The sequence below is a fragment of the Pseudomonas hunanensis genome (assembly GCF_013393325.1).
GTDB classification, from domain to species: Bacteria; Pseudomonadota; Gammaproteobacteria; order Pseudomonadales; family Pseudomonadaceae; genus Aquipseudomonas; species Aquipseudomonas putida_P.
Genome location: NZ_QJRC01000101.1, coordinates 114,022 through 169,898 on the forward strand (window position 1 = coordinate 114,022; position 55,877 = coordinate 169,898).

General features: G+C 63.3%; 51 protein-coding genes and 4 tRNA genes (2 of these 55 only partly in view). 28 read left to right on the plus strand and 27 right to left on the minus strand.

The features are described 5' to 3' along the window. From trhO to DM807_RS25580, 3 genes are all read right to left on the minus strand, one after another. A protein-coding gene (gene trhO, locus DM807_RS25570) for an oxygen-dependent tRNA uridine(34) hydroxylase TrhO (RefSeq protein WP_012271027.1) crosses the window boundary here: on the minus strand, window positions 1–60 show its beginning. 873 nt of this gene lie to the left of the window's left edge; 60 of the gene's 933 nt are visible here — the first part of the coding sequence; its start codon is at window positions 58–60; its stop codon lies beyond the left edge, outside the window. A gap of 109 nt (window positions 61–169) precedes the next feature. Next, entirely contained in the window at window positions 170–466 is a 297-nt protein-coding gene (locus DM807_RS25575; RefSeq protein WP_060492590.1) for a BolA family protein, read from the minus strand. Between the two features lie 10 nt (window positions 467–476). After that, window positions 477–1,001, minus strand: coding sequence for a DUF2059 domain-containing protein (locus DM807_RS25580; protein WP_003252642.1), 525 nt, complete (start codon window positions 999–1,001; stop codon window positions 477–479). Window positions 1,002–1,155: 154 nt separating this feature from the next. Between DM807_RS25580 and DM807_RS25585 the strand changes: the two genes are divergently transcribed. After that, window positions 1,156–2,550: a class II fumarate hydratase gene (locus DM807_RS25585; protein ID WP_060492591.1), complete on the plus strand. Its 1,395-nt coding sequence runs from the start codon at window positions 1,156–1,158 to the stop codon at window positions 2,548–2,550. A 45-nt stretch (window positions 2,551–2,595) separates the two neighbouring features. Here the strand turns inward: DM807_RS25585 and DM807_RS25590 are convergent, their stop codons facing one another. Then, window positions 2,596–3,558 carry a DMT family transporter gene (locus DM807_RS25590; RefSeq protein WP_012271024.1) on the minus strand — a complete coding sequence of 321 codons (963 nt, stop codon included), beginning with the start codon at window positions 3,556–3,558 and terminating at the stop codon, window positions 2,596–2,598. A 193-nt stretch (window positions 3,559–3,751) separates the two neighbouring features. Continuing rightward, window positions 3,752–5,245 (minus strand): polyphosphate:AMP phosphotransferase, encoded by a 1,494-nt coding sequence (gene pap / locus DM807_RS25595; protein ID WP_012271023.1) that lies wholly within the window; start codon window positions 5,243–5,245, stop codon window positions 3,752–3,754. Window positions 5,246–5,381: 136 nt separating this feature from the next. Between pap and mnmC the strand changes: the two genes are divergently transcribed. The 5 genes from mnmC (at window position 5,382) to DM807_RS25620 (ending at window position 12,699) form a co-directional block, all read left to right on the plus strand. Beyond that, window positions 5,382–7,346 (plus strand): bifunctional tRNA (5-methylaminomethyl-2-thiouridine)(34)-methyltransferase MnmC2/FAD-dependent 5-carboxymethylaminomethyl-2-thiouridine(34) oxidoreductase MnmC1, encoded by a 1,965-nt coding sequence (gene mnmC, locus DM807_RS25600; protein ID WP_012271022.1) that lies wholly within the window; start codon window positions 5,382–5,384, stop codon window positions 7,344–7,346. Between the two features lie 143 nt (window positions 7,347–7,489). Further along, window positions 7,490–9,277, plus strand: coding sequence for an N-acetylglutaminylglutamine amidotransferase (locus tag DM807_RS25605; protein WP_012271021.1), 1,788 nt, complete (start codon window positions 7,490–7,492; stop codon window positions 9,275–9,277). A 3-nt stretch (window positions 9,278–9,280) separates the two neighbouring features. After that, complete coding sequence (ngg, locus tag DM807_RS25610) at window positions 9,281–11,026, plus strand: N-acetylglutaminylglutamine synthetase (protein ID WP_012271020.1); 1,746 nt, start codon at window positions 9,281–9,283, stop codon at window positions 11,024–11,026. A gap of 180 nt (window positions 11,027–11,206) precedes the next feature. Continuing rightward, complete coding sequence (locus DM807_RS25615; protein WP_012271019.1) at window positions 11,207–12,391, plus strand: osmoprotectant NAGGN system M42 family peptidase; 1,185 nt, start codon at window positions 11,207–11,209, stop codon at window positions 12,389–12,391. Window positions 12,392–12,471: 80 nt separating this feature from the next. Next, window positions 12,472–12,699: a YheU family protein gene (locus DM807_RS25620; protein WP_009682864.1), complete on the plus strand. Its 228-nt coding sequence runs from the start codon at window positions 12,472–12,474 to the stop codon at window positions 12,697–12,699. Here DM807_RS25620 and csrA read toward each other — a convergent pair. Together csrA and DM807_RS25630 are read right to left on the minus strand one after the other, a co-directional pair. After that, window positions 12,696–12,878, minus strand: a complete 183-nt coding sequence (gene csrA, locus DM807_RS25625) for a carbon storage regulator CsrA (RefSeq protein WP_012271018.1) — start codon at window positions 12,876–12,878, stop codon at window positions 12,696–12,698. The two genes, DM807_RS25620 and csrA, sit on opposite strands and share 4 nt — an antisense overlap. Before the next feature lie 120 nt (window positions 12,879–12,998). Then, a complete protein-coding gene (locus DM807_RS25630) occupies window positions 12,999–13,808 on the minus strand; it encodes an SDR family oxidoreductase (RefSeq protein ID WP_060514536.1) in 810 nt (269 codons plus the stop codon). A 239-nt stretch (window positions 13,809–14,047) separates the two neighbouring features. Between DM807_RS25630 and DM807_RS25635 the strand changes: the two genes are divergently transcribed. Beyond that, a complete protein-coding gene (locus DM807_RS25635; protein ID WP_012271016.1) occupies window positions 14,048–14,200 on the plus strand; it encodes a DUF3309 family protein in 153 nt (50 codons plus the stop codon). A gap of 75 nt (window positions 14,201–14,275) precedes the next feature. On the opposite strand, the gene DM807_RS25640 is transcribed toward DM807_RS25635, so the two are convergent. From DM807_RS25640 to DM807_RS25650, 3 genes are all read right to left on the minus strand, one after another. After that, window positions 14,276–15,940 carry a cation acetate symporter gene (locus DM807_RS25640; RefSeq protein WP_012271015.1) on the minus strand — a complete coding sequence of 555 codons (1,665 nt, stop codon included), beginning with the start codon at window positions 15,938–15,940 and terminating at the stop codon, window positions 14,276–14,278. Next, entirely contained in the window at window positions 15,937–16,248 is a 312-nt protein-coding gene (locus DM807_RS25645; protein ID WP_012271014.1) for a DUF485 domain-containing protein, read from the minus strand. Before DM807_RS25645 ends, DM807_RS25640 begins: the two co-directional genes overlap by 4 nt. Window positions 16,249–16,490: 242 nt before the next feature. Next, window positions 16,491–17,351: a glycine betaine ABC transporter substrate-binding protein gene (locus DM807_RS25650; protein WP_012271013.1), complete on the minus strand. Its 861-nt coding sequence runs from the start codon at window positions 17,349–17,351 to the stop codon at window positions 16,491–16,493. A 197-nt stretch (window positions 17,352–17,548) separates the two neighbouring features. Here DM807_RS25650 and DM807_RS25655 point away from each other — a divergent pair, with 197 nt between their 5' ends. Then, on the plus strand, window positions 17,549–19,117 hold the full coding sequence (locus tag DM807_RS25655; protein ID WP_179028129.1) for a glycoside hydrolase family 17 protein: 1,569 nt from the start codon (window positions 17,549–17,551) through the stop codon (window positions 19,115–19,117). A gap of 121 nt (window positions 19,118–19,238) precedes the next feature. On the opposite strand, the gene DM807_RS25660 is transcribed toward DM807_RS25655, so the two are convergent. Beyond that, the gene (locus tag DM807_RS25660; RefSeq protein ID WP_012271011.1) at window positions 19,239–19,616 is read right to left on the minus strand and encodes a hypothetical protein; all 378 of its coding nucleotides are present in this window, start codon (window positions 19,614–19,616) and stop codon (window positions 19,239–19,241) included. Window positions 19,617–19,806: 190 nt separating this feature from the next. On the opposite strand from DM807_RS25660, the gene DM807_RS25665 reads away from it, so the two are divergent. Continuing rightward, a complete protein-coding gene (locus DM807_RS25665) occupies window positions 19,807–21,105 on the plus strand; it encodes an alpha/beta fold hydrolase family protein (protein ID WP_012271010.1) in 1,299 nt (432 codons plus the stop codon). Then, window positions 21,098–21,922: an MlaA family lipoprotein gene (locus DM807_RS25670; protein ID WP_012271009.1), complete on the plus strand. Its 825-nt coding sequence runs from the start codon at window positions 21,098–21,100 to the stop codon at window positions 21,920–21,922. The genes DM807_RS25665 and DM807_RS25670 overlap by 8 nt, the downstream gene beginning before the upstream one ends. Window positions 21,923–21,990: 68 nt before the next feature. On the opposite strand, the gene DM807_RS25675 is transcribed toward DM807_RS25670, so the two are convergent. Beyond that, the gene (locus tag DM807_RS25675; protein WP_012271008.1) at window positions 21,991–23,139 is read right to left on the minus strand and encodes a patatin-like phospholipase family protein; all 1,149 of its coding nucleotides are present in this window, start codon (window positions 23,137–23,139) and stop codon (window positions 21,991–21,993) included. Window positions 23,140–23,165: 26 nt separating this feature from the next. Then, on the minus strand, window positions 23,166–24,101 hold the full coding sequence (locus DM807_RS25680) for a lipid A biosynthesis lauroyl acyltransferase (protein ID WP_060492596.1): 936 nt from the start codon (window positions 24,099–24,101) through the stop codon (window positions 23,166–23,168). 111 nt (window positions 24,102–24,212) lie between these two features. Between DM807_RS25680 and minC the strand changes: the two genes are divergently transcribed. The 7 genes from minC to DM807_RS25715 all read left to right on the plus strand — a co-directional run bounded on the left by minC (window position 24,213) and on the right by DM807_RS25715 (window position 30,816). Beyond that, window positions 24,213–24,974, plus strand: a complete 762-nt coding sequence (minC, locus tag DM807_RS25685; protein WP_179028130.1) for a septum site-determining protein MinC — start codon at window positions 24,213–24,215, stop codon at window positions 24,972–24,974. Window positions 24,975–25,083: 109 nt separating this feature from the next. Then, window positions 25,084–25,896 carry a septum site-determining protein MinD gene (gene minD / locus DM807_RS25690; protein ID WP_012271005.1) on the plus strand — a complete coding sequence of 271 codons (813 nt, stop codon included), beginning with the start codon at window positions 25,084–25,086 and terminating at the stop codon, window positions 25,894–25,896. A 3-nt stretch (window positions 25,897–25,899) separates the two neighbouring features. After that, entirely contained in the window at window positions 25,900–26,154 is a 255-nt protein-coding gene (gene minE, locus DM807_RS25695) for a cell division topological specificity factor MinE (protein WP_003252572.1), read from the plus strand. Between the two features lie 149 nt (window positions 26,155–26,303). Then, on the plus strand, window positions 26,304–26,939 hold the full coding sequence (locus tag DM807_RS25700) for an RluA family pseudouridine synthase (RefSeq protein ID WP_060492597.1): 636 nt from the start codon (window positions 26,304–26,306) through the stop codon (window positions 26,937–26,939). Between the two features lie 107 nt (window positions 26,940–27,046). After that, a complete protein-coding gene (locus DM807_RS25705; RefSeq protein WP_060492598.1) occupies window positions 27,047–28,336 on the plus strand; it encodes a M18 family aminopeptidase in 1,290 nt (429 codons plus the stop codon). Between the two features lie 114 nt (window positions 28,337–28,450). Continuing rightward, the gene (locus DM807_RS25710) at window positions 28,451–28,618 is read left to right on the plus strand and encodes a hypothetical protein (protein WP_012271002.1); all 168 of its coding nucleotides are present in this window, start codon (window positions 28,451–28,453) and stop codon (window positions 28,616–28,618) included. A gap of 44 nt (window positions 28,619–28,662) precedes the next feature. Then, window positions 28,663–30,816, plus strand: a complete 2,154-nt coding sequence (locus DM807_RS25715; RefSeq protein ID WP_069942251.1) for a mechanosensitive ion channel family protein — start codon at window positions 28,663–28,665, stop codon at window positions 30,814–30,816. A 6-nt stretch (window positions 30,817–30,822) separates the two neighbouring features. Here the strand turns inward: DM807_RS25715 and DM807_RS25720 are convergent, their stop codons facing one another. Continuing rightward, entirely contained in the window at window positions 30,823–31,536 is a 714-nt protein-coding gene (locus tag DM807_RS25720; RefSeq protein WP_012271000.1) for a UTRA domain-containing protein, read from the minus strand. A gap of 328 nt (window positions 31,537–31,864) precedes the next feature. On the opposite strand from DM807_RS25720, the gene DM807_RS25725 reads away from it, so the two are divergent. The 6 genes from DM807_RS25725 to DM807_RS25750 all read left to right on the plus strand — a co-directional run bounded on the left by DM807_RS25725 (window position 31,865) and on the right by DM807_RS25750 (window position 37,166). Further along, window positions 31,865–32,923 carry an ABC transporter substrate-binding protein gene (locus tag DM807_RS25725; protein ID WP_012270999.1) on the plus strand — a complete coding sequence of 353 codons (1,059 nt, stop codon included), beginning with the start codon at window positions 31,865–31,867 and terminating at the stop codon, window positions 32,921–32,923. 157 nt (window positions 32,924–33,080) lie between these two features. Continuing rightward, window positions 33,081–33,887, plus strand: coding sequence for an alkaline phosphatase family protein (locus DM807_RS25730; RefSeq protein ID WP_012270998.1), 807 nt, complete (start codon window positions 33,081–33,083; stop codon window positions 33,885–33,887). After that, a complete protein-coding gene (locus DM807_RS25735) occupies window positions 33,884–34,723 on the plus strand; it encodes an ABC transporter permease (protein WP_012270997.1) in 840 nt (279 codons plus the stop codon). The genes DM807_RS25730 and DM807_RS25735 overlap by 4 nt, the downstream gene beginning before the upstream one ends. Continuing rightward, window positions 34,713–35,507 (plus strand): ABC transporter permease, encoded by a 795-nt coding sequence (locus DM807_RS25740; RefSeq protein ID WP_012270996.1) that lies wholly within the window; start codon window positions 34,713–34,715, stop codon window positions 35,505–35,507. The genes DM807_RS25735 and DM807_RS25740 overlap by 11 nt, the downstream gene beginning before the upstream one ends. A 1-nt stretch (window position 35,508) precedes the next feature. Continuing rightward, on the plus strand, window positions 35,509–36,498 hold the full coding sequence (locus DM807_RS25745; RefSeq protein WP_060492599.1) for an ABC transporter ATP-binding protein: 990 nt from the start codon (window positions 35,509–35,511) through the stop codon (window positions 36,496–36,498). Window positions 36,499–36,512: 14 nt separating this feature from the next. Next, complete coding sequence (locus DM807_RS25750) at window positions 36,513–37,166, plus strand: HAD family hydrolase (RefSeq protein WP_179028131.1); 654 nt, start codon at window positions 36,513–36,515, stop codon at window positions 37,164–37,166. 103 nt (window positions 37,167–37,269) lie between these two features. On the opposite strand, the gene DM807_RS25755 is transcribed toward DM807_RS25750, so the two are convergent. Next, entirely contained in the window at window positions 37,270–38,232 is a 963-nt protein-coding gene (locus tag DM807_RS25755; RefSeq protein ID WP_060492600.1) for an NAD(P)H-quinone oxidoreductase, read from the minus strand. Window positions 38,233–38,372: 140 nt separating this feature from the next. Here DM807_RS25755 and DM807_RS25760 point away from each other — a divergent pair, with 140 nt between their 5' ends. Together DM807_RS25760 and DM807_RS25765 are read left to right on the plus strand one after the other, a co-directional pair. Continuing rightward, window positions 38,373–40,454 carry a carboxy terminal-processing peptidase gene (locus DM807_RS25760; protein WP_171577290.1) on the plus strand — a complete coding sequence of 694 codons (2,082 nt, stop codon included), beginning with the start codon at window positions 38,373–38,375 and terminating at the stop codon, window positions 40,452–40,454. A 118-nt stretch (window positions 40,455–40,572) separates the two neighbouring features. Beyond that, window positions 40,573–41,493, plus strand: a complete 921-nt coding sequence (locus DM807_RS25765; protein WP_012270991.1) for an EAL domain-containing protein — start codon at window positions 40,573–40,575, stop codon at window positions 41,491–41,493. Window positions 41,494–41,522: 29 nt separating this feature from the next. Here the strand turns inward: DM807_RS25765 and DM807_RS25770 are convergent, their stop codons facing one another. The 8 genes from DM807_RS25770 to DM807_RS25805 form a co-directional block, all read right to left on the minus strand. Continuing rightward, window positions 41,523–41,891, minus strand: a complete 369-nt coding sequence (locus DM807_RS25770; protein WP_012270990.1) for a hypothetical protein — start codon at window positions 41,889–41,891, stop codon at window positions 41,523–41,525. Further along, window positions 41,888–42,226 carry a helix-turn-helix domain-containing protein gene (locus tag DM807_RS25775; protein ID WP_060514529.1) on the minus strand — a complete coding sequence of 113 codons (339 nt, stop codon included), beginning with the start codon at window positions 42,224–42,226 and terminating at the stop codon, window positions 41,888–41,890. The genes DM807_RS25770 and DM807_RS25775 overlap by 4 nt, the downstream gene beginning before the upstream one ends. 117 nt (window positions 42,227–42,343) lie before the next feature. Beyond that, window positions 42,344–42,784, minus strand: a complete 441-nt coding sequence (locus DM807_RS25780) for a YkvA family protein (RefSeq protein ID WP_012270988.1) — start codon at window positions 42,782–42,784, stop codon at window positions 42,344–42,346. Between the two features lie 288 nt (window positions 42,785–43,072). Beyond that, window positions 43,073–43,837 carry a BamJ family beta-barrel-assembly machinery protein gene (gene bamJ / locus DM807_RS25785; protein WP_060492603.1) on the minus strand — a complete coding sequence of 255 codons (765 nt, stop codon included), beginning with the start codon at window positions 43,835–43,837 and terminating at the stop codon, window positions 43,073–43,075. 229 nt (window positions 43,838–44,066) lie between these two features. Then, window positions 44,067–44,999 (minus strand): pca operon transcription factor PcaQ, encoded by a 933-nt coding sequence (gene pcaQ / locus DM807_RS25790; RefSeq protein WP_060492604.1) that lies wholly within the window; start codon window positions 44,997–44,999, stop codon window positions 44,067–44,069. A gap of 40 nt (window positions 45,000–45,039) precedes the next feature. Further along, window positions 45,040–45,402, minus strand: coding sequence for a nitrite reductase small subunit NirD (nirD, locus tag DM807_RS25795; RefSeq protein ID WP_179028132.1), 363 nt, complete (start codon window positions 45,400–45,402; stop codon window positions 45,040–45,042). Then, window positions 45,402–47,954, minus strand: a complete 2,553-nt coding sequence (gene nirB / locus DM807_RS25800; RefSeq protein WP_179028133.1) for a nitrite reductase large subunit NirB — start codon at window positions 47,952–47,954, stop codon at window positions 45,402–45,404. The genes nirD and nirB overlap by 1 nt, the downstream gene beginning before the upstream one ends. 301 nt (window positions 47,955–48,255) lie before the next feature. Beyond that, complete coding sequence (locus tag DM807_RS25805) at window positions 48,256–52,272, minus strand: bifunctional nitrate reductase/sulfite reductase flavoprotein subunit alpha (protein WP_179028134.1); 4,017 nt, start codon at window positions 52,270–52,272, stop codon at window positions 48,256–48,258. 249 nt (window positions 52,273–52,521) lie between these two features. Between DM807_RS25805 and map the strand changes: the two genes are divergently transcribed. Beyond that, entirely contained in the window at window positions 52,522–53,313 is a 792-nt protein-coding gene (gene map / locus DM807_RS25810) for a type I methionyl aminopeptidase (RefSeq protein WP_425326935.1), read from the plus strand. An 87-nt stretch (window positions 53,314–53,400) separates the two neighbouring features. On the opposite strand, the gene DM807_RS25815 is transcribed toward map, so the two are convergent. From DM807_RS25815 to DM807_RS25830, 4 genes are all read right to left on the minus strand, one after another. Next, a tRNA-Asp gene (locus tag DM807_RS25815) sits at window positions 53,401–53,477 on the minus strand. A gap of 13 nt (window positions 53,478–53,490) precedes the next feature. Next, window positions 53,491–53,566 (minus strand) — tRNA-Val (locus DM807_RS25820). Window positions 53,567–53,736: 170 nt separating this feature from the next. Then, window positions 53,737–53,813: transfer RNA gene (locus tag DM807_RS25825), tRNA-Asp, on the minus strand. A gap of 13 nt (window positions 53,814–53,826) precedes the next feature. Further along, window positions 53,827–53,902 (minus strand) — tRNA-Val (locus tag DM807_RS25830). A gap of 216 nt (window positions 53,903–54,118) precedes the next feature. Between DM807_RS25830 and rdgC the strand changes: the two genes are divergently transcribed. Together rdgC and DM807_RS25840 are read left to right on the plus strand one after the other, a co-directional pair. Continuing rightward, a complete protein-coding gene (gene rdgC, locus DM807_RS25835) occupies window positions 54,119–55,039 on the plus strand; it encodes a recombination-associated protein RdgC (RefSeq protein ID WP_003252510.1) in 921 nt (306 codons plus the stop codon). Window positions 55,040–55,162: 123 nt separating this feature from the next. After that, on the plus strand, window positions 55,163–55,877 hold the 5' portion of the coding sequence (locus DM807_RS25840) for a bile acid:sodium symporter family protein (protein WP_179028136.1). Its footprint extends 260 nt past the window's final position; the window shows 715 of its 975 coding nt (coding positions 1–715); the start codon lies at window positions 55,163–55,165; its stop codon lies off the right edge, out of view.

Consider the following 55,877-nt stretch of genomic DNA (forward strand, 5'->3'; position numbering starts at 1 on the left):
GATGTAGTCTTCCAGGGTGACGAACTTGTACAGCGCCGCGACGACGATGGCTTGGGACATGAAGCAGATTCTCCAGGTGGTTGCCCTCGTAAGGGGCGGACCGGATTGACAAATAAAAACGCGCCGACAAGCGGCGCGTTGCGAATTCTACCAGAACGACAAAAAGGTTTCAGTGCCCGCCGCCCGCACACACCGGCGAGGCCGGTGCAACGCCGACCTTGACCCACTCTTCGGCGGTGTAGGTGTGGATAGCCAGGGCGTGGATCTCACCCATCAGCTCACCCATGGTGGCATAGACCTTCTGGTGGCGCTTGACGCTGTTCAACCCGGCAAACTGCTCGCTGACGATCACTGCTTTGTAGTGGGTCTCCTGACCACGACTGTGCATGTGGCTTTCGTTGAGCACTTGCAGGTGTTGCGGCGCCAGCGTGGCCAACTGCTGTTCGATACGCTGTTGCATGGTCATTGCGGCGTACTCACTTCTTCGCCGGGGCGGCGGCCTTGCCTGCGTTCGGGTCCAGTTCCTTGGTCATGTCTTCCAGCAGCTTGTTCACCACCGGCACTGCTGGTTCCAGGCTCTGTTGGGTCAGCTGCGCCGACTGCTGGGTAACCTTGGGCATTTCACGCAGCACTTTCTTGCCCAGTGGCGATTCATAGAACTTGACCAGGTCCTTGAGCTCCTGCTCGGTGAAGGTCTGGGTGTACAGGTCGACCATCTTCGGCTTCAGCTTGTTCCAGCCGATGGCGTTGTCCAGTGCCGCGTTGGCCTTGGCCTGGTAGCTTTCCAGTACCGGCTGTTTGGCGGCCGGGGCCTTGGTCTGGGCGAAACGCTGGGCGAACATTTGCTGTACTTGCATGTACACCGGGGTGCCCAGCTTGTCGGCGTTGGCCAGGGTCAGGAATTTCTCGGCAGCAGCGTTGTGGCTGGCGGTGGCAGCGAGTACCTGGCCGCTGGCGCAAACCAGGGCAACGGCGGCACAAAGGACACGGAGACGGGTCATTGCATTTCCTTCAAAGAGACGGAGGCGGGTACCTCAGAGTAGAGCATTCTGCGCCGTGGTGGCGATGTGCTCAAGTGGCACGACGAGCGACGGAACCGCTCGGTCGAATCAGGGCCTAAACTGCGATTTCGAACTACACAGGAGTGAGTACAGAATGAGCCGTATCGAGACAGACAGCCTGGGCCCGGTCGAAGTTCCGGAGGACGCCTACTGGGGTGCGCAGACCCAGCGTTCGCTGATCAACTTCGCCATTGGCAAGGAACGCATGCCCCTCGCGGTGCTGCACGCCCTGGCACTGATCAAGAAGGCCGCGGCGCGCGTCAACGACCGCAATGGCGACTTGCCGGCCGACATCGCCCGGTTGATCGAACAGGCCGCCGATGAAGTGCTGGATGGCAAGCACGATGACCAGTTCCCGCTCGTCGTCTGGCAAACGGGCAGCGGCACCCAGAGCAACATGAACGTCAACGAGGTTATTGCCGGGCGCGCCAACGAGCTGGCCGGCAAAGGCCGTGGCGGCAAGGCGCCAGTACACCCCAACGACCACGTCAACCGCTCGCAAAGCTCCAACGACTGCTTCCCCACGGCCATGCACATTGCTGCTGCGCAGGCAGTGCATGAACAGCTGCTGCCAGCGATCGCCGAGTTGTCGTCAGGGCTGGCCGAGTTGTCGGCGCGCCACCACAAGCTGGTGAAAACCGGCCGCACGCACATGATGGACGCCACACCGATCACCTTCGGCCAGGAGGTTTCGGCCTTCGTCGCGCAACTCGACTACGCCCAGCGCGCCATCCGCGCCACCCTGCCGGCGGTGTGTGAACTGGCCCAGGGCGGTACCGCCGTGGGTACCGGGCTCAACGCCCCGCATGGTTTTGCCGAAGCCATCGCTGCCGAGTTGGCGGCGGAGTCCGGGCTGCCATTCGTCACCGCGCCCAACAAGTTTGCCGCCCTCGCTGGCCACGAACCGCTGACCAGCCTGGCCGGGGCCCTGAAGACCCTGGCTGTAGCCCTGATGAAAATCGCCAACGACCTGCGCCTGCTGGGCTCTGGCCCGCGCGCGGGGCTGGCCGAGGTGCGCCTGCCGGCCAACGAGCCGGGCAGTTCGATCATGCCGGGCAAGGTCAACCCGACCCAGTGCGAGGCACTGTCGATGCTGGCCTGCCAGGTGCTGGGCAATGACGCGGCGATTGGTTTTGCCGCCAGCCAGGGGCATTTGCAGTTGAACGTGTTCAAGCCGGTAATCATTCATAACCTGCTGCAATCGGTCGAATTGCTGGCCGATGGTTGCCGCAATTTCCAGCTGCATTGCGTGGCGGGTATCGAACCGGATGCCCAGCAGATGGCTGCGCACCTGGAACGCGGGTTGATGCTGGTGACCGCGCTCAACCCGCACATTGGCTATGACAAGGCAGCGGAAATTGCCAAGAAGGCTTACAGCGAAGGCAAGACCTTGAGGGAGGCGGCTTTGGAGTTGAAGTATCTGACCAATGAGCAGTTCGACCAGTGGGTGCGGCCAGAGAACATGCTGGCCCCAGGGGGGCATGGCTAACTCGGCCAGCCGCTCATTACCCGGGCATTGTGGGAGCGCGTAGGCTTAATGAACCTGGGCCAATCGCGCTTTGCGGGCCCGCCACCCGGCCACCAGCGATGGCCCCAGCGCCACCACCGCCGAGCCGAACACCACGGTTACCGCTCCCACATAGCCCAGGGCATTGATGTCCTCGGCATGTACGTACGCTGGCCAAATCACCGCCGCCAGCGCCACCGCGACAAAGGTCACCAGCGGCGTCAGCGCCAGGGTGGCACTCACTCGCGACGCCTCCCAGTGCGCCAGCGCTTCGGCAAACGCGCCATAGGCCACCAGGGTATTCAGGCAACAGGCCAGCAGCAGCCAACCTTGCACTGGGGTCAGTTGCAGCGCTTCCAGCGGGTGCACCCAAGGCGTGAGCAGCGCGGCGCAACTGAGGTAGATCACCATCATTACCTGTTGCGAATGCCATACGGTCAGCAATTGCTTCTGGCTCAGGGCGTAGAACACCCAGATGCTGGTGGCCAGCAGGATAGTCAGCACCCCGGTGGTGTAGGTGCCCAGCGACGTCAGCAGTTCTTCCAGGCGCTGGTTGAAAAACAGCCCAAAACCCGCCAGCAGAATCAGCAGGCCCACGCCCTGCCCCAGGCTGAAGCGCTCGCGGAACACGAATACGCTGGCCACCAGTAACAGCACCGGGCCGATTTGCACCACCAGTTGCGCGGTGCCGGGGCTGAGCAGCTTGAGACCGATCAGGTACAGCACGTAGTTACCCATCAAGCCAAGCACGGCCAGCACCACCAGGCCTTTGCCCTTGGGCGTAAGTTTGCGCACGGACGGCAAGCGCCGCTGAGCCGCCAGCCAGGCGAACAGCAGGCCGCCGGAGACCGACAAGCGATACCAGGTGACGGTGATCGGGTCGACCACTTGCAGCACCTGCTTGAGCTTGATCGGCAAGATACCCCAGAGCAGCGCCGTCAGAAGCGCCAGGAACAGCCCATAGCCCCAGCGGCCGGAAGTGGTGTGCATAAAATCCTCGATCAAACCCGTGGTGGGGGTGATTGGATTCTACGGACTTGGAGGGCCGTGGCGGGAAAGCGTGCCGAGAAAAGAATTCATCAGGTCATTCTTCGGCGGCATGGCTTGGTAAATGTGATGCCTGTTCTGGCCTCTTCGCGGGTAAACACGCGAAGAGGCCAGAACAGGCAACCAGGAACTTCGATTATTTCTTGTCCTTGGCAAACGCCGCTTCCAGCGCCTGGTTGATGGTGCGCAACACCTTCACCCGCGCCCAGCGCTTGTCATTGGCCTCCACCAGCGTCCACGGTGCAATCTCGCTGCTGGTGCGGTCGACCATGTCGCCCACTGCCTGGGTGTACTCGCCCCACTTGTCACGGTTGCGCCAGTCCTCCTCGGTGATCTTGTAGCGTTTGAATGGGATCTGCTCGCGCTCTTCGAAGCGCTCCAGCTGGGTTTGCTGGTCAATCGCCAGCCAGAACTTGACCACCACCACGCCGGCGTTCACCAACTGCTCTTCAAAGTCGTTGATCTCGCTGTACGCGCGCATCCAGTCGGCCGGGCTGCAAAAGCCTTCCACCCGCTCCACCAGCACCCGGCCATACCAGGAACGGTCGAAGATGGTGAACTTGCCACGCGCCGGTATATGCCGCCAGAACCGCCAAAGGTACGGCTGGGCGCGCTCTTCTTCGGTGGGTGCGGCAATCGGCACGATGCGGTACTGGCGCGGGTCCAACGCAGCCGCCACGCGGCGGATGGCACCGCCCTTGCCGGCGGCGTCGTTGCCTTCGAACACCGCCACCAGCGCGTGCCGGCGCATATGCTTGTCACGCAGCAGGCCTGCCAGGCGGGCCTGTTCGGTGACCAGCTGTTCCTGGTAGTCGGCCTTGTCCAGGCGCAAGGTCATGTCCAGGGCGCCAAGCAGGCTGCGGTCGTCGATGCTGCGGCCAAGCGGGGCCACGTTGCCCTGGTGCTTGCCCTTGGGGTTGTTGGCCAGGGCGGCTTGCAGGCTTTCCAGCAGGATGCGCCCCACCGCCAGGCTGCGATAATTCGGGTCGACCCCTTCGACGATATGCCACGGGGCATAGTCGCGGCTGGTGCGGCGCAGCACGCGCTCGCCAAAGCGCACGAACCGGTCGTAGGTTTCTGACTGCTGCCAGTCCAGCGGGCTGATCTTCCAGCTGTGCAGCGGGTCGTCCTTGAGCGATTTCAGCCGTGCCTTCATTTGCTTCTTGGACAGGTGGAACCAGAACTTGATGATCAGCGCACCTTCGTCACACAGCATCTGCTCCAGGCGCTCGGCGCCCATGATGGCCTGATCGAGCACGGCGTCCTTGAACACCCCATGCACCCGCCCCTGCAGCATCTGGCTGTACCAGTTGCCGAAGAACACGCCCATCCGCCCCTTCGGTGGCAAGGCCCGCCAGTAACGCCAGGCGGGTGGCCGGGCCAGTTCCTCGTCGGTCTGCTGGTCGAACGTGAGCACATCGATCATGCGCGGGTCCATCCACTCGTTGAGCAGTTTTACCGTCTCACCCTTGCCGGCGCCTTCGATGCCGTTGATCAGCACGATCACCGGGAAACGCGCCTGCTGCTTGAGTTCGTACTGGGCTTCGAGCAGGGCCTCGCGCAAAGCGGGCACCTCGGCGTCGTAAGCCTCCTTGTCGATGCTGTGGCCGATTTCGGCAGATTCGAACATGCACTGGCTCCTTCAATGGATAACCAAGACTAGCGGATTTCATTTCTGCCTGTACTGGCCTGTTCGAGAATGAACGCGCTCCCACAGCTGACCCGGATGACATAAAATCTCGCCATCCGCTGCAACCGAGCCAACCATGTCCACCCTCCTCCAGCACGCCCAGATCGACTGGGACGACCAGGGCCGCCCCCACTCGCGGCAATACGACGACGTCTATTTCGCGGTCAACGAAGGCATTGAAGAAACCAAGCACGTGTTCCTCGGCCAGACCCGCCTGGCCGAGCGCTTTGCCAACCTGGCGCCGCATACCTGCGGGGTGATCGGCGAAACCGGTTTTGGCACCGGGATGAATTTTTTCTGCGCCTGGCAGCTGTTCGACCAGCACGCTCACCGCGACGCGCGCCTGCACTTCGTCAGCGTCGAAAAGTACCCCCTTGGCCACGCTGACATGGCCCGCGCCGTAAGCCTGTGGCCTGAGCTAGCTGCCTATACCGAGCCGCTGCTGGAGCAATACGTGGCGGTACACCCAGGTTTTCAGCAGTTCACCTTCGCCAATGGCCGGGTCACCCTCACGCTGTTGATCGGCGATGTGCTGGAACAGCTGCCGCAACTCGATGCACAGATCGATGTGTGGTTCCTCGATGGCTTCGCCCCCGCCAAGAACCCCGACATGTGGACCCCAGAGCTGTTCGCGCAGCTGGCGCGGCTATCGCATCCGGGCACTGTGCTGGGCACGTTCACCACCACCGGGTGGGTACGCCGCAGCCTGGTCGAAGCTGGCTTCGCCATGAAGAAGGTGCCAGGCATCGGCAAGAAGTGGGAGGTGATGAGCGGCGCCTACGTCGGCCCCGTCCCCGGTCCCAAAGCCCCCTGGTACGCACGCCCAGCGGTTGCACAAGGGCCGCGCGAAGCGCTGGTGATCGGTGCCGGGCTCGCCGGCAGCACCACCGCTGCCAGCCTGGCCCGGCGTGGCTGGCAGGTCACTGTGCTGGAGCGCCACGAAGCCCCGGCCCAGGAAGCTTCGGGTAACCCGCAAGGGGTGCTGTACCTCAAGCTGTCTGCCCATGGCACCGCGCTGTCGCAGATGATTCTGTCCGGGTTCGGCTACACACGGCGCCAGCTCCAGCGCTTGCAACGTGGCCAGGACTGGGATGCCTGCGGCGTGCTGCAGTTGGCCTTCGACGCCAAGGAGGCCGAACGCCAGGGCAAACTGGCCGCCGCCTTCGACCACGACTTGCTGCACGCGCTGGAGCGCGCCGAGGCCGAAGCCATCGCCGGGGTGGCCTTGCCAGCCGGCGGGCTGTTCTACCCCGAAGGGGGTTGGGTGCACCCACCGGCGCTGTGCCAGCAGCAGTTGCAGCATCCAGGTATTCGCCTGCTGACCCACCAGGACGTCATCGAGCTGCGCAACATTGGTCAACACTGGCAAGCCTGGGCTGGCGATCGCCTGCTGGCCAGCGCACCGGTGGTGGTCCTGGCCGGCGCTGCCGATGTGCGCCGTTTCGAGCCTTGCGCGCAGTTGCCGCTCAAGCGCATCCGTGGGCAGATCACCCGCTTGCCGGCCACCGCCAGCAGCCGGGCGCTGCGTACCGTGGTGTGCGCGGAAGGCTATGTGGCACCACCGCGCGGGGATGAACATACCCTGGGCGCGAGTTTTGATTTCCACAGCGAAGACCTTGCGCCGACGGTGGCCGAACACCAGGGCAACCTGGCGCTGCTGGACGAGATTTCCGTCGACCTGGCGCAGCGGCTGGGCGTGGCTGAACTGGACGCTGAACAACTGCAGGGGCGTGCAGCGTTCCGTTGCACCAGCCCGGATTACCTGCCAATCGTCGGGCCGCTGGCCGACAGCCAGGCGTTTGCCGAGGCCTATGCGGTGCTGGGCCGGGATGCGCGGCAGGTGCCGGATGTGGCCTGCCCATGGCTGGGCGGGTTGTACGTGAACAGTGGGCATGGCTCGCGCGGGTTGATCACAGCGCCGTTGAGTGGCGAGCTGGTGGCGGCCTGGGTGTGCGGGGAACCGTTGCCGTTACCCCGCGCGGTGGCAGAAGCTTGTCATCCGAACCGGTTCGCCTTGCGTAGGTTGATTCGGGGCAAGTGATAGCTCTCGGGGCGTAGTGCGCCCCCAGGACTCAACGTCATATAACAGATTGTTCTAAAACTCTCGCAAAGCACACAGGTCAGTTCCTGAAGGTGCCCTAATCCGGGGCACCACCTCCCCAACGGAAAAACCGGTAAGGACTTATGTGCGGATTAGCAGGAGAGTTGCGTTTCACCCCTATCGACCAAGCCCCTCGCCCAGCCGACCTGGCTGCGGTAGAGCGCATCACCCATCACCTGGCGCCACGCGGCCCGGATGCGTGGGGCTTCCATAGCCAAGGCCCGATTGCCCTTGGCCACCGGCGCCTGAAAATCATGGACTTGTCCGATGGATCGGCGCAGCCGATGGTCGACAACACCCTGGGCCTGTCACTGGCTTTCAACGGTGCCATCTACAACTTCCCCGAACTGCGCCAGGAACTGCAAGACCTGGGCTACAGCTTCTGGTCCGACGGCGATACCGAGGTGCTGCTCAAGGGCTACCACGCCTGGGGCGCGGCACTGCTGCCCAAGCTCAACGGCATGTTTGCCCTGGCCATCTGGGAGCGCGATAACCAGCGCCTGTTCCTGGCCCGCGACCGCCTCGGCGTGAAGCCCTTGTACCTGTCGCGCAACGGCGAGCGCCTGCGCTTTGCCTCTACCCTGCCGGCGCTGCTCAAGGGCGGCGACATCGACCCGATGCTCGACCCGGTGGCGCTCAACCACTACCTGAACTTCCACGCCGTGGTGCCAGCACCGCGCACCCTGCTGGCCAACGTGCAAAAGCTGGAACCCGGCACCTGGATGCGCATTGACCGGCATGGCGAAGTAGAGCGCCAGACCTGGTGGCAACTGCAATACGGCGCCAACCCGGACGAGCGCGATCTCGACCTGGAAGGCTGGACCACCCGCGTGCTCGACGCCACCCGTGACGCCGTGGCCATTCGCCAACGGGCTGCCGTCGACGTGGGTGTGTTGCTGTCCGGCGGGGTCGACTCCAGCCTGCTGGTGGGCCTGTTGCGCGAAGTGGGCGTGGACGACCTGTCGACCTTCTCCATCGGCTTCGAGGACGCCGGCGGCGAGCGCGGCGACGAGTTCCAGTATTCCGACCTGATCGCCAAGCACTACGGCACCCGCCATCACCAACTGCGCATTGCCGAACACGAAATCATCGACCAGTTGCCGGCCGCGTTCCGCGCCATGAGCGAGCCGATGGTCAGCCACGACTGCATCGCCTTCTACCTGCTGTCGCGGGAAGTGGCCAAGCACTGCAAAGGCGTGCAGAGCGGCCAGGGCGCGGACGAACTGTTCGCCGGTTACCACTGGTACCCGCAGGTGGCCGGCGCCGAGGATGCCTTTGCTGCCTACCGCGACGCCTTCTTCGACCGCAGCCATGCCGAGTACCGCGATACCGTACAGGCCCCTTGGCTGTTGGAAACCGACGCCGCCGGTGACTTCGTGCGCGAGCACTTCGCCCGCCCCGGCGCACGGGACGCGGTGGACAAGGCGCTGCGCCTGGACAGCACGGTGATGCTGGTCGACGACCCGGTCAAACGGGTGGACAACATGACCATGGCCTGGGGCCTCGAAGCACGCACGCCATTCCTCGACTACCGCCTGGTGGAACTGTCGGCACGCATCCCGGCGCGCTTCAAGCTGCCCGACGGCGGCAAGCAGGTGCTCAAGCAGGCAGCACGGCGGGTGATCCCGCACGAGGTAATCGACCGCAAAAAGGGCTACTTCCCGGTGCCGGGCCTGAAACACCTGGAAGGCGCCACCCTGGGCTGGGTGCGTGAGCTGCTGACCGACCCCAGCCAAGACCGTGGACTGTTCAACCCGGCCATGCTCGACCGCCTGCTGAGCAACCCCCATGGCCAGCTGACGCCGCTGCGCGGCTCCAAGCTGTGGCAGCTGGCGGCGCTGAACCTGTGGCTGAGCGAACAAGGAATCTGACCGATGAAAGCCCATGAAATCGCTTACGGGCAGCGCCTGCTGCGCGGCCAGGCGCCGTCCTATGAGCGCCTGCAGGCGCGCCTGGCCGGCGACGGCAGCCAGCCCCACGACCAGCCGCGAGCCGTGCACTGCGGCTGGGGCCGGCTGCTGATCGGCCACACCTACCCCGACCCGGTTTCGCTGGCCGAGGACTTGCTCGACGAATGCCCCGGCGAGCGCGATATCGCCCTGTACGTGGCCGCGCCCCAGCAATTGCTGGCCCAGGCCCCACAGCAGTTGTTCCTGGACCCGTCCGACACCTTGCGCCTGTGGTTCACCGACTACCGCCCGGCGCAGCGGGTGTTCCGCGGCTTCCGCGTGCGCCGGGCGCAGAACCCCGCCGACTGGCAGGCGATCAACACCCTGTACCAGGCACGCAGCATGCTGCCGGTGGACGCCGAACTACTGACCCCTCGGCACCTGGGCGGCCCGGTGTACTGGCTGGCCGAAGACGAAGACAGCGGCGCTGTGATCGGCAGCGTCATGGGCCTGAACCACGCCAAGGCGTTCGATGACCCTGAGCATGGCAGCAGCCTGTGGTGCCTGGCCGTGGACCCGCACTGCACCCGCCCAGGCGTGGGTGAGGTGCTGGTGCGCCACCTGATCGAGCACTTCATGAGCCGGGGCCTGGCCTACCTCGACCTGTCGGTGCTGCACGACAACCGCCAGGCCAAGCGCCTGTACCAGAAGCTGGGCTTTCGCAACCTGCCCACCTTTGCGGTCAAGCGCAAAAATGGCATCAACGAGCAGTTGTTCCTCGGGCCCGGGCCGCAAGCCGACCTTAACCCCTATGCCCGCATCATCGTCGACGAGGCGTTGCGCCGGGGCATCGAAGTACAGGTGGATGACGCCGCTGGCGGCCTGTTCACCCTGAGCCTGGGTGGGCGGCGCATTCGCTGCCGTGAATCGCTCAGCGACCTGACCAGTGCCGTGACCATGACCCTGTGCCAAGACAAGCGCCTGACCCAGCACGCCCTGCACAACGCTGGGCTGCAGGTGCCGGCGCAGCAACTGGCGGGCAATGCCGACGACAACCTGGCGTTTCTCGACGAGCATGGCGCAGTCGTGGTCAAGCCGGTCGACGGTGAGCAAGGCCAGGGCGTGGCGGTGAACCTGACCTGCATCGACGACATCACCCGCGCCGTGGCGCACGCCCGCCAGTTCGACAGCCGCGTGTTGCTGGAAAGCTTCCATGCCGGCTTCGACCTGCGCATCGTGGTAATCGGCTACGAAGTGGTGGCCGCCGCCATCCGTCACCCGGCGCAGGTGCTGGGCGATGGCAAGCACAGTGTGCGCCAGTTGATCGAGGCCCAGAGCCGCCGGCGCCAGGCCGCCACCAGTGGCGAAAGCCGCATCCCGCTGGACGACGAAACCGAGCGCACCTTGCGCGCGGCGGGCTTGGGCTATGACGACGTGCTGCCTGCCGGCCAGCGTCTGGCCGTGCGGCGCACCGCCAATCTGCACACCGGCGGCACCCTGGAAGACGTCACCGAGCGCCTGCACCCGGTACTGGCCGACGCTGCTGTGCGCGCTGCTCGGGCGCTGGAAATTCCGGTGGTGGGGCTGGACTTCATGGTGCGTGACGCCGGGCAGCCGGAGTACGTGATCATCGAGGCCAACGAACGTGCCGGCCTGGCCAACCATGAACCGCAGCCAACGGCCGAGCGCTTTATCGACTTGCTGTTTCCGCATAGCCGACCTTTGGCCTGACAACTGCTCGGCGTTTTGTAGGAGCGGCCTTGTTTCGCGAAAGGGCCGCAAAGCGGCCCCAGCAATCTAAGCAGCGAAGCTGAAATCCTGGGGGCGCTTCGCACCCCTTTCGCGACACAAGGCCGCTCCTACAAAGACCGCGCCACAGCCTGGAATATCAACCCGACCGGAGGCCTGGACATGTCCGAACGACTCCCCGAACCCGATCTCGACTACCTCAAACGTGTGCTCCTGGAAATGCTCGCCATTCCCAGCCCCACCGGGTTCACCGATACCATCGTGCGCTACGTTGCCGAACGCCTGGACGAACTGGGCATCCCCTTCGAGCTGACCCGCCGTGGCACCATCCGCGCCACCCTCAAGGGCCGGCAAACTTCACCCGACCGGGCCGTGTCCGCCCACCTCGACACCATCGGCGCCAGTGTGCGCCAGCTGCAGGACAACGGCCGCCTGGCCCTGGCGCCAGTGGGTTGCTGGTCCAGCCGCTTCGCCGAAGGCAGTCGCGTCAGCGTGTTCACCGATACCGGGGTGTTCCGCGGCAGCGTTCTGCCGCTGATGGCCAGCGGGCATGCCTTCAACACCGCCATCGACCAGATGCCTATCAGCTGGGATCATGTGGAAGTACGCCTGGACGCCTACTGCGCCACCCGCGCCGACTGCGAGGCACTGGGCGTGAGCATCGGTGACTTCGTGGCCTTCGACCCTTTGCCCGAGTTCACCGAAAGCGGCCACATCAGCGCCCGCCATCTGGACGACAAGGCTGGCGTAGCCGCATTGCTGGCAGCATTGAAGGCCGTGGTGGAAAGCGGCCGGCAACCTTTGATCGATTGCCACCCGCTGTTCACCATCACCGAAGAAACCGGCTCAGGGGCAGCCGGTGCCCTGCCTTGGGACGTCAGCGAGTTCGTCGGCATCGACATCGCCCCGGTGGCGCCCGGGCAGGCGTCCAGCGAGCATGCCGTGAGCGTGGCCATGCAGGACTCGTCGGGGCCTTACGACTACCACCTGTCCCGGCACCTGCTGAAACTGGCCGGCGACCACGACTTGCCCGTGCGGCGTGACCTGTTCCGCTATTACTTCAGCGACGCCCATTCGGCCGTGACGGCGGGGCACGATATTCGCACTGCGCTGGTGGCGTTTGGCTGCGATGCCACCCATGGGTACGAGCGTACCCATATCGACAGCCTGGCAGCGCTGAGCCGGTTGTTGTCGGCGTACCTGTTGAGCCCACCGGTGTTCGCCAGCGATTCGCAACCGGCCAATGCGTCGCTTGAACGCTTCAGCCATCAGCTGGAGCATGATGCGCAGATGGAGAGCGATACGCGGGTGCCGACGGTGGATAGCCTGGTTGGCAATAAAGGCTGAAGGCCCTGGGGCTGTTATGCAGCCCCAAAACTCGAATGTTTCGCGTAGCATGGCCACACCTACTTCAGACACCACCCACCATGCTGATCCCCTACGAGCAACTGCAAGCCGAAACCCTGACCCGCCTGATCGAGGACTTCGTCACCCGCGACGGCACCGACAACGGCGACGACACCCCGCTGGAAACCCGTGTGCTGCGGGTGCGCCAGGCCCTGGCCAAAGGCCAGGCGTTCATCCTGTTCGACCCGGAAAGCCAGCAGTGCCAGTTGCTGGCCAAGCACGATGTGCCCCGTGAGCTGCTTGACTAGCAGCTCTTGCCTTGTTTGGCCTCCTGGATGCGCTTGTATACCTCGGCCCGATGCACCGGGACCTCGCGCGGCGCATCCACGCCAAAGCGCACCACCCCCTCACGGGTTTCCACCACCCTGATGCGAATATCATCGCCAATCACGATGGTCTCACCCACTTCGCGTCCTATTACCAGCATGGTCCGGTCCTCCACCGAAAGGGAAAACCGGAGCCTGCCGTGTCGGCATTCCCCTACTCAATAGTTCTGCAGTGAATCAGAAGAACCCTACTCCGCCAGGTAAAATCTCCTACAGATTATTCATCGCGCCTGGGCCTTGGTGCGCATTTTCACCGCCATTTCCGCCATCTCGTCATACAGCCGCTCGGGGGCCTGGCGCTTCAATTGCCAGGCTTGGCGCCCTGCTTCGTGGGGCAGTATCAGAAACTCACCCGCGGCGACCTGCTGATGGATGTAATCGGCAATGTCCGCCGCGCTGATCGGCGAGCCTTCCAACAGCTTGCCAACCTGCGCCTTCATCGCCGGGTTCGGCCCACGGAACGAGTCCAGCAGGTTGGTCTGGAAGAACGACGGGCACACCACATGCACGGCCACTTCCAGCTGGCGCAGCTCCACCAGCAGGCTCTCTGAGAGTGCCAGCACGCCGGCCTTGGCTACGTTGTAGTTGCTCATGCCCGGGCCCTGCATCAACGCGGCCATCGAGGCAACGTTGATGATGCGCCCCTTGCTGCGCTCCAGCAGCGGCAGGAACGCCTTGCAGCCCTTGACCACGCCCATCAGGTTGACCGCGATCTGCCAGTCCCAGTCCTCAAGAGACAGCTCGGCGAAGAACCCGCCCGAAGCGACCCCGGCGTTGTTGACGATCACGTCGATGCCGCCGAACTGCTCGGTGCAGGCCTGGGCCAGTGCGGTGAGCTGGCTGTAGTCGCGTACGTCGCAACGCTGGACAAACCCTTCGCCGCCGGCTTCGCGCACCCGCTCCAGGGTTTCGCGCAAGCCGCTTTCGTTGACATCGGCCAGCGCCAGGCGCCAGCCCTCGCGCGCCCAGCGCAGGGCGATCTCGCGACCGAGGCCGGACCCGGCGCCGGTGATCATGATGCGGTTTTGCATGGTGGCTGGCCTTGTTTCAAGTGGTTGTGCCACGAGTCTAATCAAGGCCGAGTGGGCAGGCAGGGTTCATCAGGGTAGTGAATGGGCGGGCATGACCATGCGGTCAGTCCCGGCCCAGCCGGCGACCGGGCCAGTGCAGGCAGCACACAGATGGAATCTTTCACAAGCGGCACCGGTCCGAACATACAAGAGGCCAGCAGTCCGAGGCCCTTGACCCTCAACCACGCAAGGATTCTGTCATGACCACGATTCTGATCATCATCCTGATCCTCCTGCTGATTGGTGGCTTACCGGTCTTCCCGCACTCGCGCAGTTGGGGTTATGGCCCGTCGGGCATCGTTGGTGTGGTGCTGGTGATTCTGCTGGTGTTGTTGTTGCTTGGCATGATTTGACGCCACACCTGGCGCAGGACCAAAACGACAACGCCCCGATTGACGGGGCGTTGTGTTCAAGCAAGAAGCGTTTTTTTAGTGGGACACCGCCCCACTGGCACCCAGGCCCGTCTGCGAACGCACGAACTGCGGGTAGAACAACGCACGCTCGTCATCAGCAGCCTTGGACTTGTCGGTGACCGAGAAGAACCAGATGCTGACGAAGGCAATGGCCATCGAGAACAGCGCCGGGTATTCGTACGGGTAGATTGGCTTCTCGTGGCCGAGGATCTGCACCCAGATGGTCGGGCCGAGGATCATCAGCGTCACCGCACTCACCAGGCCCAGCCAGCCGCCGATCATGGCGCCGCGGGTGGTCAGTTTCTTCCAGTACATCGAAAGCAACAGTACCGGGAAGTTGCAGCTGGCGGCGATGGAGAAGGCCAGGCCTACCATGAAGGCGATGTTCTGCTTCTCGAACAGGATGCCCAGGCCGATCGCCAGCACGCCCAGCGCGACGGTGGTGATCTTCGACACGCGGATCTCGTCCTTGTCGTTGGCCTTGCCCTTGCGCCAGACGCTGGCGTACAGGTCATGGGACACCGCCGAGGCACCGGCCAGGGTCAGGCCGGCAACCACCGCCAGGATGGTGGCGAAAGCCACCGCCGAGATGAAGCCGAGGAACACGCTGCCACCTACCGCATTGGCCAGGTGCACCGCTGCCATGTTGTTGCCACCCAACAGTGCGCCGGCGGCGTCTTTGAAGTCCGGGTTGGTGCTGACCAGCAGGATCGCGCCAAAGCCGATGATGAAGGTGAGGATGTAGAAGTAGCCGATGAAGCCGGTGGCGTACAGCACGCTCTTGCGCGCTTCCTTGGCATCGCTGACGGTGAAGAAGCGCATCAGGATATGCGGCAGGCCAGCGGTACCGAACATCAGAGCCAGGCCCAGCGAGAACGCCGAGATCGGGTCTTTGACCAGGCCGCCGGGGCTCATGATCGCCTCGCCCTTGGCATGCACCTTGATGGCTTCGGAGAACAGCGTGTTGAAGTCAAAGCCCACGTGCTTCATCACCATCAGCGCCATGAAGCTGGCACCGGACAGCAACAGCACAGCCTTGATGATCTGTACCCAGGTGGTGGCCAGCATGCCGCCGAACAGCACGTACAGGCACATCAGGATACCTACCAGGATGACCGCCACGTGGTAGTCCAGGCCGAACAGCAGCTCGATCAGCTTGCCGGCACCCACCATTTGCGCGATCAGGTAGAAGGCTACCACCACCAGCGAACCGGAGGCCGACAGGGTGCGGATTTCCTTCTGCCCGAGGCGGTACGAGGCCACGTCGGCAAAGGTGTACTTGCCTAGGTTGCGCAGGCGTTCGGCAATCAGGAAGAGGATGATTGGCCAGCCGACCAGGAAACCGATCGAGTAGATCAGGCCGTCGTAGCCAGAGGTGAACACCAACGCGGAAATACCCAGGAACGAGGCCGCCGACATGTAGTCGCCAGCAATCGCCAGGCCGTTCTGGAAGCCAGTGATCTTGCCGCCGGCCGCGTAGTAGTCCGCTGCCGACTTGTTGCGTTTGGAGGCCCAGTAAGTGATGCCGAGGGTAAAGGCTACGAAGGCCACGAACATGGCGATGGCGGAAACGTTCAGCGGTTGTTTCTGCACCTCGCCGGTCAGGGCATCGGCGGCCCACACGGCGGGTGCGAAGGCTCCGCAGGCCAGTACGGCCAGGGCTTTGGCGTGGCGAATCATTGTTGCGCCTCCTTCAGGATTTCCTTGTTCAGCTCATCGAATTCGCCGTTGGCGCGGCGTACGTAGATGGCGGTCAGGACGAATGCCGAAACGATCAGGCCGACGCCCAGGGGAATGCCCCAGGTAATCGACGACTCAGGGCTGAGCTTGGCGCCCAGTATGTGAGGACCGTAGGCGATCAGGAGGATGAAGGCGCAGTACAGGCCGAGCATGATCGCCGAGAGCACCCAGGCGAACCGTTCGCGTTTGGTAACCAGCTCCTTGAAACGGGGGCTGTTTTGTATCGAGAGGTAAATGCTGTCGTTCATTGTTTTTGTCCTAGCAGCACAGATAGGGGATGGAACCCACGCCCTTACTTTATGCGGCTGTTGAACGCCAACCAGACGACCTTAGTCTTAGATGCAACGGTGTTTTACCGATTGCGTAACAAAGTGGCGGCCCTTTCGCGGGTAAACCCGCTCCCACAGGGATCACACAGGCGTTGAAACCTGCGCAGTACCTGTGGGAGCGGGTTTACCCGCGAAGAAGCAAAATTGGCAGTAACGGGTTGTTACTTGCCAGTCCACTCCTTCACACGATCAGGGTGCTTGGCCACCCAATCCTTGGCCGCGGCTTCAGGCTTGGCACCTTCCTGAATCGCCAGCATCACCTCGCCAATCTCGTCCTTGGACTGCCAGTTGAACTTCTTCAGGAACTCCGCCACTTCCGGAGCCTTGGTCGCCAGTTCCTTGCTGCCGATGCTGTTCACGGTTTCCGCCGCGCCATACACACCTTTCGGGTCTTCGAGGAACTTCAGCTTCCACTTGGCGAACATCCAGTGCGGAACCCAACCGGTCACCGCAATCGACTGCTGCTTGGCGTAGGCACGGCCCAGTTCCGCAGTCATCGCGGCGCCCGAGCTGGCCTGCAGCTTGTAGCCGGTCAGGTCGTAGTCCTTGATCGCCTGGTCGGTTTTCAGCATCACACCGGAGCCTGCGTCAATGCCGACGATCTTCTGCTTGAAGCTGCTATCGGTCTTGAGGTCGGCGATGCTCACCGCCTTGACGTACTCGGGGACGATCAGGCCGATCTTGGCATCCTTGAAGTTCGGGCCGTAGTCGACCACGTTGTCCTTGTTCTTGGTCCAGTACTCGCCATGGGTCACCGGCAGCCAGGCCGACAACATGGCATCGAGTTTACCGGTTGCCACGCCCTGCCACATGATCCCCGTGGCCACGGCCTGCAACTTCACGTCGTAGCCGAGCTTTTGCTTGATCACTTCGGCGGCCACGTTGGTGGTCGCCACGCTGTCGGCCCAACCATCCACGTAACCTATGCTTACTTCTTTAGCCATTGCCTGTGCAGCGCTCATGGCCATTACCAGGGCGGTGCCCACACCCAGGAAACGTCGCATTTTTTTCAAAGTCGCCATCAAAGCATCCCCTCGTCAGGTCTTGGAGATTGCATCATCTTCCTGCAACACAGGTCGACCTGATCCAGCTGCGACCTGCACCCGCCCCATATGCGACAGCACTGTGCCATTAGCGCCATCGGCCTACGCCGGCCTGCGCGATCCTTGCATGCCAAAGCATTGGCGCCGGGCTACTATCTACCCTTTTGCGCCTGACGATGGACCGCCCGATGCCCAGTTCTGCCCGCCTGCTGTTGCCGTTGTACCTGCTTGCCTGCCTGTTGGCCCTGCTTGGGCTTGGAGGGCTCTGGTACGGGCTGGGTAAGCCGGTACACCTGGCCGATGCGGCCAGCCCGACGCACAAGCTGCAGTGCGCGTCGTACACGCCGTTCGACAAAGACCAGTCACCCTACGACCAGCCGTTACAGCTGCGCCCGGCGCGGATGGACGCCGACCTTGCTTTGCTGGCTGAGCGATTCCAGTGCATCCGCACCTATTCCATGAGCGGCCTTGAGGCAATCCCGGCGCTGGCACGCAAGCATGGCCTGAAGGTGATGTTGGGCGCCTGGGTCAACGCTCACCCGGCCGACACCGACAAGGAAATCGACCTGCTGATCGCCACCGCCAACGCCAACCCGGATGTGGTCAGCGCGGTGATCGTCGGCAACGAGACACTGCTGCGCAAAGAGGTGACCGGTGCACACCTGGCCAAGCTGATCGCCCGAGTGAAGCAACAGGTCAAAGTGCCGGTGACCTACGCCGATGTCTGGGATTTCTGGCTGCAGCACCCGCAGGTGGCACCGGCGGTGGACTTCCTGACCATCCACCTGCTGCCCTACTGGGAGGACGAACCGCGCGGCATCGACGATGCCTTGGCCCACGTTGCCGACGTGCGCCGGGTGTTCGGCACGCGCTTCGCGCCCAAGGACATCCTGATCGGCGAAACCGGCTGGCCCAGCGAAGGCCGCCAGCGCGAGACCGCTGTGCCCAGCCGGGCCAACGAGGCGCGCTTCATTCGCGGCTTCGTGGCCATGGCCGAAAGCAACGGCTGGCGCTACAACCTGATCGAAGCCTTCGACCAGCCGTGGAAGCGTGCCAACGAAGGTGCTGTAGGCGGTTACTGGGGGCTTTACGATGCCGACCGGCAGGACAAGGGCGTGCTCGAAGGGCCGGTGAGCAACCTGCATTACTGGCCACAGTGGTTGCTGGCGAGTGCGGTAATGATGTTGGTCATGTTGATGCTCGCCGGGCGCCCCGCGACTGTGCAGGCGGCAGTGTTGCTGCCATTGCTGGCGGCGTTTGGCGCGGTTTGCCTGGGGCTGTGGGGCGAGTTGATGCGCACCCATGCACGCTTTGTCGGGGAGTGGGTGTGGGCGGTGGCACTGGCCGGGCTGAACCTGCTGGTATTGGCCCATGCGCTGCTGGCCTTGGCGCAACGGGCCGGCTGGCGCGAACGTTTATTCGCCTGGCTGCAGGCGCGGGCCGGCTGGCTGTTGCTGGCGGCGGGTTTTGCCGCAGCGGTGAGCATGCTGGCGATGGTGTTCGACCCGCGCTACCGCAGCTTCCCCAGCGCTGCGCTGGCGTTGCCGGCGCTGGTGTATGTGCTGTGGCCGGTAAGGGCGCGGCGGGCGGAGGTGACGCTGCTGGCGTTCATCGTCGGCGCCGGGGTGGCGCCGCAGCTGTTCGTGGAAGGGCTGGAGAACCAGCAGGCCTTGATCTGGGCGGTAGTGAGTGTGCTGATGACAGCAGCGTTGTGGCGGAGCTTGCGAATGACTCGAAAAGCCTGAAAACACAGGTAACTGTAGGAGCGGCCTTGTGTCGCGATGGGCCGCAAAGCGGCCCCAGAATTCGAGAAGCAGCACAGATTGCCGGGGCCGCTGCGCGGCCCATCGCGACGCAAGGCCGCTCCTACACAGACCGCGTCGCCTTGGCTTTTCTTACAAGCCGCAGCCCCGCTAGCACCAGCGCAAACACGGCAATGCTGGCGGTGTACAACACCAGCGCAGGCACCGCGAACACCAATGCCACCACCGCCAGCCACCAGCCGGCGCGGCCGGAAACCACCTGTGCCAGCAGCGCCAACGCCAACCCACTCCAGGCCAACACCTGATGATGAATACCCAAGCCCAGCAGCGCGCGTACTTCACACTGCCAATACGCCGCAGGCGACGTGCACAGCCCTACCCACTGGCCATCCTCCATCAGCCCATAGCGCACGCCGTAACTGGCCGCGAGCCACAACCCCAGAAGCAGTACCAGCAGCGCAGCCGGCAGCGAACGAGACATCCAGTTCTCCAATAGCGGTAATCGAATTCATCCATGATCGCTTAAGCCCGGTTGTAAGGCAAAATCACAAACCTGCAGCTATGTTGCAGATAACCAGCACACCAAAGGCCACCGCGCCAGGCAACTTTGCCTGCGTTGATGTGGTCCTAGCCTGCACACTGCTCGACCTTGCGTTCTTTTGGGGGATTACATGCTTCGATCTTTGCGCCTCGCTGCCTTGCTCGGCAGCCTGCTTATGGCTGTGGCCGCTTCAGCGCGGGATATCGACGCCGCGAGCTACGGCTACCCCTTGACCAACCCGTTCGAAGCCACCATCGCCACCACGCCGCCGGACCAGCGCCCGACCCTGCCCAGCGACGACGAAATCAACCAGTCCGACTACAGCCTCAACCTGCGCCCGGAGCGCGAGTTCACCCTGCCCGACAACTTCTGGGCGGTGAAAAAGCTCAAGTACCGCCTGGCCCGCCAGGATCACGAGGCACCACTGATTTTCATCATTGCTGGCACCGGTGCGCCCTACAGCAGCAGCATCAACGAGTACCTGAAGAAGCTGTTCTACCAGGCTGGTTTCCACGTGGTGCAGCTGTCGTCACCCACCAGCTACGACTTCATGAGCGCCGCCTCGCGCTTTGCCACCCCCGGCGTCAGCCAGGAAGACGCCGAAGACATGTACCGGGTCATGCAGGCCGTGCGCGCCCAGCACCCACGCCTGCCAATCAGCGAGTTCTACCTCACCGGCTACAGCCTGGGCGCGCTCGACGCCGCCTTCGTCAGCCACCTGGACGAAACCCGCCGCAGCTTCAACTTCAAGCGCGTGCTGCTGCTGAACCCGCCGGTCAACCTGTACACCTCGATCAACAACCTGGACAAACTGGTGCAAACCCAGGTCAAGGGCATCGACCGCAGCACCACGTTCTATGAGCTGATGCTGCAAAAGCTCACTCGCTACTTCCAGGACAAGGGCTACATAGACCTGAACGACGCCCTGCTGTATGACTTCCAGCAGTCGCGCCAGCACCTGTCCAACGAGCAGATGGCCATGCTGATCGGCACCTCGTTCCGTTTCTCGGCGGCCGACATTGCCTTCACCTCCGACCTGATCAACCGCCGTGGCCTGATCATTCCGCCGAAGTTCCCGATCACCGAAGGCAGCAGCCTCACGCCGTTCTTCAAACGCGCCTTGCAGTGCGACTTCGACTGCTACATGACCGAGCAGGTGATCCCCATGTGGCGTGCGCGCACCGATGGCAACAGCATCCTGCAACTGGTGAACCAGGTCAGCCTGTATGCCCTGGAAGACTACCTGCGCAGCAGCGACAAGATCGCCGTGATGCACAACGCCGACGACGTCATCCTCGGCCCGGGCGACATCGGCTTTCTGCGCCAGGTGTTCGGTGACCGCCTGACCCTTTACCCCCACGGCGGCCACTGCGGCAACCTCAATTACCGCGTCAACAGTGACGCCATGCTGGAGTTCTTCCGTGGTTAACAAACTCCTCTTCGCCACTGCCCTGCTGGCCGCCGGCCCAGCCCTGGCCGCCGAAACCGCCCCTCGGGCCAGCGTGATCGAGGCCGACCCGCAAGTGACCGCCGCACCACTGGCGCCCGAAGCCGACGGTTTTCTCGACCCGCTGCGCGAACTGAAATTCAACCCGGGGCTGGACCAGCGCGAGTTCGAGCGCTCCACCCTGGAAGCGTTGAACGTCTACGACCCGCTGGAGTCGATCAACCGGCGCGTCTACCACTTCAACTACCGGCTGGACCAATGGGTACTGCTGCCGCTGGTGAGTGGTTACCAGTACGTCACCCCGCGCTTCGTGCGTACCGGGGTGAGCAACTTCTTCAACAACCTGGGCGATGTGCCGAACCTGTTCAACAGTGTGCTGCAGCTCAAGGTCAAGCGCTCGGCAGAGATCACTGCCCGGCTGATGTTCAATACCATCATTGGTGTGGGCGGGCTATGGGACCCGGCGACCAGCATGGGCCTACCACGCCAGAGCGAAGACTTTGGCCAGACCCTGGGCTTCTACGGTGTGCCAGACGGGCCCTACCTGATGCTGCCGGTGCTGGGGCCATCGAACCTGCGCGATACCACCGGGCTGGTGGTGGACTATGCGGGCGAGCAGGCCATCAACTACCTGAACGTGCCCGAAACCAGCACCGACCACCCGGAAATTTTTGCCCTGCAGGTGGTGGATAAGCGCTACACCACCAAGTTCCGCTATGGCCAGCTGAACTCGCCGTTCGAGTATGAAAAGGTGCGGTATGTGTATACCCAGGCGCGCAAGTTGCAGATAGCCGAGTAACCTGTGCCGGCCCATTCGCGGCGGTTCGCCGCCTCGATGAACCCGCGAATGGGCCGTAACTGACAACGTCAAATCCCCAGGAACTGACACAACTCCCGCTTCTTGGCCAAAGCATCCCGTCGCCCCAACTCGATCAGTTCACTGCAATAACTCGCCTCGAACAGCAGATAGCTCAACACCCCCGCCCCGCTGGTCCGCGTAGCCCCCGGCCCGCGCAGGAACAAGCGCAACGCCGCCGGCAGCTCACGCCGGTGCCGGGCGGCGATTTCGTCCAGCGGCTGGCTGGGCGCCACGACCAGCACCTCGACCGGCGCCAGCCCCAGGCGCCGGGCATCCAAGTGCGCTGGCAGCAAGCGGCTCAGGTGGTTGAGCCGCTGCAGCAACTCGATGTCGTCTTCCAGGCTGTCGATGAACGTGCTGTTGAGCATGTGCCCACCGATCTGCGCCAGGCTCGGCTGCTGGCCACTGAACACGCGCTGAGTGGGCAACGGCGGTGCCGGCCGCTGCGGGTTGCCGCTGACCCCGACCACCAGCACCCGGCTGGCGCCCAGGTGCAGGGCCGGGCTGATCGGCGCCGACTGGCGCACCGCACCGTCACCGTAATATTCGTCGCCCAATTGCACCGGCGCAAACAGCAGCGGAATGGCCGCGCTGGCCAGCAGGTGGTCGATGGTCAACGGCGTGGGCACGCCGATGCGGCGATGGCGCAGCCAGGCTTCGATGGTGCCGCGCCCTTGGTAGAAGGTGACCGCCTGGCCGGACTCGTAGCCGAAGGCGGTGACGGCCACGGCGCGCAACTGCTCGGCCGCCAGAGAATGGCCGATACCATCCATGTTCAAGTGTGCCTCCAGCAGGCTGCGCAGTGGGCTGCTGTCCAGCAGCGCCACCGGCGCCTGGCCGCCCAGGCCCAGCAGGCTATGGCCAACGAAACGGCTGGCTTGGCGAACGACTCCGGGCCAGTCACTGCGGATGACCAGATGGCTGCGAAAGTTCTGCCAGAAGGCAGTAAGCCGTTGCACGGCCTCGTTGAAATGAGTGGCGCCGCTGGCCAGGGTAACGGCGTTGATGGCACCGGCAGAGGTACCGACAATGACCGGGAACGGATTATGTGCGCCGGCAGGCAGCAACTCGGCAATGCCGGCAAGGACGCCAACCTGATAGGCGGCGCGGGCGCCGCCGCCAGAAAGGATAAGACCGGTTACCGGGGGTGGGGCCATGAAGTCCTTCCTGGATCAGCTATTTTTCAGCGCTTTTTCTTCTCATACAGCCGTGGTGCACCCTCGGGCCGTGACTTGAACCGGCGGTGCGCCCACAGGTACTGCTCCGGACACTCGCGCAACACACCCTCAACCCACTGGTTGATACGCAGGCAGTCGGCCTCTTCGCTTTCGCCTGGGAAATCCGCCAGTGGCGGGTGGATTACCAGACGATAGCCGCTGCCATCCTCCAGGCGCTTCTGGGTGAACGGAATAACCTGCGCCTTGCCCAGCCGGGCGAACTTGGTGGTGGCGGTTACCGTGGCTGCGGGGATGCCGAACAGCGGCACGAAAATGCTCTGTTTGGCGCCGTAGTCCTGGTCGGGTGCGTACCAGATCGCCCGGCCCGAACGCAGCAGCTTGAGCATGCCACGCACGTCTTCGCGCTCCACCGCCAGCGAGTCAAGGTTATGCCGCTCACGGCCGCTGCGCTGGATGAAATCGAACAACGCGTTGCCATGCTCGCGGTACATGCCGTCGATGGTGTGCTGCTGGCCCAGCAGCGCGGCGCCGATTTCCAGGGTGGTGAAGTGCACCGCCATGAGGATGGCGCCCTGCCCCGCCTGCTGGGCGGCCTGCAGATGCTCCAGCCCCTCGATATGGGCCAGGCGCGCGAGCCTGGCCTTGGGCCACCACCAGCTCATGGCCATTTCGAAGAAGGCGATGCCGGTAGAGGCGAAGTTGGCCTTGAGCAAACGCCGCCGTTCGTCGACCGACAGTTCCGGGAAGCACAGCTCCAGGTTGCGCGCGGCGATGCGCCGACGCTCACCGGCGAAGCGGTACATCACGGCACCCAGTGCCGCACCGATTTTCAACAGCACCCGGTACGGCAACTGGACCACCAGCCACAGCAGGCCCAGGCCCAGCCACAGGCCCCAGAACTTGGGGTGAAGGTAATAGGGACGAAAACGCGGGCGTTCCATTGAAGCATCCGGAAAGACAAAGGCCGCGCATTCTACAACGGATCAGCGCATGTTGCGGGCAACCGGTGTTCTCGTTATAAGTCAGGGCACTTTTTTCGCAACAAGCCGTCTATGCAGACCATGAGCCCAAACCACACACCCGACACCGCCTCCGTGTTCCAGCTCAAGGGCAGCATGCTCGCCATTACAGTACTGGAACTGGCGCGCAATGACCTTGAAGCCCTTGACCGCCAGTTGGCGGCCAAAGTCGCCCAGGCACCGAACTTCTTCAGCAACACGCCGCTGGTGCTGGCGCTGGACAAGCTGCCGGCCGACGAAGGGGCAATCGACCTGCCCGGCTTGATGCGCATCTGCCGCCACCATGGCCTGCGTACCCTGGCCATCCGCGCCAACCGGATCGAGGACATCGCCGCCGCCATCGCCATCGACCTGCCGGTGCTGCCACCGTCCGGCGCGCGCGAACGGCCGCTGGAGCCCGAGCCCGAGGTGGTCAAAAAGCCCGAACCCGCCCCGACGCCACCACCGGCCCCCGAACCCGAAGTGCGCCCGACCCGCATCATTACTTCGCCAGTGCGTGGCGGCCAGCAGATCTATGCTCAGGGTGGCGACCTGATCGTTACCGCCTCGGTCAGCCCGGGTGCGGAACTTCTGGCCGATGGCAACATCCATGTGTACGGCGCCATGCGTGGCCGCGCCCTGGCCGGCATCAAAGGCAATACCAAGGCGCGGATCTTCTGCCAGCAGATGACCGCCGAAATGGTTTCAATCGCCGGCCAGTACAAAGTCTGCGAAGACCTGCGCCGCGACCCGCTGTGGGGTACCGGCGTGCAAGTCAGCCTGTCTGGTGACGTGTTGAACATCACCCGTCTTTAACGGATACTTGCCAGCATTTTTAGAGCAACTTTTTTACCGTTGCCGTCATTTACGCTATTTCAGTTATTTGCAGGGACTTGTGTCCCGACTATTTTAGGGGTGAAACACCTTGGCCAAGATTCTCGTGGTTACTTCCGGCAAGGGGGGTGTGGGCAAGACCACCACCAGCGCCGCCATTGGTACCGGCCTCGCACTGCGCGGCCACAAGACCGTCATCGTCGACTTCGACGTGGGCCTGCGTAACCTCGACCTGATCATGGGCTGCGAACGCCGCGTGGTGTACGACTTCGTCAACGTGGTCAACGGCGAAGCCAACCTGCAGCAAGCCCTGATCAAGGACAAGCGCCTCGAGAACCTGTACGTGCTGGCCGCCAGCCAGACCCGTGACAAGGACGCGCTGACCCAGGAAGGCGTGGAAAAGGTATTGATGGAGCTGAAGGAAACCTTCGACTACGTCATCTGCGACTCGCCGGCCGGTATCGAGAAAGGCGCGCACCTGGCCATGTACTTCGCCGACGAAGCCATCGTGGTCACCAACCCCGAAGTGTCCTCGGTACGTGACTCTGACCGCATGCTGGGCATTCTGTCGAGCAAGTCGCGCCGCTCCGAGAACGGCGAAGAGCCAATCAAGGAACACCTGCTGATCACCCGCTACCACCCAGAGCGCGTGGAAAAGGGCGAAATGCTGAGCATCGCCGACGTCGAAGAAATCCTGGCGATCAAGCTCAAGGGCGTGATTCCCGAGTCCCAGGCAGTGCTGAAGGCCTCCAACCAGGGTATCCCGGTCATCCTCGACGACCAGAGCGATGCCGGCCAGGCCTATAGCGATACCGTCGACCGTCTGCTGGGCAAAGAAAAGCCCCTGCGGTTCATCGAAGTGCCGAAGCAAGGATTCTTCGCGCGACTGTTTGGAGGCAAGTAAACCATGAACCTTTTTGACTTCTTTCGTGGCAGACAGAAACAGACCAGCGCGTCGGTAGCGAAAGAGCGTCTACAGATCATCGTGGCGCACGAGCGCGGCCAACGCAGCGAGCCGGACTACCTGCCGGCGCTGCAGAAAGAACTGCTGGAGGTGATCCGCAAGTATGTGAACATCGGCAACGATGACGTGCATATCGAGCTGGAAAACCAGGGCAGCTGCTCGATTCTGGAGCTGAACATCACCCTGCCGGATCGCTGATCAGGCTAAAAGCTGGGGCTGCGTTGCAGCCTTTCGCGACACAAGGCCGCTCCCACAAGGGTTATGCACTCCCCTGTGGGAGCGGCCTTGTGTCGCGAAAGGGCCGCAAAGCGGCCCCAGCGTTTTCTGCTACTTTCGTGAGAACTGCAATGCCGCTGTCGAATGTCCAGATCCTCTTCGAAGACGCCGCCATCCTGGTGATCAACAAGCCGACCCTGCTGCTGTCGGTGCCCGGCCGCGCCGAGGACAACAAGGACTGCCTGATCACCCGCCTGCAGGAAAACGGCTACCCCGACGCACTGATCGTGCACCGTCTGGACTGGGAAACCTCCGGCATCATCCTGCTGGCCCGCGATGCCGACAGCCACCGCGAGCTGTCGCGCCAGTTCCACGACCGCGAAACCGAAAAAGCCTACACCGCCCTGTGCTGGGGCCAACCCGCGCTGGACAGCGGCAGTATCGACCTGCCGCTGCGCTACGACCCGCCAACCAAGCCACGGCATGTGGTGGACCACGAGCAGGGCAAGCATGCCCTGACGTTCTGGCGCATCGTCGAGCGCTGCGGCGACTACTGCCGTGTGGAGCTGACGCCGATTACCGGGCGTTCGCACCAGCTGCGCGTGCACATGCTGTCCATCGGCCACCCGCTGCTGGGTGACCGGCTGTATGCCAACCCCGAAGCGCTGGCGGCCCATGAACGGTTGTGCCTGCATGCGTCGATGCTGAGCTTTACCCACCCGGTCTCGGGGGAGCGGTTGAAGTTCGAGTGCCCTGCACCCTTCTGATTTTTGGCTGGCTGTTCCGGCCTCTTCGCGGGCTTGCCCGCGAAGAGGCAGACACAAATTGTCGACATTCTGCGCTAAACTCGCGCCACTGCTGTCTGGAGTGAGCTATGCGCGACGCACTGAATACTGGCCTTATCGACTTCCTCAAGGCCTCCCCCACGCCCTTCCACGCCACCGCCAGCCTGGCCCAGCGCCTCGAGGCTGCCGGCTACCAGCGCCTGGACGAACGCGACAGCTGGGCCACCGTGCCTGGCGGCCGTTATTACGTCACCCGTAACGACTCTTCGATCATCGCCATCAAGTTGGGCAAGCAGGCCCCACTGTTGAACGGCATCCGCATGGTCGGCGCCCACACCGACAGCCCGTGCCTGCGGGTCAAGCCACAGCCCGAACTGCAGCGCCAGGGCTTCCTGCAACTGGGCGTGGAAGTGTATGGCGGTGCCTTGCTGGCGCCGTGGTTCGACCGCGACCTGTCGCTGGCCGGACGCGTCACCTACCGCCGTGACGGCAAAGTCGAAAGCCAGCTGATCGACTTCAAGCTGCCGATCGCGATCATCCCCAACCTGGCCATTCACCTGAACCGCACCGCCAATGAAGGCTGGGCGATCAACCCACAGAACGAGCTGCCACCCATCCTGGCCCAGGTCGCTGGTGACGAACGTATCGACTTCCGCGCCCTGCTCACCGAGCAACTGGCCCGCGAGCACGAGCTGATCGCCGACGTGGTCCTGGACTACGAGCTGAGCTTCTACGACACCCAGGACGCCGCGCTGATTGGCCTGCACGGCGACTTCATCGCTGGCGCCCGCCTGGACAACCTGCTGTCGTGCTATGCCGGCCTGCAGGCCCTCTTGGCCGCTGACAGCGACGAAACCTGCGTGCTGGTGTGCAACGACCACGAAGAAGTCGGCAGTTGCTCGGCCTGCGGTGCCGACGGCCCGATGCTGGAGCAGACCCTGCAGCGCCTGCTGCCCGATGGCGACGCCTACGTGCGCACCGTCCAGCGCTCGCTGATGGTGTCGGCCGACAATGCCCATGGTGTGCACCCCAACTACGCCGACAAGCACGACGGTAACCACGGGCCCAAGCTCAATGCCGGCCCAGTGATCAAGGTGAACAACAACCAGCGTTACGCCACCAACAGCGAAACCGCCGGCTTCTTCCGCCACCTGTGCATGGCCGAGGAAGTACCGGTGCAAAGCTTCGTGGTGCGCAGCGACATGGGCTGCGGCTCGACCATCGGGCCGATTACCGCCAGCCACCTGGGCGTGCGCACGGTGGATATCGGTTTGCCCACCTTTGCCATGCATTCCATTCGCGAGCTGTGTGGCAGCCACGACCTGGCGCACCTGGTGAAGGTACTGACCGCCTTCTACCGTAGCCGCGAATTGCCTTGATGCAGGCAGGTGCAAGCAGGCCCGGGCCTGCTTACACCTGCTCAAGGTCAATCCCGCCTCGCTTGCCAAGCGCTATGCTTGTTACATGGCCCCACTGCATAAGGATTGCTGTCCATGTCCCCGTTCCTGTCCCTGTTCGTGCCGGTGTTCCTGTTCCTGCTGCTGCTGACCATCGGCTTCAGCATGCGCGAGCGCAATATCGGTGTGCTCATGATGTGGATCGGCACTTTGGGGATCTTCGGCCTCACCTGCTGGAAGATCCTCGAGAAACTGCCGACATAAACCTCTACACTCGGTCAATCGTTTGACCTGAGGTAGATTTGCCTGTGCCTGCCCTCCTGCGTTACCTGTTCCTGCTGCTTGTGCTGTTCATCACCCCGGTACAGGCGGCGGGCCTGCCCGGCCTGTTGGGCGGCAGTGCGCCCGCGCAACCGGAGGCCACCGAGCCGCTGGGCAAGTCGCTGGACGAGGTGATCAAAAACCTTGAAAACGATCAGCAACGGGCCAAGCTGCTGGCCGACCTGAAAAAGCTGCGCGACGCCACGAAGCAATCGCAACCCAGCGTCGAGCAAGGCGTGCTCGGCCTGATCGGCGGCGCTCTGCATGACTTTGAGAAACAGTTCAGCGGCGATGCCAGCCCGTTCCACCGCTGGGCCGCGGAAATCGAACAAGCCCAGGCCGAGCTGACCGAGCTGATGGTGCCGGTGCACCAGTGGCCTGCGATCCTGTTCGGCTTTGCTGCAGTGATTGCCGTGTGGAGCGTGCTGGCCTACGCCTTCAACTGGGTCGGTCACCGGGTACGCCTGCGCTTTGGCCTGAGTGAAGAACTGCCACAGCACCCGCGCACCTGGGACCTGGTGCGCTTCGCCCTGCGCAAGCTCGGCCCCTGGCTGGTGGCGCTGGTGTTCACCGTGTACCTGAGCTTCGTGCTGCCACCGTCGCTTGGCAAATCGCTGGCGATGGTGTTGGCCTACGCGCTGGTGGTCGGTACCTGCTTCTCGGCCATCTGTGTCATCGCCTTCTCGCTGCTGGACGGCCCACACCGCCACCGCGCCCTGCACATCCTGCGGCACAAGGCGTTCCGCCCACTGTGGCTGATCGGCAGTTTCGCCGCCTTTGGCGAGGCAATGAGCGACCCACGCATGCTGGTGGCCCTCGGTACCCACCTGGCCCACGCCCTGGCCACCCTGGCCAACGTGGTTGCAGCACTGTGCACCGGGCTGTTCATCCTGCGCTTTCGCCGCCCGATCGCCCACCTGATCCGCAACCAGCCATTGTCGCGGCGCCTGACCCGCCGCACCCTCAGCGACACCATCGAGATCCTCGGCAGCTTCTGGTTCATCCCGGCGCTGATCCTGGTGGCCATTTCGCTGTTCGCCACCTTCGTCTCCGCCGGTGACACCAGCACCGCCCTGCGCCAGTCGCTGATGTGCACGGTGCTGGTGGTGGTGTGCATGGTGCTCAACGGCCTGGTTCGCCGCCACGCCGCCAACCCCAAACGCGCCAACAAACGCCAGGCGGTGTACACAGAGCGCCTGCGCAACTTCGGCTATTTGCTGGTGCACCTGTTCATCTGGCTGGTGTTCATCGAACTGGGCCTGCGCGTGTGGGGCGTGTCGATGATCAGCTTCGCCGAAGGCGACGGCCACGACATCAGCCTGCGCCTGCTGGGCCTGGCGGGCACGCTGATCGTCGCCTGGCTGGTGTGGATCCTGGCCGACACCGCCGTACACCATGCCCTGGTGCGCTCGCGCCGGGGGCTGGCCAATGCCCGCGCGCAAACCATGATGCCGCTGATCCGCAACGTGATGTTCGTGATCATCTTCATCATTGCGGTGATCGTCGCCCTGGCCAACATGGGCATGAACGTCACACCGCTGCTGGCCGGTGCCGGTGTCATCGGCCTGGCCATCGGTTTTGGCGCGCAGTCGCTGGTGGCCGACCTGATCACCGGTCTGTTCATCATCATCGAAGACTCGCTGGCCATCGACGACTACGTGGATGTCGGCGGGCACCTGGGCACGGTGGAGGGGCTGACCATTCGTACCGTGCGCCTGCGCGATATCGACGGCATCGTGCATACCATCCCGTTCAGCGAAATCAAGAGCATCAAGAACTACTCGCGGGAGTTCGGCTACGCGATCTTCCGCGTGGCCATCCCGCACAGCATGAACATCGACCAGGCGATCACGCTGATTCGGGAAGTGGGGCAAAAATTGCGCAATGACCCGCTGATGCGCCGCAACATCTGGTCGCCGCTGGAGCTGCAGGGGGTGGAGAGCTTCGAGTCGGGTTCGGCAATCTTGCGGGCACGCTTCAAGACCGCACCGATCAAGCAATGGGAAGTGTCGCGGGCGTTCAACCTGGCGCTCAAGCGGCAGCTGGATGAGGCGGGGCTGGATCTGGCGACGCCGCGGCTGTCGGTGCAGGTGGTGACGGCCGGTGGAGGAACAGTCGCAGACTCCGGTTCCTCCAGTTAAGGCGTCCTAGCCAGCCAGGGCGCGGATGCGGATGGCATCATGCCGCCAGTACTCCAGGTCACAGTCGATCAGGTGCCCATGCTGGTCGCTGTTGACCCGAGTGATGTGCAACCCCGGGCTACCCACCGACACCTTCAACGCCCCCGCCGCCTCCACCGGCAACGCCGTCGGCAAAATTTCAAAGCACACCTGCCCATACTCGATGCCATACACTCGCCCATAAATCTCGGTCAGCGACTGCGCCAGATCCTGTTCGAGAATCTCCGGAAAATACCGGGGGTTGAGGTAGTGCTCGGCATACAGCACCGCCCGCCCGTCAATCCGCCGCAAGCGGCAGATAAGCACCACGCTGGACAACGCCGGCAACTGCAAGCGCGCGCAGATGGCCGCCGAAGCCGGCTGCAGCCGCGCCGACAGCAGTTCGGTACTGGCCACCCGACCCTGCTCGCGCACCATGGCATGGAAGTGACTGCGCTCGATCAGGTCGTAGGTCAACCGCTCGGGCGCGACAAACCAGCCGCGGCGCTCTTCGCGGTAGATCAAGCCCTGGGCCTCCAGCTGGGCTAGCGCCTCGCGCAGGGTGATACGCGTGGTGTCGAACACCTCGCTGAGCCGGCGCTCGGCCGGCAGCTTGCCGCCCGGCGCCAACAGGCCGTGCTCGATCTGCTCCTGCAGGGCATGGCAGATGGCTGTTACCGCTCGCGGTGGCATCGGCTGCATCAAGGGTTACCTATCTGGACTATTCCAGCCCCAGAACAGGGCATTGGGAGAATAGTGCAAGCCTAGGCAGGGCTGATGAACATCCTGTGACAAGGTTGCGCCCAGAGCACTGCCAGAATCGGGCCAGCCCAGCAAAACCGGGGCTGCGCCATGGTCTACGCTGTATTGCCAGGAGCCCTCGGCCACCTGCGCGGGCCCTTCCCTACATCAAACTGTCACGCAAGCGGCCTACCTTGGCTCAAGGTTTGCTGACCTAGACCAAAGGTTCCAGGCAACGGTTTCACTCATAACAACGATCGGTAAAAGGCACCCACCCAAGGAGCTACGGATGAAAAAGTTGTTCATGGCGTCACTGCTCGGCTCTGCCATCGCGTTCTGCACCTCGGCCATGGCCGCGGACCTCAAGGCCCTGGAAGATGCCGCCCGCAAGGAAGGCACGGTCAACAGCGTGGGCATGCCCGATGCCTGGGCCAACTGGAAAGGCACCTGGGAAGACCTGGCCAGCAAGTACGGCCTCAAGCACAGCGACACCGACATGAGTTCGGCGCAGGAGATCGCCAAGTTCGAAGCCGAGAAGGACAACGCCAGCGCCGACATCGGCGACGTGGGTGCCGCCTTCGGCCCGATCGCAGTGACCAAGGGCGTCAGCCAGCCCTACAAGCCAAGCACCTGGGACCAGGTGCCGGAGTGGGCCAAGGACAAGGACGGCCACTGGGCACTGGCCTATACCGGCACCATCGCCTTCATCATCAACAAAGACCTGGTCAAGGAAGGCGAACGCCCGACGTCCTGGCATGACCTGGAAAAAGGCAAGTACAAGGTCGCCATCGGCGACGTCGGCACCGCCGCCCAGGCCGCCAACGGCGTGCTGGCCGCGGCCATTGCCTACAAAGGCGACGAGAGCAACGTGGCGCCGGGCCTGCAGCTGTTCACCAAGCTGGCCCAGCAGAAGCGCCTGTCGCTGGCCAACCCGACTATCCAGACGTTGGAAAAGGGCGAAGTGGAAGTTGGCGTGGTGTGGGACTTCAACGGCCTGAGCTACCGTGAACAGATCGACCCCAAACGCTTTGAGGTGCTGATCCCGTCGGACGGTTCGGTGATTTCCGGCTATACCACGGTCATCAACAAGTATGCCAAGCACCCCAATGCGGCCAAGCTGACCCGCGAGTACATCTTCAGCGACGCCGGGCAGATCAACCTGGCCAAGGGGCATGCGCGGCCGATCCGTGCCGAGCACCTGAAGCTGCCAGCGGATGTGCAAGCCAAGTTGCTGCCTAACGAGCAGTACGGTGCTGCCCAGCCGATCAAGAACGCCGAAGCCTGGGAAGCCACCTCGAAGAAACTGCCGCAGATGTGGCAGGAGCAAGTGATCATCGAAATGGAGTAAGGCAGGACCATCCTGGGGCTGCTGCGCAGCCCATCGCGACGCAAGGCCGCTCCTACAGGGCCCGCGTCGCCCCAGAGGTTTTCGCTGTCCCTGGGGGAGCGGCCTTGTGTCGCGAATGGAGGGCGAAGCCCTCCCCGGTTCCTTTGCGGAGTATTGAATGAGCCACAACGTCATCCTGGTCCTGCTGGACGGCCTCAACTACCAGGTCGCTCACCACGCCATGGGCCACCTGCACGCTTACGTCGAGGCCGACCGCGCCGCGCTATACCGGGTGGAATGCGAGCTGCCGTCGCTGTCGCGGCCGCTGTACGAATGCATCCTCACCGGCGTGCCGCCGATCGACAGCGGCATCGTGCACAACAACATCAACCGCCTGTCCAACCAGCGCAGCGTGTTCCACTACGCCCGCGAGGCCAACCTGGGCACCGCAGCCGCGGCCTATCACTGGATGAGCGAACTGTACAACCGCTCGCCCTTCGACCCGCAGCGCGACCGCCACACCCATGCGCCCAAGCTGCCGATCCAGCACGGGCTGTTCTACTGGGACGACCGTTACCCCGACTCGCACCTGCTGGCCGACGGCGAGTACCTGCGCCGCCGTCACGCCCCCAACTTCCTGCTGGTGCACCCTATGAGCGTTGACGACATCGGCCACCGTCACGGCCTGGACAGCAGCCAGTACCGCAACGCTGCGCGCAGCGTGGATATTTTGCTGGCCGACTACCTGCCGGGTTGGCTCGAAGAGGGCTATCAGGTATTGGTTACCGCCGACCATGGCATGAACAACGACCGCTCGCACAACGGCCTGCTGGCCGAGGAGCGCGAAGTGCCGCTGTTCGTGTTTGGCGACGCCTTCAGCCTGGACCCGGCCGCCAAACCGCTGCAGACCGAGCTGTGCGGCACCATCTGCGAGCTGCTGGGCGCCGCGCACGACAAAACGGTTTGCCGGGAGTTGCTGAAGTGAATGGCGGCGCCCGTGGCCGCTACCTGGCCCTGCTCTGCCTGCTGCCGTTCGCCGTGTTCTTCGTCATCTTCCAGGTCGCCCCGCTGGCCTGGGTGGCGACCAACAGCCTGCAATCGGACGCCGGCTGGGGCATCGACAACTTCAGCAAGGTATTCGCCTCGAAGTTTTACCTGCAGGCATTGCAACGCAGCCTGGAAATCAGCTTCTGGTCGAGCCTGTTCGGCATCGTCATCGCCACCCTCGGCGCCTATTCACTGCGCCGGGTGGACTCGAAGCTGCGCGACTTCGTCAGTGCCTTCGCCAACATGACCAGCAACTTTGCCGGGGTGCCGCTGGCCTTCGCCTTCATCATCCTGCTGGGTTTCAACGGCGCACTGACCCTGCTGCTGAAGCAGGTCGGCCTGCTGGAAGACTTCAGCATCTATTCCAAGAGCGGGCTGATCCTGGTGTACACCTACTTCCAGATCCCGCTGGGCGTATTGCTGCTGTACCCCGCCTTCGACGCGCTGCGTGAAGACTGGCGCGAGTCGGCCGCACTGCTGGGCGCCAACCACTGGCAGTACTGGCGGCACATCGGCCTGCCGGTGCTGACCCCGGCACTGCTGGGCACGTTCGTCATCCTGCTGGCCAACGCCCTCGGTGCCTACGCCACCGTGTACGCACTGACCACGGGTAATTTCAACGTACTGCCGATCCGTATCGCCGGCCTGGTGGCCGGCGATATCAGCCTCGACCCGAACCTGGCCAGCGCCCTGGCCATGGTGCTGGTGGGGCTGATGACGCTGGTCACGGTGGTGCATCAATGGCTGCTGAAGAGGAGCTACCATGCGCGCTGACGCCCTTTCCGGCGGCTGGTACCATCGCGTGGTGGTGTACCTGCTGTTCCTGATCCTGCTGCTGCCATTGGCCGGCACCCTGCTCTACTCGCTGGCCACCAGTTGGTCGGCCAGCCTGCTGCCCAGTGGCCTGACCCTGAAATGGTATGCGGCATTGTGGAGCGAGCCGCGCTTTCTGGCAGCCTTCGGCCAGTCACTGCTGGTGTGCGTGGGCGCGCTGTTGCTGTCGGTGGTGCTGATATTGCCGCTGCTGTTCGTGGTGCACTACCACTTCCCCAAACTCGACGCACTGATGAACATCCTCATCCTGCTGCCCTTCGCGGTACCGCCGGTGGTGTCGTCGGTGGGGTTGCTGCAACTGTACGGCAGCGGGCCGATGGCCATGGTCGGCACACCGTGGATCCTGATCGGCTGCTACTTCACCATCGCGCTGCCGTTCATGTACCGAGCCATTACCAACAACCTGCAGGCCATCAACCTGCGCGACCTGATGGACGCCGCGCAGCTGCTCGGCGCCAGCACCTGGCAGGCAGCACTGCTGGTGGTGCTGCCCAACCTGCGCAAGGGCTTGATGGTGGCGTTGCTGCTGTCGTTCTCGTTCCTGTTCGGCGAATTCGTATTCGCCAACCTGCTGGTCGGCACCCGCTACGAGACCCTGCAGGTGTACCTGAACAACATGCGCAACAGCAGCGGCCACTTCAACAGCGCACTGGTGATCTCCTACTTCGCCTTCGTGCTGATACTGACCTGGGTCGCCAACCGCCTGAACAAGGACAAGACCTGACATGAGCTTCGTCAGCGTACAGAAACTGCAGAAGAGCTACGCCGGCAGCCCGGTATTCGAGAACATCGACTGCCACATCGAACGCGGCGAGTTCGTCACCTTGCTGGGCCCGTCCGGCTGCGGCAAATCCACCCTGCTGCGCTGCATCGCCGGGCTGACCCCGGTGGACAGCGGGCAGATCCTCCTCGACGGCCACGACATCGTGCCGCTAAGCCCGCAAAAACGTGGCATCGGCATGGTGTTCCAAAGCTACGCACTGTTCCCCAACATGACCGTGGAGCAGAACGTCGCCTTTGGCCTGCGCATGCAGAAAGTCAAAACCGACGAAAGCCAGCTGCGAGTGCGCGAGGCCCTGGAGCTGGTTGAGCTGGGCACATTCGCCGGGCGCTACCCGCACCAGTTGTCTGGCGGCCAGTGCCAACGCGTGGCCCTGGCCCGCTCGCTGGTCACCCGCCCGCGCCTGCTGCTGCTCGACGAGCCGCTGTCGGCACTGGATGCGCGTATCCGCAAGCACCTGCGCGAGCAGATTCGCGCCATCCAGCGCGAGCTGGGGCTGACCACCATCTTCGTCACCCACGACCAGGAAGAGGCGCTGACCCTGTCCGACCGCATCTTCCTGATGAACCAGGGCCGCATCGTCCAGAGTGGTGATGCCGAAACCCTGTACACAGCGCCTGTGGACCTGTTTGCCGCCGGCTTCATCGGCAACTACAACCTGCTCGACGCCGACAGCGCCAGCCGCCTGCTGCAGCGCCCGGTGGCCAGCCGCCTGGCGATCCGCCCGGAGTCGATCACCCTGGGCGTGAACGGCGAACTAGACGCAGAAGTGCGTAGCCACAGCCTGCTGGGCAACGTGATTCGCTACCGCGTAAAGGTGCGCGAAGTGGAGCTGGTGGTCGATGTACTCAACCGCTCGCCGGCAGACCTGCACGCGGACGGAAAACGGGTAAGCTTGTCGATCGACCCCACGGCGCTGCGGGAAGTGGCCTAAGGAGACTCAACACAATGGCACTGGCAATTTTCGATCTGGACGAAACCCTTATCCACGGCGACTGCGCGTCGCTGTGGAGCGAGCAGATGGCCCGGCTGGGCTGGGTCGACGGCAAGGATTTCCTGCGCCGCGACCATGAACTGATGGAAGCCTACGGCAAGGGCCACCTGCAGATGGAGGACTACATGGCCTTCAGCCTGGAGCCGATTGCCGGGCGTACCCTGGAAGAAGTCGAGCACCTGGTGGAGCCGTGGGTGGAAGACGTGATCGAACCGATCATCTATGGCGACGCCTGCCGCTGCATTGCCGAACACCGCAAGCGTGGCGATCGCATTCTGATCATTTCTGCTTCGGGGACGCACCTGGTCGGGCCGATTGCGGCGCGGCTGGGGGTGGACGAGTACCTGGCAATCGAGCTGGAAGCGGTGAACGGGGTGTATACCGGCAAGACCCACGGGGTGCTGACCTACCGCGAGGGCAAGATCACCCGGCTGCTGGAGTGGTTGGATCAGGAGCAGGAAAATCTGGAGGGGGCGAGTTTCTATTCCGACTCACGCAATGACCTGCCGTTGTTACTGAAGGTGGACCATCCGCATGTGGTGAACCCCGATGCGGTATTGCGTGAACATGCCCAGACCAATGGCTGGCCGATCCTGAGCTGGAGCTGAAAGTACTTCATTGCCTGTTCTGGCCTCTTCGCGGGTGAACCCGCTTCCACGAAAGGGTGCGATCCCGGTGGGAGCGGGGTACCCGCGAAGGGGCCAGGCCTGCTTACACCAGGCTCGCGTCGATCACCATCACCAGCTTTCCTGACACCTGATTGGTCTCAAGCTCGGCATACGCCGCCTGGGCAAACTCCACCGGGTAGGTATCGACCAGCTGCGGCGACAAGCGCCCTTCGGCAAACAGCGGCCACACCTGCTGCTGCAACTCACTCAGCAGTTCGGCCTTGAAGCCGTCATCACGGTTACGCAGCGTGGAGCCGGTAATCTCCAGGCGCTTGCCCAGCACCTGCGCCAGGTCCAGCTCGAACTTGCGCCCGCCCATCAGGCCGATGATCACCCAGCGCCCGTCACGGGCCAGCAGCTTCAGGTTGAGCTCACCGTAGCTGGCGCCCACCGGGTCGAGAATCACGTCGAACGGGCCAAAACCTTCCAGCGCGTCCAGGTTCTCGTTACGTACCACACCACCCGCGGCACCCAGCGCTTGGCAATAAGCCAGGCGGTCCTGCGAACCGACGCTGACCCACACCGGGCTGCCAAACGCCTTGCACAGCTGGATGGCGGCCGAGCCAACGCCACTGGCACCGGCGTGCACCAACACCTTCTCGCCAGCCTTCACAGCACCGAGCTGGAAGATGTTCAGCCAGGCGGTGGCATACACCTCCGGCAACGCCGCTGCTTCCTGCAGGCTCAGGCCTTCGGGCACCGGCAGTACGTGACGGGCATCGACCACCACTTCCTCGGCCATCGCGCCGCTGGCCAGCAGCGCGCAAACGCGGTCGCCCACCCGCCAATCGGCACCCGCACCTACCTCTTCAACCACCCCGGCACACTCCAGGCCCATGTACGGGCTGGCCCCTGGTGGTGGCGGGTACAAACCTTTCATCTGCAGCAGATCAGCGCGGTTCAGCCCCGCTGCGGCCACGCGAATGCGCACTTGGCCCGCGTCACAGGCCGGGCGTTCGGCCTCGACCCACTCCACATGTCCGTCAACGCCTTGCAATGCCTTCACAGTGCCTCCATAGTTGAATCATGACTGGGCCTGGGGAACGCACACCCCAGGCTTTTTGCAGTATTTGCCCGGTTCCATGGAACCGGCAACGGAAAAGACGGCCTACTATGCGTGATCAATTGCCTCCACGTCGAATCAGCATGAAGCATTTCCTCCCAAGCACCGCCCTCGCTGTCATGATCGGCCTGGGCAGCCTCACGCTCGGCGGCAATGCGGCGGCCGCCAACAAGTGGGACAGCCTGCAACCGGACCGCGACGAGATCGTCGCCAGCCTCAACGTGGTGGAATTGCTCAAGCGCCACCACTACAGCAAGCCCCCCCTGGACGATGCCCGCTCGGTCATCATCTACGACAGCTACATCAAGCTGCTGGACCCGGCGCGCAGCTACTTCACCGCTGCCGACATCGCCGAGTTCGACAAGTGGAAAACGCAATTCGACGATTTCCTCAAGAGCGGTAACCTGGACCCAGGCTTCACCATCTACAAACGCTACCTCGACCGCGTCAAGCAACGCCTGGACTTCGCCCTGGCCGAGCTGAACAAAGGCGTGGACAAGATCGACTTCACCACCAAGGAAACCTTGCTGATCGACCGCAAGGACGCACCGTGGATGAAGGACCAGGCCGAGCTCGACGACCTGTGGCGCAAGCGCGTGAAAGACGAAGTGCTGCGCCAGAAAATCGCCGGCAAGGAACCCAAGCAGATCCAGGAAACCCTGACCAAGCGCTACAAGAACCAGCTGGCGCGCCTGGACCAGACCCGTGCCGAGGATATCTTCCAGGCCTACATCAACACCTTCGCCCAGTCCTACGACCCGCACACCAACTACCTGTCGCCGGACAACGCCGAAAACTTCGACATCAACATGAGCCTGTCGCTCGAAGGCATCGGCGCGGTGCTGCAAAGCGACAACGACCAGGTCAAGATTGTGCGCCTGGTGCCGGCAGGCCCGGCCGCCAAGACCAAGCAAGTGGCCCCGGCCGACAAGATCATCGGCGTGGCCCAGGGCAACAAGGAAATGGTCGACGTGGTCGGCTGGCGCCTGGACGAAGTGGTCAAGCTGATCCGCGGCCCGAAAGGTTCGGTGGTGCGCCTGGAAATCATCCCGGCCAGCAACGCGCCTAGCGACCAGACCAGCAAGATCGTGTCGATCACCCGTGAAGCGGTGAAGCTTGAAGAACAGGCAGCGAAAAAGTCGGTGCTCAAGCTCAAGCAGGACGGGCGTGACTACAAGCTGGGCATCATCGAGATCCCGGCTTTCTACCTGGACTTCAAGGCCTACCGTGCAGGTGACCCGGAGTACAAGAGCACCACGCGTGACGTGAAAAAACTGCTCACCGAACTGCAGAAGGAAAAAGTCGACGGCGTGGTCATCGACCTGCGCAACAACGGCGGCGGCTCGTTGCAGGAAGCCACTGAGCTGACCAGCCTGTTCATCGAGAAAGGCCCGACCGTGCTGGTGCGCAACAGCGATGGCCGCGTCGACGTGCTGGAAGACGAAAACCCAGGTGCCTTCTACAAAGGCCCGCTGGCGCTGCTGGTGAACCGGCTGTCGGCCTCGGCTTCGGAGATCTTCGCCGGCGCCATGCAGGACTACCACCGCGCACTGATCATCGGTGGCCAGACCTTCGGCAAAGGCACCGTGCAGACCATCCAGCCACTCAACCATGGCGAACTGAAGCTGACCCTGGCCAAGTTCTACCGGGTTTCTGGGCAAAGCACCCAGCACCAAGGCGTGCTGCCGGACATCGACTACCCGTCGATCATCGACACCAAGGAAATCGGCGAGAGCGCGCTGCCCGAAGCCATGCCGTGGGACACCATTCGCCCGGCGATCAGGCCGGCGTCCGACCCGTTCAAGCCGTTCCTGGCCCAGCTCAAGGCGCAGCATGAAGCACGCAGTGACAAGGATGCCGAGTTCACCTACATCCGCGACCGGCTGGCCCTGACCCAGAAGCTGATGAATGAAAAAACCGTCAGCCTGAACGAACAGGAACGTCGTGCACGCCATGATGAAATCGAGGCCAAGCAACTGGCGCTGGAAAACGTCCGCCGCAAGGCCAAGGGTGAAGAGCCGCTGAAAGAGCTGAAGAAAGAGGATGAAGACGCGCTGCCGGCCGAAGATGAAAACACCAAGCCGGAAGACGACGCCTACCTGTCGGAAACCGGTCGCATCCTGATCGACTACCTCAGCGCCAGCACCAAGGTGGCCAAGAAGTAAGGCAACGCGGCAATGATGGCAAATTAATGTGACCTGTCATCAAACAGTCATCGCGCTGTCGTGAAATACGAGGGCCGGGCATGCAGATGCCCGGCCCTTTCATTTTCAGGATTACGTCATGACCGTTGCCGAACAGCTCGATGCCTTGAGTGCCATCCTGGCTCAACGCAGTATCCACAGCTTGTTCCAGCCGATCATGTGCCTGAGCGAGCAACGGGTGTTCGGCCATGAAGCGCTGACCCGTGGCCCTTCCAACAGCCCGCTGCACGCGCCGCTGAACCTGTTTACCATCGCCCGCCAGGCCGGCCGCCTGACCGAGCTGGAGGCCGCCTGCCGGGAGAGCGCCTGCCGACGCTTCAGTGAGCAGCAACTGCAGGGCAAGCTGTTTCTCAACATCTCGCCTGAATCGCTGCTGGAGCCACACTACCCCTCCGGCCTGACCCTTAAACTGCTCGAACAGGTCGGCCTGCCGCCCAGCCGGGTGGTGATCGAGCTGACCGAGCACACCCCCACCGACGACTTCCAGCTGCTGTCCAACGCCCTGCACCATTACCGCGACATGGGCTTTTCGATCGCCATCGACGACCTGGGGGCGGGCTATTCGAGCTTGCGCCTGTGGTCGGAGCTGCGCCCCGAATACGTGAAGATCGACCGGCATTTCATCGACGGTATCCACCGCGACCCGCTCAAACGCGAGTTCGTCGGCTCAATCTTGCAGATCGCCCGGGCGTCAAAGGCGCAGGTGATTGCCGAAGGCATCGAGCTGGCGGAGGAACTGGCGGTGCTGAGGGAGATGGGGGTAGACCTGGTGCAGGGTTACCTGCTGGGACGGCCGCAGGAGCTGGGGGTGCGGGAACTACCGGCGCTGACGAGCCTGCCGCCGGCCGAGCAACCGACAGTGCGCTTGAATGCCACGATCGGGCAATTGCTGGAGCTGCTTGGACGGCATCAGCACCTGAATGTACTGGAGGTGGTGGATGCGGACGGCAGGGCCTGCGGATTGATCCACAGGGATGCACTGCTTGTTACGGCCTCTTAACGGACCGATTCACCCGTGAAGAAGCCTGATCAGGCAGACTCGGGGTAGCTGTACTCGAACACCCGGACCACCTCGGAGGCATGCCAAGAAGCGGCCTCCATACCATCGACCGGCCCGGTAAACCGCCCCAGCCGCTCGACACACTCAAAAAAGCCAGTACGCGGCAAACGGCTGGCGCCTTGGCTGATCACCAGCGAACTGCGCAAGGGCTGCTCGGCACGGGCATCCAACACGGCCAGGTATTCCAGCGCGGCGGTCAGCGTCTGCATGGCCGGGCTGGGTAGTTGCAAGCGCTCGATCAACGCTCGGTACGTCAGCAGGTGACGTTGTCGACGGGCCAGGTCAAGCTCGCCCAGCAGGTTATCCCAGTGCTGACGGCTGATCCTGACCTGGCTCATGATGGCTCGCTCCAGCCAGCCACCCCAAGATGCCAGGCCAAGGCGCGGCGGATGGCAGCATCCGGTTGGCGCTCGCCCGATTCGATCATGGCCAGATACGCCGGGCTCACCCCGACATTGCGCGCCAGTTGCTCAGGGGCAATGCCCTTGGCCTGGCGAATCTGGGCGACTTCGCTGAAGGCCGGTAATGGCGCACTGGCCGCCCCCCCCTGCGCTTCACTGACAACCGCCTCGGCAGGTGCCTGCCCCGCAGCCTTGAGCAAGGCCTGGTATTGCTCCCAGGGAACGACTGCGTACTCGGGCTGACCGTCCCGGCTGATGACCTGAATACCCATTACAAACCCCTTTAAAAAGGATTACAGCATGTAATCCGTAGGCATAACCCTTATGCCAATTATATTACCAACTCTGGGGTCTGTGCAGTTGAGGTGCAGTGAAGGCTCAGGCCGCTCTTAGTGCGTATTGCGTTCCAGCCGCAGCGCCTGCGGGGTGGCGGGCAGGCGCTCGACCACGCGCAGCCGTTCGGGCGCCTGGCTATCGCGCCAGGCTTTGAAGCGCGCCAGCTCGTCGGACACGGTTTTCAGCACCCAGCCCAGCACCGCGATGTCATCAAGAAAACCCACCCCCAGCAGCCAGTCGGGGATGGCATCGATGGGGCTGACGAAATACAGCAGGCCAGCCACGATGGTGACCAGCGCCCCAGGGCTGATGGCGCGGTACTCGCCGCGCCACCAGGCCAGGCACAGCGACTGTAACAGCTTCACATCTTCACGCAGCTGGCCGAGGCGCGGGCCTTTGCGCGCCACCGCGAACAGCAAGGCCGGCAAGCGGCCGCGGCTGAGCAGGCGCTCGGCCAATGGCAGAAAGCGGGCGAAATTCCAGGGTGCGCTCATGGAGCCTCCGAGAAGAAAAGGTTATCCACATTTATTGTGGATAACCTTGTGAACAGGGCGATATTTCTGACCTCCGGTGCCTGCCAGGCAAGGGTCCCGGTCAGATCGGGCGTTTTTTACACAGTCGTTTCACACCGGGGCTGGCTAAGCCGCAAACGATTTGCGTCAGAAACGTCCTACATCTTTACGCTTCATCTCCTCGGACAGTATCAGCTGTTGCAGGTTCGTCCAATCGGCACAAACGAAAACGCCCCGTCAGTGCGGGGCGTTTGCGACTACCAGCCAATGTTACTTGGCAGGTGCTTCCGCAGGCGCTTCGGCCGGGGCCTCACCTTCAGGCTCGGCACCTTGCAGCTGGGCCGGGTCCTTGATGGCGATCAGTTCCAGGTCGAACACCAGTACCGAGTTGGCCGGGATCAACGGGCTCGGGCTTTGTGCGCCGTAGGCCAGTTCAGCCGGAATGAACAGCTTGTATTTCTCGCCAACGTGCATCAGCTGCAGGCCTTCGACCCAACCTGGGATCACGCCGCTGACCGGCAGGTCGATCGGGCTGCCACGCTCTACGGAGCTGTCGAATACCTTGCCATCGATCAGCTTGCCTTCGTAGTGGACAGTGACCACGTCTGTCGGCTTAGGCTGCGGGCCGTCGGCCTTCTTGACCACTTCGTACTGCAGGCCCGAAGCGGTGGTGACCACGCCTGGCTTCTTGGCGTTTTCTTCGAGGAACTTCTTGCCGGCGGAGGCGGCTTCTTCGCTGGCCTTGGCCAGGCGCTCTTCGGCGCGCTTCTGCAATGCGGTGAACGCTTCTACCAGCTCTTCATCCTTGATGCGCTGCTCTTTCTTGCTGACGGCGTCTTCGATGCCGAGGGCGACTGCTTTGGAATCAAGGTCTTCCATGCCTTCCTGAGCCAGGCTCTTGCCCATGTTCAGGCCGATACCGTAGGAGGCTTTCTGCGCCGGAGTCTTCAGCTCGGGGCTGCTGGCCTGTTGGTCACAGCCAGCCAGTACCAGGCCTACCAGGGCAACCGCAGCCGCCAAACGATGCTGTTTCATGCTATTTCCTTGTTCATGCGCCATAAGGGCAATCAGGGTAAAGCCGCGAGCTTAGCAGGCGGCCATGACCAATGGCTACCGGCATAGGAGCGGGTTTTAGTAAGGAAGTTCAGTTGTTAAACGCTTATTAATGCGAGCGTTTGCAGCCATTGGCCAGTATTGACCCGTTGTGCCGTTTTTGCGCGGTCCAACCAGGGATTTATTTCGCTGGATTCTGAAAAGCCTGCAATCAGGGATATTGACCCTCGCGATACTCCCCTGCCACCTCACGCAGTACCTCGCACACCCATTGCCCAGGCAAGCTTTGCGGCAGGGCGGCGTTACGGCAGATGCCGACCGAACCGCCCGGCTCGCGCACGCCCAGGTCGAGCTCGACCAACTCGCCACGGCGCAGGTCCAGCAAGACCGCGTCGCGGGGCGCCACCCACAGTCCATCACTGCCCAGCAGGTAACGCCGGCTCAGGGCCAGCGACAAGGTTTCCAGGCGCTGCGCCGGCATCTGGATACCGCATTGCACAAACAGGCTGTCGGCATGCTGGCGGATGGTGGTGCCCGCCGGGGGCAGCACCAACGGGTAACGCCCCACCTGGGCTCGCTCCACCGGCGCGCTGGCCAGCAGCGGGTGACCGGGGCGTACCACCAGGCTCATCGATTCGCTGTACAGGTGCTCGAACGACAGGCCCTGGATTTGCGGGCTGTCGGTCATGCGCCCGACCACAAGCTCCAGTTCGCCCAGGTGCAGTTGGCCGAGCAGCTGAGCACTGACCCCGGTGACCACACTGATCACCAGCGCGTCATGGCGCTGGTGCAGGCGGCACAACACCTCGGGCATGAGCAGGCCCTCGACCGTGGACAGCACGCCTATACGCACCTGTGACGGCGCCCGCGCTTCGCCACGCAAACTGCTGACACCATCGCGCAGGGCCTGCACGCTGGGCCCGGCATAACGCATGAAGCGCGTCCCGGCGGGGGTCAGCTCGACACCCTGACGGCTGCGCGCGAACAAGCGCGCCTCCAACAGGTCCTCAAGTTCCTTGAGGGTTTTGGAAATGGCCGGCTGGCTGATCGCAAGCACGTCGGCAGCCCTGGCCAGGCTGCCCTGCCGGGCAATCTCCAGGAAGCACAGCAGGTGGCGGTATTTAATGCGGGTATCGAGGTTCATGCGGCAAGCTTAACGCATCGCCGCAAGCAGCAGCTGAACATCAGGCCACCGCCAACTCCACCGCCTCGCCATTGAATCGCACCGACCACACCCGAAGCTGTTGCCCGGCATCTTCCAGGCACTCGCCGCTCTGCAGGCTGAAATGCTGCTTGTACAACGGCGCCGCCACCACCAACTCACCCTGCACACTGCCTACCAACCCACGGCCAATGATGTTGGCGCCGGAACGCGGGTCGCGGTTGTCCACGGCATACAGCGGTTGGGTCTGCCCCGGCAGGTAGAACAGCGCCACCTGGGCGCCATCCAGCCACACGACCACCCCGGACTCGGCCACCAGGTCTTGCGCCTGGCACACCACCTGCCAGTTCGCTTGAGTTTTCACAGCAGCATTAGACAGGTTCATCAGACAGCCTCCTCGACAGTTGGGATCAGGTGCAGCGGTGCAGCCGGCCGGCGTTGTTCGCGTTCGCGCACGAAGTGCACGTCCGGGTCGGCACGCCGGTCATTGACGAAGGTGCGGAAGCGCTTGAGCTTCTCCGGGTCGTTGAGGGCGTTGGCCCATTCGCATTCGTACTGGTCGACCACATGCTGCATCTGCGCTTCCAGCTCGCTGGCCAAGCCCAGGCTGTCGTCGATGATCACCTGCTTCAGGTAGTCCAGCCCACCGTCCAGGTTCTCACGCCATACCGAGGTGCGTTGCAGCTTGTCGGCGGTACGGATGTAGAACATCAGCACGCGGTCTATCAGGCGTACCAGGGTTTCATCGTCCAGGTCGGTGGCGAACAGTTCGGCATGCCGTGGGCGCATGCCGCCGTTGCCGCACACGTACAGGTTCCAGCCCTTGTCGGTGGCGATTACACCAATGTCCTTGCTCTGCGCCTCGGCACATTCGCGGGTGCAGCCGGACACGGCGAACTTGAGCTTGTGCGGGCTGCGCAGGCCTTTGTAGCGGTCCTCCAGGCGCAGGGCCATGCCGACACTGTCCTGCACGCCGTAACGGCACCAGGTGCTGCCCACGCACGACTTCACCGTGCGGGTCGATTTGCCGTAGGCGTGGCCGGTTTCGAAGCCGGCTTCGATCAGCTCGCCCCAGATCAGCGGAAGTTCATGCAACTGGGCACCGAACAGGTCGATGCGCTGGCCGCCGGTGATTTTGGTGTACAAATCGTACTTCTTGGCCACCTGGCCAATGACGATGAGCTTGTCGGGGGTTATTTCCCCCCCCGGTATGCGCGGCACCACCGAGTAGGTGCCGTTTTTCTGCATGTTGGCCATGAAGGTGTCGTTGGTGTCCTGCAGCGGCACCAGCGCCGGGTCCATGATCGGCTGGTTCCAGCACGAGGCGAGAATATTGCCCACCGCCGGCTTGCAGATGTCACAGCCAACGTGGCCTTTGCCGTGGCGTTCGAGCAGTTCGCCGAAGGTGCGAATACCCTCAACCCGCACCAGCCCGTAGAGTTCCTGACGGGTGTAGGCGAAGTGCTCGCACAGGCTCTTGTCCACCGCCACGCCGCGGGCGGTCAATTCATGCTCGAACACCTGCTTGAGCAGGGCCGCGCAACCACCGCAACCACTGGCAGCCTTGGTGCAGCCCTTGACCGCCGCAAGATCGCTGCAACCGCTGTCGATGGCCGCGCACACCGCGCCCTTGCTGACGTTGTGGCAGGAGCAGATGGTCGCGCTGTCGGGCAATGCGTCAGCGCCCAAGGCCGGTGCGCCACCGCCTTGCGGCAAGATCAGTGCTGCCGGGTCGGCCGGCAAGGCAATGCCGTTCTGGGCGTATTGCAGCAGGGTGTCGTAATAGCTGTTGTCGCCCACCAGCACCGCGCCGAGCACATGCTTGCCGCTGGCGTCCACCACCAGCCGGCGGTAGGCGCTGTTGGCCTCGTCGATGAAGCGGTAGCTGCGCGCGCCAGGGGTGGCGCCATGGGCATCACCGATCGAGCCGACATCCACACCCAACAACTTGAGCTTGGTCGACATGTCGGCGCCGGTGAACGCGACCGCCGCCTCCCCCATCAGCAACGCCGCCAGGTTGCGGGCCATGCCGTAGCCTGGGGCAACCAGGCCGAAAACGCTGCCGTTCCACGAGGCGCACTCTCCAATGGCAAAGATGCGTGGGTCGCTGCTGCGGCAGTGATTGTCGATCACCACACCGCCGCGCGCGGCGATCTCCAGGCCGCAGGCTCTGCCCAAGGCATCCTGTGGGCGGATACCAGCGGAGAACACGACCAGGTCGGTTTCCAGGTGCTCGCCGCCGTCGAAGTTCATGCGATAGCGGTAGCTTTCACCGTCGTTGATCGACTGGGTGGCACGTGACAGGTGCACCCCCACGCCCAGCGCCTCGATCTGCGCTTTAAGCGCGGCACCGCCCTCACCGTCCAACTGCACCGGCATAAGCCGTGGAGCGAATTCAACGACGTGGGCTTCCAGGCCCAGCGACTTGAGGGCGTTGGCGGCTTCCAGGCCAAGCAGGCCGCCACCGACCACCACGCCACGACGCGCACCGGCTGCGGCAGCGCGAATGCCATCAAGGTCGTCCAGGGTGCGGTACACCAGCCGGGCATTGCCGCTGGAGCCTTCGATCGGCGGTACGAAGGGGTAGGAACCGGTGGCCAGCACCAGTTGCTCGTAGCCGTATCGGCCCTCGGCGGTGACCACCTCGCAGCGCTCGCGGTCGATCTCCAGCACAGCCTCACCCAGGTGCAGGTGCACGCCGTTGGCGTTGTAGAAATCGTGCTCGCACAGGGCCAGGGTTTCGGCACAACTGCCACCGAAGTATTCGGACAGGTGCACGCGGTCGTAAGCGCGTTGGCGCTCTTCGCCGAACACCCGCACCTCAAAGCGCTGCAGGGCGCCACGGCTGACCAGTTGTTCGACGCAATGGTGGCCGACCATGCCGTTGCCGACGATGACCAGTCGCTCTCGTTGCCCGCTGCTCACTGTTGCCTTCATAAGCCGATCCTCGATCAAAAAAAAACGCCTGGAGCCGAAGCTCCAGGCGCCTTTGCCTGTATTCATCACGGTAGGGGCCCGGGTTGATCGCCGTTGATCAGCGGGGCTTGTTGTATTGGAGATAAAGCAGGGACTGTGCCAATTGCTTTACCTGTGGCGGCCTCTTCGCGGGTGAACCCGCGCCCACAGGGATCTCCAAAGGTCGGCAGACTTGTACGGTACCTGTAGGAGCGGGTTCACCCGCGAAGAGGCCGGCACAGGTATGCACATTCACAGTGCACAACAGCCCATCCCGGTGCGCTCAGTACACATCGCGCCTATACCGCTTGGCCTTGTTCAATGTTTCGACATAGGCATCCGCATCCACTTTCCCGTGCACGGCAATGACTTCACGTAACGCCGCATCCACATCCTTGGCCATGCGCTGGGCATCCCCGCAGACATAAAAATACGCGCCTGCCTCCAGCCATTGCCATACCTGTGCTCCCTGCTCTCGCAGGCGTTGCTGTACATAGATCTTCTCGGCCTGGTCGCGGGAAAACGCTGTATCCAGCCGTAGATGACCACCTGCCTGCCAGGCCTGCAATTGTTCCCGGTAATAGAAGTCGGTTGCCGCGTACTGCTCGCCAAAGAACAGCCAGTTACCGCCTTTCGCCCCCCGCGCCTCCCGTTCTTCGAGGAAGGCGCGAAACGGCGCAATACCAGTGCCAGGGCCAACCATGATTACCGGCACATTGTCGTCCTCGGGCAGGCGAAAGTGCTTCGACACCTGCGGGAAAATTGCCACCTTGAGTGCCTGCGCACGGTCAGCAAGGAAGCTTGAACACACGCCTTTACGTTCGCCATAACGCACCGTGGAAACCGTCAGGTGCACCTGCTCCGGGTGCGCCAGCGGGCTGGAGCTGATCGAGTAGAGCCGCGGCTGCAACGGCTTGAGCAGCTCCAGCCAGTGGGCCAGTGGCAACTGCTGGGGGAAGGCGCGCAGCACATCGGTCAACTGCCGGCCCCACAACCAGTCCTGCAGCTCGGCCTTGCACGCGGGCTGCAGCAGGCGCTGCAGGTCGGGCGCATTGCCTGCAAATGCTTGCAGCTGTTGAGGGCTTACCTTGGCAATTTCCAGATGCGCCTGCAGGGCTTCGGCCAGTGGCATGGCAGGCTGGCCTTTCAACTCGACCATGGCCTGGCCATCAAGCTGCGTCAGTGCCAGCAGCTCGTCGACCAGGGCCGGGCAATTGCGCGGCCACACGCCCAAGGCGTCACCGGCGGCGTAGGTGAATCCGCTACCGCTCAGGTCGAAGACCAACTGGCGGGTTTCCTTGCTGGCACCGGGGCCATTGAGCAGGCGATTTTCCCGCAAGGTGGCAGCCCAGGGTTGTTGCTTGCTGTAGGCCGCCACGGGTGCGGGGTCGCTGGCCGGTAGTGGCGCCGTGGCACTGCCCAGCTCGGCTAGCAATGCCTCGAGCCAGCCCGCAAAGGCTTCGTCAAAATCCGGCTCGCAGTCCACCCGTTGCAGCAGGCGCCGCCCTCCCAGCTCGGCCAGGCGCAGGTCGAGCTTGCGGCCAAAGCCGCAGAACTGATCGTAACTGGAGTCGCCCAGGGCCAGCACGGCATAGGGCAGCTCGGCGCAATGGGCGCCCTCCTCGCCCTGCAGCGCCTGCCAGAATGCCGCCGCGCTGTCGGGTGCATCGCCATCGCCAAAGGTACTGGCAATCAACACCACACTGGCAGCGCCCCGCAACTGGCTTGGGCTGACCGCCTCCATGCAACTGAGTTGCACACTCAGGCCAGCACCGCGCAGGCGCTCGGCACAGCGTTCGGCCAGCAGCTCGCCGTTGCCGGTCTGCGAGGCCCACAGCACCTGATGCAGTGGCACTGTCAGCGCCGCTGGGGGCGCAGTGGCGGGCTGGGCGAACAGCCCGGCCAGCAAACCGTCGACGAACAGCCGCCGGTTGGCAGCCAGCGGCGCACTGGCCGGCAGGGCGGGCACGCCCTCGGCGCGGGCTTGGTCCAGGCCCAGCAGGAAACCTTGCAGGTAATGGCGCTCTTCTTCGGCCAGCACCGGGGTCGGCAGGGTGTCCAGGCCAAGCAGACGGGACAGGGTGGCGGTCGGCATGCGAGCAGGCTCCGAAGTGGCAGTGTTCAGGTCGAGGGCATCGATGCGCTCACTTGCGACCCGCTCCAGGGCCACGGCGCAATGTTTGAAGGCAGGCTGCAGTGACAACGGGTCGACCGCATCGCAGGTCACGGCATTGATTGCCAACTGCTCGCCGATCAGGTCGTTCCAGTGAAACGGCGCGAAGCAGTTGCCCGGCATGACCCGGTCGCTGATACGCGCCGGTAGCACGGCTTGACCACGCCGCGAGCGAATGGCCACCTGGTCCTTTTCTGCCACTCCCAACCGGGCAGCATCTTCGGGGTGGATTTCGACAAAGGGACCAGGCTCCAACTTGTTCAGCGCCGGCACCTTGCCGGTCTTGGTGAGGGTGTGCCATTGGTGCTGCACGCGGCCGGTATTCAGCACCATGGGGTAGTCGTCATTCGGCAACTCCGGCGCCGGCAGCCAAGGCCGAGCGAAGAAGCGCGCCTTGCCGCTGGCGGTCGGGAAGGCCAGGGCCGGCCGCTGCCCCTGGGCATCGAGCAACAGCGCCTGGCTGCTGCCGTCGTTGAGGTAGCGCAGTGGGCTTCGCGCCTGTTCACGGCCCGGCGCACAGGGCCACTGGCGCGGTTGCGTACGCAGTTCGGCATAGCCGATGCCGCGCAGATCGTAGCCGGTCAGCGGGTTGTGGAAGCGGCGAATTTCCTCGTACACCGCTTCGGCATCGGGGTAGTCGAATGCGTCGGCATAGCCCATGGCACAGGCCACACGGGCAATGATCTGCCAGTCGGGCAGGCTTTGCCCTGGCGGCTCGACAGCGCGCGGCATCAGCGTCAGGTTGCGTTCGCTATTGATCATCACACCCTCGCCTTCGGCCCACAGCGCGGCCGGCAGCAAGATGTCGGCGTAGCGGTTGGTTTCGGTGTCGAGGAATGCATCCTGGGTAATCACCAGTTCGGCCTCGCGCAGCCCGTCGATTACTTGCTGGCGGTTGGCGACACTGGCCACCGGGTTGCTGCAGATGATCCAGCAGGCTTTCACTTCTCCGGCCTTCATCTGCTCGAACAGCGCCACCGTGCCCTCACCGCCTTCGCTGCGCAGGCTGCCCGGCGCCAGCTGCCACTGCTGCTCGACAAAGGCGCGGTCCGTTGCCACCAACGCCGAGCGCTGGCCTGGCAAGCCAGGCCCCATGTAGCCCATCTCGCGGCCGCCCATGGCATTGGGCTGGCCGGTCAGCGAGAACGGGCCGCTACCGGGGCGGCAGATGGCGCCCGTGGCCAGGTGCAGGTTGCAGATGGCGTTGCTGTGCCAGGTGCCGTGGATGCTCTGGTTAAGGCCCATGGTCCAGCAGCTCATCCAGTTGCTGGCGCTGCCGATCCAATCGGCGGCCTGGATGATATCGGCCTCCGCCAGCCCGGTGATGGCGGCTACGCGCTCGGGGGTATAGTCGTCGAGGAAGGGTGGCAGTTCGTCCCAGCCTTCGGTGTGGCGGGCGATGAAGTCGGGGTTGGTGTGGCCGTTGCGCTGCAGCAAGTGCAAAAAGCCGTTGAGCAAGGCCATGTCGCTGCCTGGGCGTACTTGCAGGAACAGGTCAGCCTTGTCGGCGGTAGCGCTGCGCCGGGGGTCGACGACGATCAGCTTGGCCCCGGCCTTGACCCGGTCGAGCAAGCGCAGAAACAGAATGGGGTGGCAGTCGGCCATGTTGGCGCCGATCACCAGGAATACGTCGGCGTGCTCGAAGTCCTGGTAGCTGCCGGGTGGGCCATCGGCGCCCAGCGACAGCTTGTAGCCGCTGCCCGCGCTGGCCATGCACAGGCGCGAGTTGGACTCGATATGGCGGGTGCGGATAAAGCCTTTAGCCAGCTTGTTGGCCAAGTACTGGGCCTCCAGGGACATTTGCCCGGACACGTACAGCGCCACGGCGTCAGCGCCGTGCTGGTCGATGATGCCGCGCAGGCGCATGGCAGTGTCGGTGATGGCCTGGTCCATGTTGGTGCGCACCGGCGGCTGGCTACGTTGCTGGCGCACATAGGCGTCAGCCATGCGCCCGGCGGCGCTCAGCGGCAGGTGTGCGGTGAGGCCTTTGGTGCACAGGCGGCCGAAGTTGCTGGGGTGCTGCTTGTCGCCACTGATCTTGCCGACCTTGCCATCGGCAACGCTCATGACGATGCCGCAGCCAACGCCGCAGTAGGGGCAGACGCTGCGCACTTCGCTGTTGGCCATGGGCGGGCTCCTGTGGGGAACGCAAAAAGGCGCCGGCTGCTCCGGCTTGCGCAAGCAAGCGGGGCAACACGGCGCCTTTGTCGTGAGGTTGTGTGGGCTGTCGACGTTGACCGCCCTGGATGGGAGGTAAGTCAGCAATTAATGGGCCAGCCGCCTCACGCTCCCACAAAGGCCGTGCTGTGGCCTATCTTGCGCACCATGCGGTGGCAACTTCACAGCCCCAGGCGCTATGCTGGGGCACATTCCAGCATGAGCAACTGCCCTCCCCCTATGTCTCAGGTGATCATCAAGACCCCCGCCCAACTCGACCTGATGCGCCGCGCCGGCCAACTGCTGGCCCAGGTGTTCGCCGACCTCGACAGCTTCATCCGCCCCGGTGTCACCACCATGCAGATCAACGATCGCGCCGAGGCATTCATCGTCGATACACTCAAGGCGCGGCCAGCGAGCAAAGGCCAGTACGGCTTCCCCTACTCGCTCAATACTTCGGTGGACCATGTGGTGTGCCACGGCATACCCAAAGTCGATGAAGTGCTCAAGGAAGGCTCGATCATCAACGTCGACATCACCCTGGAACAGGGCGGCTACATTGCCGACTCTTCGAAGATGTATGGCATCGGAGCGATCAGCGATGAAGCCCGGCGGTTGGTCGACACCACCTACGACGCATTGTGGAAAGGCATCGAGCAGGTGCGCCCTGGGGCGACGCTGGGTGATATCGGCCATGCCGTGCAGGCCCATGCCGAGGCTGCGGGCTACAGCGTGGTACGCGAGTATTGCGGGCACGGCATTGGCCAGCAGATGCATGAGGGGCCCGAGGTGCTGCACATTGGCCAGCGCGGCATGGGCATGAAGCTGAAGCCGGGCATGGTGTTTACCATCGAGCCGATGATCAACCAGGGTAAGCGTGGCACGCGAGAAATGAAGGACGGCTGGACGGTGATTACCCGTGACCACAGCCTGTCGGCGCAATGGGAGCACACCGTGGCAGTGACCGAGCAAGGGTTCGAAGTGCTGACGCTGCGGGAGGAAGAGCGCTGAAGCTGAAACTGCAGGCACAAAAAAAGCGACCCTAAGGTCGCTTTTTTTGTTACTTCCGGGTGTTCAGTGGGCCCTGGAAGTGGAATATGGCGCAGCGGACGGGACTCGAACCCGCGACCCCCGGCGTGACAGGCCGGTATTCTAACCGACTGAACTACCGCTGCGCTATACATCGAGTGGTGGGTGATGACGGGATCGAACCGCCGACCCTCTGCTTGTAAGGCAGATGCTCTCCCGGCTGAGCTAATCACCCATGTCTCTCGGTGTGGCGCGCATTCTACGGGCGACTTTGCGCTCTGGCAAGCACTTATCGAAGTTTTTTCAAACTTGGATCAAACAGCAAAATACAGGCACAAAAAAAGCGACCCTAAGGTCGCATTCTTTGTTACTTCCGGGTGTTCAGTGGGCCCTGGAAGTTGAATATGGCGCAGCGGACGGGACTCGAACCCGCGACCCCCGGCGTGACAGGCCGGTATTCTAACCGACTGAACTACCGCTGCGCTATACATCGAGTGGTGGGTGATGACGGGATCGAACCGCCGACCCTCTGCTTGTAAGGCAGATGCTCTCCCGGCTGAGCTAATCACCCTTCGTCTCGGTGTGGCGCGCATTCTACGGACGGCCCCACACCCTGGCAAGCACTTTTTAAACTTTTTTCAAAAAAAACCTCATGCCTTTCAAAGACCTAGCGTTGGCGTGCGTTTCTTTCCCGCATTAGTCACTGCTGGCCCTGTGACAGGGCTGGCCTCAGAACAGCGCACGGAGAATAATGCCCGCCTTATGCATTAAGGAGAGATTGCCCCTCATGTGGTTCAAGAACCTGCTGACCTACCGCCTGACCCAGGAAGTTCCGTTCGAGCCTGAAGCGCTGGAAGCCGCCCTGGCCAGCAAGCCGGCCCGCCCTTGCGCCAGCCAGGAGCTGACCACCTACGGTTTCGTCGCGCCGTTCGGCAAAGGCGAAGACGCTCCCCTGGTGCATGTCAGCGGCGAGTACCTGCTGATTGCCGCACGCAAGGAAGAACGCATCCTGCCTAGCAGCGTGGTCAACGACGCGGTCAAGGAAAAGGTCGAAGAGATCGAGACCGAGCAAATGCGCAAGGTCTATAAAAAGGAACGCGACCAGATCAAGGACGAGATCATCCAGGCCTTCCTGCCGCGCGCGTTCATCCGCCGCTCGATGATCTTCGCCGCCATCGCCCCACGCCTGGGCGTGATTCTGGTCAACTCGGCCAGCGCCAAGCGTGCCGAAGACCTGTTGTCGACCCTGCGTGAAGTGATGGGCTCGCTGCCGGTGCGCCCTGCCACGGTAAAAATTGCGCCGGTTGCCACCATGACCGACTGGGTCAAGTCGCAGCAAGCCGCCGAAGGCTTCTATGTGCTGGACGAATGCGAGCTGCGCGACACTGCCGAAGACGGCGGTATCGTGCGCTGCAAGCGCCAGGACCTGACGGGCGAGGAAATCCAGCTGCACCTGAGCACTGGCAAGGTAGTGACCCAGCTGGCCCTGGCCTGGCAGGACAAGCTGTCGTTCATTCTCGACGACAAGATGGTCATCAAGCGCCTGAAATTCGAAGAGCTGCTGCAGGAGCAGGCCGAGCAGGACGGTGGCGATGAGGCAGCGCAGCAGTTCGATGCCAGCTTCCAGCTGATGATGATGACCTTTGCCGAGTTCCTGCCGGTGCTGTTCGAAGCGCTGGGTGGGGAAGAGATTCCGCAAGGGGTCTGATGTTCTCTTGAAGGACCGGTGCTGGCCTGGAAGTGATTTTTTGCCTGCACCGGCCTCTTCGCGGGTAAACCCGCGAAAGGGCCAATAAAATCCACACAGCTATAAAAAGAAAAGGAATTGCCCATGCGTGCCCTCGCCGCCTTAAGCCGCTTCGTCGGCAATACCTTCGCCCTGTGGGTGCTGGTTTTCGCCGTGCTGGCTTTCCTGCAACCGCAATGGTTCATCGCCCTCAAGGTGGCCATTGTGCCGCTGCTGGGGCTGGTGATGTTCGGCATGGGCCTTACCCTCAAGCTCGACGACTTCGCCGCCCTCGCCCGCCAGCCTTGGCGGGTGATGTTGGGCGTGGTCGCGCACTTCGTGATCATGCCCGGCATGGCCTGGCTGCTGTGCCAGCTGTTCCACCTGCCGCCGGAAATTGCCGTGGGCGTGATCCTGGTTGGTTGCTGCCCAAGCGGCACGGCATCGAACGTGATGGTCTGGCTGTCGCGTGGCGACCTGGCGCTGGCCGTGGCGATCGCTGCGGTCACCACCCTGCTGGCACCGCTACTGACCCCGGCGCTGATTTGGTTCCTGGCATCGGCCTGGTTGCCGGTGTCCTTCATGGACATGTTCTGGTCGATCCTGCAGCTTGTCATGCTGCCGATCGTGCTCGGCGTGCTGGCCCAGCGCTTGCTCGGTACCCGCGTGCAGGCGGCGGTGCAGGTGCTGCCACTGGTGTCGGTGGTGAGTATCGTGATGATCGTGTGTGCGGTGGTGGCGGCCAGCCAGGCGAAAATCGCCGAGTCGGGGTTGCTGATCATGGCGGTGGTGATGCTGCACAACAGCTTCGGCTATTTGC

What these genes read in the sequence shown, in the direction of transcription:
- DM807_RS25575 (WP_060492590.1), bottom strand. Translation starts at nt 466, where the DNA reads ATGACCATGCAACAGCGTATCGAACAGCAGTTGGCCACGCTGGCGCCG.
- DM807_RS25580 (WP_003252642.1), bottom strand. Translation starts at nt 1,001, where the DNA reads ATGACCCGTCTCCGTGTCCTTTGTGCCGCCGTTGCCCTGGTTTGCGCC.
- DM807_RS25585 (WP_060492591.1), top strand. Translation starts at nt 1,156, where the DNA reads ATGAGCCGTATCGAGACAGACAGCCTGGGCCCGGTCGAAGTTCCGGAG.
- DM807_RS25590 (WP_012271024.1), bottom strand. Translation starts at nt 3,558, where the DNA reads ATGCACACCACTTCCGGCCGCTGGGGCTATGGGCTGTTCCTGGCGCTT.
- pap (WP_012271023.1), bottom strand. Translation starts at nt 5,245, where the DNA reads ATGTTCGAATCTGCCGAAATCGGCCACAGCATCGACAAGGAGGCTTAC.
- mnmC (WP_012271022.1), top strand. Translation starts at nt 5,382, where the DNA reads ATGTCCACCCTCCTCCAGCACGCCCAGATCGACTGGGACGACCAGGGC.
- DM807_RS25605 (WP_012271021.1), top strand. Translation starts at nt 7,490, where the DNA reads ATGTGCGGATTAGCAGGAGAGTTGCGTTTCACCCCTATCGACCAAGCC.
- ngg (WP_012271020.1), top strand. Translation starts at nt 9,281, where the DNA reads ATGAAAGCCCATGAAATCGCTTACGGGCAGCGCCTGCTGCGCGGCCAG.
- DM807_RS25615 (WP_012271019.1), top strand. Translation starts at nt 11,207, where the DNA reads ATGTCCGAACGACTCCCCGAACCCGATCTCGACTACCTCAAACGTGTG.
- DM807_RS25620 (WP_009682864.1), top strand. Translation starts at nt 12,472, where the DNA reads ATGCTGATCCCCTACGAGCAACTGCAAGCCGAAACCCTGACCCGCCTG.
- csrA (WP_012271018.1), bottom strand. Translation starts at nt 12,878, where the DNA reads ATGCTGGTAATAGGACGCGAAGTGGGTGAGACCATCGTGATTGGCGAT.
- DM807_RS25630 (WP_060514536.1), bottom strand. Translation starts at nt 13,808, where the DNA reads ATGCAAAACCGCATCATGATCACCGGCGCCGGGTCCGGCCTCGGTCGC.
- DM807_RS25635 (WP_012271016.1), top strand. Translation starts at nt 14,048, where the DNA reads ATGACCACGATTCTGATCATCATCCTGATCCTCCTGCTGATTGGTGGC.
- DM807_RS25640 (WP_012271015.1), bottom strand. Translation starts at nt 15,940, where the DNA reads ATGATTCGCCACGCCAAAGCCCTGGCCGTACTGGCCTGCGGAGCCTTC.
- DM807_RS25645 (WP_012271014.1), bottom strand. Translation starts at nt 16,248, where the DNA reads ATGAACGACAGCATTTACCTCTCGATACAAAACAGCCCCCGTTTCAAG.
- DM807_RS25650 (WP_012271013.1), bottom strand. Translation starts at nt 17,351, where the DNA reads ATGGCGACTTTGAAAAAAATGCGACGTTTCCTGGGTGTGGGCACCGCC.
- DM807_RS25655 (WP_179028129.1), top strand. Translation starts at nt 17,549, where the DNA reads ATGGACCGCCCGATGCCCAGTTCTGCCCGCCTGCTGTTGCCGTTGTAC.
- DM807_RS25660 (WP_012271011.1), bottom strand. Translation starts at nt 19,616, where the DNA reads ATGTCTCGTTCGCTGCCGGCTGCGCTGCTGGTACTGCTTCTGGGGTTG.
- DM807_RS25665 (WP_012271010.1), top strand. Translation starts at nt 19,807, where the DNA reads ATGCTTCGATCTTTGCGCCTCGCTGCCTTGCTCGGCAGCCTGCTTATG.
- DM807_RS25675 (WP_012271008.1), bottom strand. Translation starts at nt 23,139, where the DNA reads ATGGCCCCACCCCCGGTAACCGGTCTTATCCTTTCTGGCGGCGGCGCC.
- DM807_RS25680 (WP_060492596.1), bottom strand. Translation starts at nt 24,101, where the DNA reads ATGGAACGCCCGCGTTTTCGTCCCTATTACCTTCACCCCAAGTTCTGG.
- minC (WP_179028130.1), top strand. Translation starts at nt 24,213, where the DNA reads ATGCAGACCATGAGCCCAAACCACACACCCGACACCGCCTCCGTGTTC.
- minE (WP_003252572.1), top strand. Translation starts at nt 25,900, where the DNA reads ATGAACCTTTTTGACTTCTTTCGTGGCAGACAGAAACAGACCAGCGCG.
- DM807_RS25700 (WP_060492597.1), top strand. Translation starts at nt 26,304, where the DNA reads ATGCCGCTGTCGAATGTCCAGATCCTCTTCGAAGACGCCGCCATCCTG.
- DM807_RS25705 (WP_060492598.1), top strand. Translation starts at nt 27,047, where the DNA reads ATGCGCGACGCACTGAATACTGGCCTTATCGACTTCCTCAAGGCCTCC.
- DM807_RS25710 (WP_012271002.1), top strand. Translation starts at nt 28,451, where the DNA reads ATGTCCCCGTTCCTGTCCCTGTTCGTGCCGGTGTTCCTGTTCCTGCTG.
- DM807_RS25720 (WP_012271000.1), bottom strand. Translation starts at nt 31,536, where the DNA reads ATGCAGCCGATGCCACCGCGAGCGGTAACAGCCATCTGCCATGCCCTG.
- DM807_RS25725 (WP_012270999.1), top strand. Translation starts at nt 31,865, where the DNA reads ATGAAAAAGTTGTTCATGGCGTCACTGCTCGGCTCTGCCATCGCGTTC.
- DM807_RS25730 (WP_012270998.1), top strand. Translation starts at nt 33,081, where the DNA reads ATGAGCCACAACGTCATCCTGGTCCTGCTGGACGGCCTCAACTACCAG.
- DM807_RS25740 (WP_012270996.1), top strand. Translation starts at nt 34,713, where the DNA reads ATGCGCGCTGACGCCCTTTCCGGCGGCTGGTACCATCGCGTGGTGGTG.
- DM807_RS25745 (WP_060492599.1), top strand. Translation starts at nt 35,509, where the DNA reads ATGAGCTTCGTCAGCGTACAGAAACTGCAGAAGAGCTACGCCGGCAGC.
- DM807_RS25750 (WP_179028131.1), top strand. Translation starts at nt 36,513, where the DNA reads ATGGCACTGGCAATTTTCGATCTGGACGAAACCCTTATCCACGGCGAC.
- DM807_RS25760 (WP_171577290.1), top strand. Translation starts at nt 38,373, where the DNA reads ATGAAGCATTTCCTCCCAAGCACCGCCCTCGCTGTCATGATCGGCCTG.
- DM807_RS25765 (WP_012270991.1), top strand. Translation starts at nt 40,573, where the DNA reads ATGACCGTTGCCGAACAGCTCGATGCCTTGAGTGCCATCCTGGCTCAA.
- DM807_RS25770 (WP_012270990.1), bottom strand. Translation starts at nt 41,891, where the DNA reads ATGAGCCAGGTCAGGATCAGCCGTCAGCACTGGGATAACCTGCTGGGC.
- DM807_RS25775 (WP_060514529.1), bottom strand. Translation starts at nt 42,226, where the DNA reads ATGGGTATTCAGGTCATCAGCCGGGACGGTCAGCCCGAGTACGCAGTC.
- DM807_RS25780 (WP_012270988.1), bottom strand. Translation starts at nt 42,784, where the DNA reads ATGAGCGCACCCTGGAATTTCGCCCGCTTTCTGCCATTGGCCGAGCGC.
- bamJ (WP_060492603.1), bottom strand. Translation starts at nt 43,837, where the DNA reads ATGAAACAGCATCGTTTGGCGGCTGCGGTTGCCCTGGTAGGCCTGGTA.
- pcaQ (WP_060492604.1), bottom strand. Translation starts at nt 44,999, where the DNA reads ATGAACCTCGATACCCGCATTAAATACCGCCACCTGCTGTGCTTCCTG.
- nirD (WP_179028132.1), bottom strand. Translation starts at nt 45,402, where the DNA reads ATGAACCTGTCTAATGCTGCTGTGAAAACTCAAGCGAACTGGCAGGTG.
- nirB (WP_179028133.1), bottom strand. Translation starts at nt 47,954, where the DNA reads ATGAAGGCAACAGTGAGCAGCGGGCAACGAGAGCGACTGGTCATCGTC.
- DM807_RS25805 (WP_179028134.1), bottom strand. Translation starts at nt 52,272, where the DNA reads ATGGCCAACAGCGAAGTGCGCAGCGTCTGCCCCTACTGCGGCGTTGGC.
- map (WP_425326935.1), top strand. Translation starts at nt 52,522, where the DNA reads ATGAGCAACTGCCCTCCCCCTATGTCTCAGGTGATCATCAAGACCCCC.
- rdgC (WP_003252510.1), top strand. Translation starts at nt 54,119, where the DNA reads ATGTGGTTCAAGAACCTGCTGACCTACCGCCTGACCCAGGAAGTTCCG.